Here is a 57,671-nt window from a genome sequence, read left to right on the forward strand (position 1 = left end):
GTGGTTGAAAGCACCGGTCTTGAAAACCGGCATACGTTAATAGCGTATCTAGGGTTCAAATCCCTATCTCTCCGCCATTTTTCTTACGCATTAAGCCCTTGATTTTCAAGGGCTTTTTCGTATCTACAGTACTGCAAATCACTTTCATGACAATGAGGTGAGACAATGTACTTACAAAAAGCGCCAAACGGCGTATATCAGACTCGCATTTGCATCCCTAAGACTCTACGGGGGGCTGGTTACCCATTTGATATAAAAGTTAGTTTGCTAACCAAAGATCGCTCACAGGCGATAGAGCGCAATTTTAAAATGGCGTCTTGTATCAAGCTAGCTCTTGGCCAAGTTGAATTAACCAAACCTGTAGCATTCCAAAAATTTAAGGTTGTCCTTCACCGTCAGATAGATGAGCTGCGAGAATCTTTCAGCTCGCCAACAGCCTATAAACTAACCCCTGAAACCGTTGCGTATTTTGAAGATGACATTGTTTCAGACATTCCAAGTAATATCGATCTAACTAACCTTGAAGAGACTGAACCGAGCGTAAAGAGCATCTCTGCCGAAGTAGTACCTTTTACTCAGTTGCTTGAGCGATTTCTAGAAAGTAAGAAGAAGCGTAATGTTCGACAGCTTACGCTCCATCAACTTGAGCAACGCATAAGTCACTGCATCAATTTCCTTGAAAAGGAGGGCATAAATCGGAATACAGTCAGTAGCTCTGACCTAGATAGTTATATAGATCTGCTCTACTCTGAAGGACGTTCTACCAAAACCAACAAGGACTATTTCTCAGCAAGTAAGCAGTTCTTCAAATGGCTAAAATCAAAGAAATATATTCCTAATAACCCTGCTCAAGACTTAAATCCCCAGTTCAAAAGTAAAAAGCATGTCTCTGAACAACGTGAGCGTTGGACAACTGATGAACTGACATTACTAATTAAAAGTCCAGCGTTTACTCAGCAATCTCTGGACTTTCAGTGGATCACTAAACTACAGCTCTTTCATGGGTTACGCACTGGCGAAGCTTGTCAGCCATATATCCAAGATATTGTTGTAGATGATGAGATCCCATATTTTCGAGTCACCGACCAATCCAAAGATCAGCACTTGAAAAACGAGCATGCAGTTCGAAATGTCCCTCTTCACCCTGCGATTCGTGATGATTTCGTCATATTTTGCGAAAGCCGCCGTCATAAAGGCAATGCCCCTCTATTCGATTACTCACCGCTCGGACCAGATAAAGATTGGACTAAAACGTATCGAACGCAATTCGGGAAGCTACAAACCAAGTTGGGTATGCTTGCTGGCAAACGTCCTACCGCTTATGGACTACGCCACACATTCATTGATGTTCTTAAAGAGCAGGATGTTCCAGAACATAGTGTAGCCGAGGTGGTTGGTCATAATAATCCGAACATGACCTTCGGGCGATATGGGAAGAAACATAAATTAGAGAAATTGCTTGAAATCGTTAGCACGTTCCAAATGGATCTAGAGGGGTAATTATGCAAAAACTCAGTCAATCGCTACGAAAAGCTATTGTTCTAGCACTCGAAGAGGGAGCTTCATACCGCGATCAACTCGATCTATCTCGCTTTCTAGCAATGGGGGTTGCGATGGAGCAGATTCACCTTATTGATACAGCGATATCTCTGCTACAGATCCATCCTTATTTGAACCAACACGACTTTGAATCAAAGTACGGTGTACAAAAGGTTCAGCTTACGATTGGCAGCGTGAGTAGCTTTAAGAACCTTCTCAGTCTAGAGGAATATACTTATCGCGACTGGTTAAAAATCAATAAGCTGACTGAAAATGAACCTCTTTGCTTACCATATTTGGTGTATCAATATTTCTCAGACGAAATTCGTCGCGATTTTATGAACGGTGCTTATCTTGTGGATAATCTACAAATCCAACTCGGCTCCAAGCAGTTAAATAGCTTCAAGTTTAAGTGTGGAACTACTGTTGGTATCCCGACAGATGTATTTGACATCATGATCTTTATTTTGATTTCGCGTTTTGGTAGGTACACAGGCTTTAAAATGAACTTAACTGACTCGGTACTGCATCTTTTCTCGCATACAGATAGCGTTGATATAGAAGTCCGTACCTATGCAACCGAGTTTTCGCATCGTACACAACATTCTGTATGCCTTATAGATGATCTCAACGAATCCAGTCCAATGCGCAAAGTGCGAAAGATTATCAAACTGGAGGAGTTTTCCATTTTTCACAAATGTAACTCAAATCGTGAGTTACTAGACTTGTTAGATTTTAGCTGAGGGGAAAAATGATGACTAACCAAGACGGTTCGCCAAAACTTACTTTAGATATAATGCAGCAAACTCTTCAACAAAAGTGTGTCGCCTCGGTGCTGCTGGGTGAAAATGGTCCGTTACTTATGCAGTATGGCGACCACGTTAAAGTCTATGAAAATGATACATCAGCGTTTAATGCAGCGAAGCTATTAAGGCTAGTATCTTCAGCACTGTAACCCTAATATTTATTCTTCTATGAACCCCACAAGACGTAGTGTAGTTATTTGCACTACGTCATTTTTCGCGACCTGTGTCACATTAATTAAATTTAATGGTAAACGTTGTAATCTCGCAAGGGAAGAAAATACGATAAGTTAGTTAGCACTTACACTTATAAATATCAATAAGTTACGCTATGAAAAATATTCCAGATATGTATATTTTTCTTTATTATACATAGACTTACATTAAGGTTAATTATGCGTAACTATTGTGTAAAAAGAAACGTTGTGGTTTGATAATAAGCAAATAAACCAGACCATTATACATAATAAGGCTCCGCCAGAAGAGCCGCCCTTAATGGCCTATCACTCTATAGGTCTAGAAATGAACCCTACGAAGAAAAATGAAAAATCCCCTCGCCTGAAGTCTCGAATTAAAAAAGCTCGGAAAGGCACTCGCAAGTCTGACATTTCATTAAACAAAGATGATTACCCGCTAAGCTCAGTCGCCCAAGCTGTTTGTCATGAGCTAAATACTAAAGCGCTTGTTGTTGCTGAATCAACACTGAACGGAATGAAGACTCACGGTCGACATATCATCCTAAACTTAGGTGATAAACCACTATCTGAACTTACAATCGAAGATATTGATGAACTCAAAATCACACTTCTCACACAAGGCAAAAAAGGCAAGGTCATTAACGGTTGTTACACTATCTTACGAGCCGTCTGCGCTAAAGCTTGTTCCTCCGAACAGCAGAAAAACGACCTAATGGAAAAAATCAAAAACCTGAAAGTTGTCAATGATGATCCATTCCCATTCACTGAAGATGAAGTACGTCAATTACTGTTGACTGATACCGACAATGAGATGGCAAAAGACATGGCTTCTTTTGCCATTCTAACGGCATTACGTATCAGCGAACTCATTTGTACTTGCTGGGAAAATATCGAGTTTTATACAGAGGACGGGATTGAAAAGTGTCGACTATACGTTGATTTAGCTAAACCATTAAACAAATACAAAGTAACTAAAACAGAAGAGTCTGAACGAACAATTGAGTTATCAGCAGAAGCCGCTCAATTACTCCGCAAACTCGAACGACTAACGGGTGATAAAGCTCCAATAACTATTGACGTTGTACAACGAGATAACATCACAGTTAAACGAGAAAAACGCAGGTTTGTTTTTTTTAATGAGCAAACTGGTCACCCGTGGTTAAACCCCAAGCAATTCGCAAAACAGTTTTTTACTGGGTTTCTCAAAGAAGCAGGCGTAGCACATCGAGGCCCAAATCAATTGCGACATACGGGAGCGTCGATACCTTTTAATCGTGGAGTCAGTGTAGCTTGGATAGCGGAATTACTCGGGCATCGAGACGTCAGCATTGTAGAAAAGCATTATGCGAAACGTAATAAGGTGAGTTTGAAGAAAGAGCAAGTCAAAGCAGATAGGACAATAGCAGAACTATTTAAAACGGGTGATTCAAACAGCATTGTCGTACCCAATGGCATTGTTGAAACTAAGCAAGCAGCGCAGTCCATTGCCAGTGATGACAAAGCATTTATACAAAACTTACTCGAACTGGCACGTGCTGCAAAGAGTGACAAACACAGAGAGCAAATCTACAAAATTATCGATGATACGCTTAAAGGTGGACAGTAATTATGAATACCACTTTGTCTTCCTCTCTTCCTGCCTTACTCGGTCAGGAAGAAAGTCTTGTATTGCTCCGTGAAAGATTTTCCGCTGAACTGGAAAAACAAGGCTACTCAACAGAAAAAGGTAAAACCATTGACGACTATGCCTCAGCATTTAGCGATTTAAACACAGCACCAGCTTCAATAAAAGCACTGCAAAAACTTGTTGGCGGTGATTTTGGAAGAGTATCCATCGCTTTCAAAATACTAAGGAAAGCCACAAAACCAACTCCTATAGTTCGTAACAAAGCGCTGTGGTTTGTAGATTCTGAGCAGCGACTGATTTCTGCGCTTCAAGCCGAAATGTCCATCGTCTGGCAGGCGTTTGATAGTGAAGTGCAGCAGCTCGTTAGCGCACATACACAAGAATCTCTTAAGCAAATTGATGAATTAGAAAAAGAAAACAAAGAGCTTGTAGAGTTCATTGACGAATTGCAAAAACAGCATCGGGAAACTAATTCACTGAGTCAAAAGTGCAATGAGCTAGAAAACAAACTTGCTCAATCAGAGCAAGTTGTTTCGGACTACCGCGCTAGAGTTGACCAACAGCAGAAAAAGCTCGATACGTTACTTTTGGTAAGTCAGGAGCTTTTTGTTGAACGCGCTCGTGCGAAAATGTTAGACGAGCATATCGCTTCATTAACTCGCGATAAAGAACGCTTACAAGAACACAACACAAAACTCATTGAAAGTCTCACTTCCAGTCATCCCGATTGGTATTTTGGCGATTTGAGTGATGCAGATCCCAGCTTATCAGAAGAATTCCATGTCGACGACGGTGTGGAAAATTGATGTAAAAGCTAAAGAGCAAGGTTACCCCAACCCCGTATGAAGTTTCATCGGGTTGGGAGTCTAAGCGGCTGCTTAGTATCGCTTGGGCTGCGCCCAAACCCCTGAAAAAACTGGCCAATAAACAGAATTAGACCTATCAAAGTAGGCGAATTTATGATTAAAAAATACAAGAAAAAACAGATAGAAGAGCACTATCTTAACAACCCGAAGCTCACCGAAATATTTGAAGAAAAGCTTGAGCACTGTGTTGAGCACAACATTAAAATCAGCAAAAACCGTTTGAAGAAAGATACTGGTTTAAATTCCTCTGAAGTTGATGCGCTTTATCATCATTATTGTGAAGCAAAGAGTACTCGTATAGAAATGAACTGTACGCTCTTAGATAAAAAGATCTGGAAATACAAAGCTGAGCAAGCAGGAAAAACGGTGTCTCAGATTGCTTCTGAATCACTGCATAAAACAAGAATTATCGTTCCATTCGCAGAGCAGACAAGAAAAGAGATGTTAGGCGTAATCCATGAACGTGTACGTTTCAATTCTCTGCTTAATCAGACCGTCAAGTGGTGTAACACTCATAAATCTGGAGTGGAAGCAGTTCAAATCTTGCTAGAGCTTAACCAGCTCAACAAAGCATTTGAGCAGCACGATCTTCGAGTAATGAATATTCTAGCCAATCCACAGGTTGACCATAAATACCGAGTCGCAAAAGTAGATCCATTATCGGTGGAATTATGGCAGTAATTTCATTTTTCCGAACCAGTGGTGTTGGGCAATCTGATCCACACGCTGCAACTAACTACCTGTATGGTCCTTTATGTAGTCTCACGGCTGACCAAAAGAAAGAGTACAGCACTGCATACCAATTACGGAAGTTAGCGAGAGAAGCGAACGATATACAAACAGAGTGGGAGTGCGACTACATACTCCAGCAACAAAAAGGAAAACGCAGAGAGCCACCCCCAGAATCAATTAACGGGAACCGAAAAGCTGTGGAATATGCAATTGAGCATAACCCACATAAACACAAATACGTCAGCGGTGTTATTGCTCATGCGTTTGAAGATACAGAGAAGTTGCAAGCCAATCCAGAGATTGAAGCAGAGTGGCGGGAATTGTTTGAAGAGTTGTGCTTTGCTGGTTTCCCTAAAGATGAGCAACTAATCGACTGGGTGCGTCACACGCACCAAGGCAATATTGAAAACCACTTTTTGATACCGAGAATTCACCTTGCAACAGGATTTTCCTTCAACCCTGCGCCACCTGGGCATGAACAAGACTTCAATCTACTGCGGGATTACTTAAATCTTAAGCATGATTTAGTGAGCCCGCTCGATTCTCTCCATAAACGGCTTACACAAGACGGTAACAGCTTTGACAAGCGACACAAGCTAAAGAAAGCAATCAATGTCTGGATTAAAGACATGATTACTAGCAATCGAGTAAACAGCCGTGCCGACATTATACAAGCACTAAGTAGCGATAAGTTTAAAGAAAAAGTCGGGGTTACCCATGTTAGTGAATCGAGCAACTTCGTCCGTTTGCACTTTAAAGATAAAAAGAACGTGCGTCTCTATGGTTTTGTGTTTACTGAGCAATTTCGTTCTAGAGACTCCTTAACCCAGTCCAGTGAGCCATTACAAAGCAAACAAAGTCGACTGGAGGAGCTAAAAGACCAACTTGATAAAGCGATTATTAAACGAGCTAACTACAACAACAGACGTTACGGATTACACAAAAGTAAGCCTGAATTCAATGTGAGCAAAGCGCATTATTTACCTTTGAACTCTCGTTGGACAGCTACGCCATCTTTTTACATACCGCAACCTGAGGTTAATTTTACACGCATGCCCGAGTTCAACCCATCTCTAAAAGGGTTTGAGATGGTTAAGCAAATTGAAGAAAGAAAGGCATTAGCTGAACGAAACGCAAGGCTAGCGTTAGAGCAGTATCACGAACAACAAAAAAAGTTTATCCAAGAATGGATGAGTTTTCTACTCGAAGGGAAAATAGAATATGAGCCATATCGAGAAGCAATTAGCTTCACAAATTACGTCATTGACGAAGAATCAGCAGATTTCAAACGAGCATTTGCTCGCTATGATCGAGACACAGAACGAGTTTTACCTAAACACAATAAGACAAATTCAGGAACAGTATCAACACGAACGCAAAACAATCCTGAAGGACATTATTCAAAACAATCAGCTCATGATGCAGGAATACCAAGCATCTGTCGAAGCGTTACAGGGGCTATCGAAAGCCTCAAACGAAATATCCGCATCCACGAGACAGCAAATAGCGAGATTGGAACATCGATTGAACATGCTGGAAAGCTGGCAGAAAGACAGCGGGACAGCTATCTCGAACTTAGTCGAGCTTTTGAAGTTATAGCTTCTGAACCGAAATTGAGGGATGAACTGAAATCGCGCTTGATTAGAAATGAAACACGTAAAATACCACGCATGAAGAAAGACGGTTTGAGGCGGGTTCTTAAAAAACTAACGAAGCCACAACCGCATGAGCGAGAGAGGTTGGATCGTTAAGTTGAATTGAAATTATGACTACAGAATCTCTTCTAGTAGCCTAGTGCAGATACCATACCCAATAATGTGCTAGTAAGGAGGAGATGTCATCAGCGCCAATTGAAGATCATAGCTTGCTGTGTTTTACCCCTGATAGGGGGTAAACTGATTTTTACCCCCTATCAGGGGTAAAACTATCATCTATCATAGTGATTTGCTTCCCGATACCCCCCTTACTTGCCCATGGGTGAACTTCTATGGTTGTTTGTAAAATAAAGACGTGTATTGCGAATCGAGAAGTGTTTGCCCTTTTTAGAGTGGTGGTACGTAACATTTTGAGTCAAAACAATTTGAACAAATATCTCTAGTTCTTCAATATGCGCATAGTTGTTCAACGATCATCAACTTGATACCTTACGTTACTATCTTATAAGTGTGGTCATTCTCGGAGGATAGATTGCAGTGTAAATGTGGGGGGCTGATGGGAATTCAGTGTGAAGTGGGTAATCGTAGTTACATATCTAGCACTTTAGTGTGTAATGGGTGCTATAGAGTACACCGTTATATAGTCTCTGGGTGTGAAAATAGCGCACCTACTCACAACGAAAAAACCAATACCATAATGTACGAATTAAACCAATATGACCACCTAGGTATCAATGACCTAGATGATGTGCGTGGTCTATTAAAGAAGCACGAATGTAGTATTGCACTGATTAAATCACTACCTAAGAATGCCAACGATAAAAACCAAGTATATTTTCATTCAGATGCGAGTCTACTTAACTCTATCTTTGATTTGAGGTTTAGTGATCGAGGTGAAAGTTCAAGTGAAACAAAGCGCTCCTCAGATCCTGGTAAGTTGATTCCACAGGCTGAATTCCACCATTTCTCATGGCTAGATACTGATGGGAACGCGGTAAAAGCTAAGCAGTGTAAAGCTATCGTATATGCTCAGTATCCAGAGGCTAGACTATCAGGATTCCAAACAGTGAATCGAGAAATGCCTCGTAGTATGTCAATTGAATATACTAAACGGACTGATCATTTACCTCGTTACTTAGTTTTAGGTGCGAATCGTTCAGGTCATGCTTTTGCCGTTTTAGTTGTGGATCCCAACGAACGATTTATTGAGCAATTTAATCAGCTTGAAAACTACTTCGGCTCAAAAGTCTGCAAGGCGTTCACTATCGATCTCGGTGATGATAGCGGTACGGAGAAGCTAAAAGAGTTACTGAAAGCCAATGTGGCAGGTAAAACCTTGCTTGGTTGTCGACTCAAGTTAGGTGAAACAGTCCCTTTCACTGGTACACAGGTACATGGGTATACTCTTGAGCATGCTCTGGGTATTGAGCCAAATGCTGACAAGGAAGGTGATATTTTTGGTATTGAGTTGAAATGTTTTACTCGCAAGAAGCTTACCTTATTCACTCCAGAGCCTGATGGAGGACTATATAAGGAGAGTTTTCCTGACTTCATGACGACTTATGGCTACAAGAAGAATGATGTGTATCGATTGACGGGGTTACATAGAGCATACAAAGAAAATGAAAAAACTCAGCTCACGTTAAAAATCCAATGCTTTCACCCCATTGTAACCAAAGATGAAAACGGCAAAAAAACTACTCGTTTTGAGCATGGTCTATATGACCCAAAGAAACCCATTACCAAGCAAATGACGGGAATGGAAGTTGTATTAGAAGATAGACAAGGAAAAATCGCAGCTAGTTGGTCCATCGAGCGCCTCTTAAACTGCTGGGGTGCTAAACACAACGAAGTCGTCTACGTACCTGCAACAAAACTACCAAATGATGAACCCAACAGTTTGGCTGATGGGTATACATTTAAGATAGAGTTTCCAGATGAAGTTCTTTGGTGTCTTAATACTAATGCTGAGAGGCTTTTCCAAGCTATTCATAGCGGTACTGTGTATCTTGATCCTGCACCGAAATTTCATCCAACTGATGCCAAGCAAAGTAAGCGACGCTCACAGTGGCGTATCAATGACATATACAAGGCGTCCAGCGAACTCTATGAAGAGGTTCATTTTATTTCGCTCAATCCTTAATAAAACGTCGCTCAGGCCTATAAAAGGGGATTAATGTGTGATACGTTTGCACACAACATTCCCTTTTTGCTACTTATATGAATCAGTATACAACTTTAAAAGGCGATCAAGAGTTTGAGAGCTATATCGAGCACTGCCATCAAGAAACAAATAAGCTACTTAAACTATTGATTACAATATATGATCAAAAGAACTTAGCCATTAAGTTTCAAGAATTAGGTGGAGAGTTCTGCGAGATCAGCCGAGAGAAACTGAATCGTTGGAAAGCCGACCCTGTAGCCAATCCTATTTCACTTGGTGATAGTTCTCTAAACAAATTGAGAGCAACCTTACTCCCAAAAAAACCTGCTCATTGGGACAACCCAAACTTTACCTTTATTGACTTATTTGCTGGCATTGGAGGCTTACGCAAGGGATTCGAAAACGTTGGTGGAAAATGTGTTTTTACTAGTGAATGGGATGAAAAAGCCAGACGAACTTACTTAGCAAATCATTATGTAGATGAGTCAGAACTGCCATATTTCCTGAATAGTGAGCAGGATGATGGCATGAAAAATACTAACTTCATGGATATCACTCAAATCACTCTAAGTGGTGAGCCTGAAGCGACAGAGCTGCAACAACAGGCTAGTATTCTGAAACATATTCCTAAGCATGACGTACTTCTTGCTGGCTTTCCGTGTCAACCTTTTTCACTCGCGGGTGTTTCGAAAAAAAACTCATTAGGTAGAGCGCACGGTTTTGAGTGTGATACTCAAGGGACTCTGTTTTTTGATGTACAGAAAGTACTAGAAGCGCGACAGCCAAAATACTTTGTCCTAGAGAATGTTAAGAACCTCAAGAGTCATGATAAAGGCAACACGTTCGCGACAATCATACGTACGCTTGATCAGGTAGGTTATTGGATAGCCGACATCACCGATGTTGACTCAGATATTGAAGAAGCTATCAAGGTTGTACGTAAGCGCAAACCAGAACCAACCATCATTGATGGTATGAACTTTACCCCACAACATCGTGAGCGCATCGTCCTTGTAGGGGTACGTAAGGATCTCGTAGAAAAGAACCCAGAGTATAAAAAACTGTCTCTCAAAAACATTGAAGTTCCGCAAGAGCGCTTACGTGTTAGTGATATTTTGACCGATCTTTCTGAAGAAGAGACTAAGAAATACACGTTAACACCAAACTTGTGGAACTACCTGTATCACTATGCCCTGAAGCATCAAAGTAAAGGCAATGGGTTTGGGTTTGGACTAGTTGACCCTTCAAATCCTAATGCTGTAACAAGAACGCTTTCAGCAAGGTACTACAAAGATGGCTCTGAGATACTAATTAATCATCAAGAACTCTCTGAACAATATCTTGCTGATAACCGTGAACATGGCTTTAGAAAGAACAAAGAGCGTCTTGAGTTCTCTACTAATTTTGCTGACCGATACGCCAAAGAAAACCCAGAGTGTACGGAAAAACAGTACAAAGAGATGATTAAGGAAGGCGAAGCTAAATATGACCAAGAACACGGTCGTTATGCCCCTGAATTTGATCCGCTGTATAAAACCCCAAGGCGTTTAACACCAAGAGAATGTGCAAGACTGATGGGCTTTGAAGATGTAAATGATCCTAACAGTGAGTTCCGTATTGTTTGTGCAGACGCGCCTGCATACAAGCAGTTTGGTAACTCTGTTGTTGTTCCTGTTTTTGGGGCCGTGGCTAAATTACTAACTAGCTATATGTAATCTGTATCAACCTGTCAGCATTCACAATGAAAATAAGCCTGACAGGTTGCCTTACAGAGATCGGTTAATTTTTTGCATGTTTTTAACCTAGTCTCTAAATAGGTTAATTGAGACAACCTTCATAGAGACATGGATAAAAGACTCTTATCAATTTCGTTCGTAACTTGAGATTGCCCCATTCCTTACTGGCAACTAGGAAGAAATCCTTCTCAGTTGCTTTCAACCCATAAGTTTTCCTTAATAGTTGCTTCCTCCTGTCACCGCGACAAACACCGTGTTGTAGCACGGGGTTGATTTCCCAGAACTATCCACTCTAACCGAACCAATCGAACCGCAAACAAAATGCGCCAGTGTTTAGCTTTACCAAAAAGCCATTTGCTACCCAAGTCATAAATCTGCTTACAAATAGAAGATGTTTATACACAACAAGAGTAATATGCCACATGTTTACAGCACGGCAAATGGTAGGATTGCTTTGAAAATTAATTATTTCTCTATCAATAATTTCAGAGGCATCTCTGGTGGTCTAGAGCAAAACAAAATTGTGTTTGAAGACACCAATACACTTTTCTTGTATGGTCAAAACAACGTAGGAAAATCGACCTTTCTAAAAGCATATCAACACTTTTATAAAGAAGAAAAACCGACAAAAGTAGACTTTTTTAAAAGTGACTTCACCAATCAAATTGAATTTGAGATAGAGGTCCGTCTTCTACCCATAGACAGAATTAAGATTGAAGCTGCTGCGCCAAAGCAGAAAGAATCATACAAGAAGTATGTAAAAGACGATTGCCTAAGGATCAGAAAAACTTGGTATCTTGATGGTAAAGCTGTTAAACCACTAAATCAAACGTATAACTACGAAACAAAAGAGTTTGAAAACATTGGATATGCCAGTATAGGTTTACACTCTGTCTTTCAATCTTGCTTACCCAAGCCAGTTTTCATAAAAGCGATGCCTACAGAAGACGAGGCTAAAGAAATACTAAACGAAATCTTAAAGGGTATGGCTGAAAATACTCTTAAAGAAGCTGATCTTGTTGCTTTAGAAGAAGCGAAATCAAAAATCAAAGAACTACAAGATAAAATGTACAACCCTGAACTAATAGAGTCTTATCAAACATCTGTTAATTCATATTTCTCGCAAATATTTGGTGATACTCTTTTAAAAATCTCTGAATCTAAAGATCGCTTAGTTTGGACGGAGAATAAATTAGGTAAAGAATTCAGCGTGGAGTTTGCTAAGTTGGGCATTGAGGGTGATATTGATAGTTCCATCCCAGCAACAGCAGATAAGGTCGGTCACGGAACAATAAGAACAGCTATCTTTACTTTGTTGTTAATGAAAGATGTAGCCGAGAAGTTTGAGCGCGAACCTGGCCGTAAAGACTATATGGTCTTATTTGAAGAACCAGAACTTTTCTTGTACCCAAGAATCATTAAAGAACTAAGGGAGTTAATTTACAAAGTTAGTGAGGACGATTTGCCTTACCAAGTTCTTTGTGCATCTCACTCGCCATCTATGATTGATATCTCAAAGCCTAAATCATCTATTATCAGGCTAGTAAAAAGTGATTCTGGCACCAACATTTATCAAATTAACAATCAGTTCTTAAAAGCAGCCAAAGAAGTAATGACTGACGAACAGTTAAAGCAGGAGATGAATGAAGTCTTGCGTTTTAACCCTCATGTTTGTGAGGCATTTTATGCTGATGAGGTTTTGCTAATAGAAGGTCCAACTGAAGAAGTATTAGCCCGTGCATATTTACAAGAGTTTCCGACTAAGAAGGACTTTTTCATATTGAACTGTGGAACAGTGAACAACATTCCGTTTTATCAGAAGATACTTTCTAAGTTTAAGATCAAGTACCACGCTATTTTTGATACAGACTCTAGAACGCCTAGTTCATATGATACTGAGGGGAACCCTGCTTTTGATAGCCATATCCAAGGGTCAATAAGCAAGCAGTTTTTTGAAGATAAAAAGCAGTATGCCACTGGTCTAATTCGAATACATGATACCACGTTTGAACCAGCTCATCAGATCGCTTCGATACCACCCGAGTTAAGGTTCACAGAGTCTTCTCCAAGTGCTGGTAAGCCATACAATGCAAATCTTTATTGGAAGAACGTTTTGTATCCGAATAAGGATCACCCAGAGTTTAAAAGCGTGCCATTTATTTCTTACATAAAAGCAATGTTGGCCCACTAAATCAATTTAGGCTCTGTAATGAGCCTAAATTTAAGAGTTTAAGTTTCGAAGTCTCATATACAATATTTATATATTCAATGCTTAACGTAGGTGCGCACTGTGCGAAGGCGTATTAAGTAGCAATATTTGCCTTATAAAAAGTTATTCATGAATTACTAATGTTCGATTGTCCGAAACTGATAATTGTCCATTTATGTGTTTTACTCAGAGAACAGATTATCACCACATTGACTTTTTGTAAGTAACCTGTAGTATTGTGTCTAGTTCAATTGACTTAGACACTTGTAATCGATTTGCATAACTAGGTGTCGAAAACTCTTTTATAATCAAGAGTTTGCGAAAGATCTTTAGCGAGAGATAGGGTTCAAATCCCTATCTCTCCGCCACTTTTAAAAAAAACCGCTGTTCTTACAGCGGTTTTTTTGTATCTGCTGTTTTTTAACCGCTGTTATCGAAACTTCTAATTGATTTTTCTCTAGCTCTTTCTCCAAGTTTTTGCGTACCTACTTTGGGTTTAGTTTACGCAGTAATACCTTCAATCGAAGACATTTCCATACGTCTCATTTGGGCTTCAAATAGAGCTTTCTTAAGTCTCAACGTGGGATGCTTAAACGCATTTTGATAGAGTTCCAGTCTAAATACTGCGGATGCACTTGGAGAAAAAATGAAGCTACTTTACTGGTTAGATGAATGGCAAGCTCTTACTCAACAAGAACAAGAGATGGCTTTACCTATCTCTGGCTACGATTTACTTGATGATGTGTTTGTGAAGTATGAACTCGTCGATCTTAACAAGCCATTGTTGTTTACATTTTCTCCTTCCGGTACTGATGTGCAGGTACAAGATTTAACTCCGGATTTTTCTCCTTGGGGCTACGAGCTCGGAATACAACAACAAGTAAACATTATTGCCTTTCAACATTTAGGACAAAGTAATTGGTTCCGTAGTCGGAATTTGATTTTCTTTCTGGAGCAGCTATCTGAGTTGCTTCATCCCTTCAAATGTCGTTTGGGTTATGGGCAAAGTCGAGGTGGCTTTGCAATTGGCGCGTTCGCTAACTTGCTGAAACTAGAACATCTTTTGTTGTTTTATCCTGTTAGCACTAAAAATAAAGCGTTAGTGCCTTGGGATGATCGGCCGAGTACTGAGCTTGCTCAGCAGTTTGCTTGGGAAAGCGGCTACCATGATCGAGATTTGGGCAATGCCAAAGGTTATATTATTTATGACCCATCCAATCGCATTGATCGTCTTCATGCTAAACGTTATCCAGAGCTTACCCATTTAAAAGTCGTCGGTATGGGACACGGCACTCAATCCACACAATTAGATAAATTAGAATTTTTTAATCTGGTGGCGCAGGAGTTTGTTCGCCATCAAACCTTAGATATTGACCAATTTAATAAGCAAATTCACGCTTTGTTTTAAAAGAGGACTGATATCAGAGTCCCCTGTAACCAGGGGGAGATGATCACACACTAAAACTAGATTTTTAACACAATTGCTAGGCGCAATTTAGATGGAGGATTAATGAAGTTACTGTACTGGTTGGATGAATGGCTGGCTCTTTCTCGTGAAGAACAGCAAACCAGGCTACCGATGTCCGGGGAGGACTTACTTGATGATGTATTTGTTAAGTATGAGTTTGTCGACCGCAATAAACCGTTGTTGTTCACCTTTTCCCCTGCTGGTACGAATCTACAAGTACAGGACTTACACTCAGACTTTGCGCCTTGGGGCTATCGCTTAGCCCAGAAACAAAAAGTAAATATTATTTCATTTCAGCATCTTGGGAAAAGTAACTGGTTTCGTAGCCGTAATTTAATTTTCTTTCTAGAGCAACTGTCGACTTTACTTGAGCCCTTTGAATGTCGTTTAGGCTATGGACTTAGCCGCGGTGGTTTTGCTATTGGTGCCTTTTCCAATCTATTAAAGTTGGATCAAGTATTGATGTTTCACCCGGTCAGCACAAAAAACAAAGTTTTGGTGCCATGGGATGATAGGCCAAGTACTGAATTAGCCCAACAATTTGATTGGGAAGGAAAGTATCACGACCTTGACCTTGGCGATGCAAAAGGCTACATCATTTATGATCCAACTAATGAAATCGACCGCCTTCACGCCAAACGCTACCCAGAGCTCACTCACTTAAGAGTCTTCGGGATGGGACATGGTACCCACGCGACGTATTTGAATAAATTCGGTTTTTATAAGCAAGTGGCCGTAGACTTTATACGTTATCAGAAGATAGATATAGCGCAGTTTCGTCATCAGACCAAAACGCTGCGCTTAAAAGAAGATTACTATCAGTGCCTTAACAAGGCGAATGCGAGCTCACAGCATCGTTTAAACTTACTGAGTACCGCTCATAATGTACTAATTGAAGAAAAGAAAGAACATGTGAAGGAGCATCAAGCACAAATCGATATTCAGCCACTTGTTGATATTGCACTTAAGCATGAGTATGACAACCCGCAAGATGCAGTACAACTTTTGGAAGTCGCTCAGCAGTTGGTTCCGAATGATCCCGTTGTGGAGCACAAGTTGCAGCAACTGTCGTAACGTTGAGATATAATGCGGACGATATTGGTCGAAATAGGTCAGTGGCTTTTGTCGCTGGCCTTTTTAATAGCTTATGGATTGATATTTCGATGAAATCTAATGAAGCAGTACAAAATAAAAAGCCCAAGCAAATGCTTGGGCTCCATAAATGTTAATGCGAGTTTTAAAACTCTTTTGGCGCAAAGCCTGTCATCACATCAAGGCGAAGTTCTTTACCAACTTTTGTTAATGGGTGAACGATTACTAAGCCGCGTACGCGTTTTTTCAGTTTGCCGATGTCCGCTTGTTCTGCTTTGGTGATTTCACGAGAGAAAGGCATATCAAGTAAGCTTTTACGTTCTTTGTTCAGCTCATAGTTTTGCTTGTGCTTTAACTGGTTAAGCTTTTTGGTAAGCTGTTCTACTTCATCCGTGAACTTTGTAATCATTTCGTGATCACCACGAGAACGTGCCGCATCAAGTTTACGTTGGCATGTATCTAAACGGTTGTGCAGCTTTTGAATATCAGTTTTTATGCTCATGGTAATTTGGCTCAAATTTTAAATAGTCGAGGAGTATAGCATAGCTGAGATCACACGCTCTACTATACTTCTCGATTGTCTGGCTTTAGTTAATCAGTTCATTGCCCGATACGTTACCAGAGAAAAAGGCTTCGACGTTATCAAGCGTCACAGAGGCAATGTTATTAAGTGCTTCGTGAGTCAAGAATGCTTGGTGGCCAGTAAACAGCACGTTATGACAAGCCGATAAACGGCGGAAAACATCATCGACAATGACATCGTTAGATTTATCTTGGAAGAATAAGTCTTTTTCATTGTCATACACGTCTAGGCCAAGCGCACCAATCTTACCTTGTTTCAACGCTTCTATCGCCGCTAGTGAATCTAGCAACTCGCCTCGACTGGTGTTAATGATCATTACACCATCTTTCATTTGCGCGAAGGCTTTTTCGTTCAATAAGTGATAGTTTTCTTCACTCATTGGACAATGGAGAGAGATAATATCCGCATTAGCGTAGATTTCTTCAAGCGAACAGTAACGGGCTCCCATTTCTAGCGCTAATGGGTTTTCGTAGGGGTCGTAGCAAAGCAGTTCCATGCCAAGCCCTTTGAAGATACGCATCGTCGCGATACCAATCTTACCCGTACCAATAACACCAACGGTTTTTCCGAAAAAGTTAAAGCCAACAAGACCCTCTAGCGAGAAGTTGGCGTCACGTGTGCGTTGGTAGGCCTTGTGAAGACGGCGGTTTAGGCACATCATTAAACCAACCGTGTGCTCTGCCACTGCTTCTGGTGAGTAAGCAGGAACTCGAACCACTTGTAAGCCTAGTTCTTTGGCTGCTTGTTGATCAACTTTATCATATCCCGCGCAGCGCATAGCAATAAGCTTGGTCCCGCCCAGAGAAAGCTGTTTAAGGACAGGAGCTGAAAGATCATCATTAACAAACGCACATACGACATCACTGCCGTGCGCCATCTTGGCTGTTTTTTCGGTTAGTCGGAAGTCGTGATAGTGAAATTCAAAATCGCGGTTATTTTTAATTTTATTAAAAGAGGCTTCGTCGTAGGATTTTGCACTAAAAAAAGCAATGTTAATCATGGTTCCCTCTCAAAAAGTGCGGACTTTATAAATAAATATGCTTATAAAGTAATGCAACTTAGCCGCAATGAATAGAGAAATCTTCTCTTTGACTTTTGTTGTATCAAATAACGATAAGAAGTACGCCTTTCAGCGAGTCTATCTTATGGTTCCGCATTAGATACTGTTTGCTTTACGAGCATTAACTGACTAGCATTATCGCTCTTTTCTTGTTCACTTTATTAGCTTAGGCGTTACGACAATGTCAGTAAAATGGTGCTCTATGTTCTTGTGTTGTGTGTTTGCTTCTGGCACTCACGCAGCTGTTGACTTCGTTAAAGTCGACAAGTCTAAGCGTCGAATGTATTTGATGGAACAAGGAGCAGTGCTAAAAGAATACCGAATTGCTTTAGGAGCGAACCCTCAAGGACATAAACAAGAAGAGGGAGACAATCGCACACCAGAGGGCGAATACACTCTAGATTATGTTATAGAGGACTCTGCTTTTTATCGTTCTGTGCATATCAGTTACCCTGATGCGATTGATACGTTGGAAGCGAAGCGCCGAGGTGTGTCCCCTGGAGGGAACATCAAAATTCATGGCTTAAAAAACGGTGAGAGTCAGTTGCCGATTTACATCCAAAGTTTTGATTGGACTAATGGGTGTATTGCGATTACCAACGAGGAGATGGACGAATTTATCCAGCTTGTCGAGATGGGGACACCAATTCAGATTGAGTGGTAACAAAAGGTCCCCTTTAATGTTCTGGCTCTTATAGGCTATGGCATAAAGCGCTGTGGATGATCACTAAAAATACCGTCTAACTGAGGCAGGTATTTCAGTTTATTTGGATTGTTCACCGTATAGCACATCACTTTGTAACCGGCTTGTTGGAGTTTGTTTATCTGGCGAGTACGAACCCAGTTAATATTTAGGTTGCAGCTATAGGCACTAACTTCTTCCAAAAGGCGTTTATCTTTTCTCGTAAAGAATTCACTTAACACACCCAATCGGTAGCCACTGCAGTATTTGTGCATCGCTCTAATGACGTCATGACTAAAGCTCGATAGGAGTACATTCTCTTGCGGCATTGGACTTTTTGTTAACGCATTGGCGAGAGTCTGCGCCACTTCTTCCGCTGGATGGTTGTCTACTTTAACTTCGATATTCAAGTTAAGCTTATTCTCAGTAGCTAAAGTGAGCAGTTCATCTAGTGTCACGATCTTCTCGCCTGAAAAGTCTGTGCTAAACCAACTACCGAAATCTAATGCTTTTAAGTCTTCCAGGGTGAGCTCATCAACACGCCCTTGTCCATTGCTGCATCGATTGACGGTATGATCATGGCAAACCACTAAAACATTATCTTTGGTAGGCTGTATATCCACTTCCACCCACTTCAACCCCAGGTCAATGGCTGCCTGAATGCTTATTTTTGTATTCTCAGGGTATGAACCTGCCACGCCACGGTGACCAATTAATAACGTTTCCATTCGCTTTATCTTTTGCTTTGCGGTTGCCTGATTGTACTCGTTTTTTCTATGAAGATATATCTAGGTGCATATTGTTAGGAACCTTTAGTACAAGTGAACATTAAACTCTAATAGTACGTTGCTGCTTCTTGGACTGAGTCCTGTGGACTTAAAGCCTTAGAGTGTGTAGTTGTTTAATTGGTAAATGAGTAATAAAATGCGAACCATTTTTATTTGAATGGTGAGTGGTAATGTCACGAGTTTTGATAGTCGATGATGACGTTCCTTTGTGTGAGCTGTTAGAAGCGGTTTTGCAAGAGGAGGGCTACATCGTATCTTCTGTGCATTGCGGTGAAAGTGCGCTGCAATATATGGAAAAAACGCCTGTAGATCTTGTATTGCTTGATGTCATGTTACCAAACCTTAACGGCATGCAAGTTGCTCGTAGGATCTGTCAGCGCTTCGCGACACCTATTCTAATGCTTACCGCTCTCAACGATGAAAACTCGATGCTTGATGGTTACCAAGCGGGGGCCGATCAGTATATCGGAAAGCCCTTTAATGTCGCTGAGCTTCTAATGCGCATCAAAGCGATTCTTCGTCGTGTTGGCTTGGAACGTCAACGTCAGACGATGTGTAGTACCGTTCAAACGATCAGCGACCAGCTTAATAGCTTACCCCTCACAAGTACGGAAGCTGAACTATTGAGCTACTTGGTAAAAAACCAAGGAGTCGTGATTTCAAAAGCAGAGCTTCAAACTGAAGTGTTAAAGAAAGAGCTGAGTCCTTTTGATCGCAACCTTGATATGCACATCAGTAACATACGTCGCAAGTTAGTTGAAGCGGGGCTTTCCAAGCAACATATCAAAACCTTCCGTGGCAAAGGTTACAGTTATTTAGAGGCTGTAAACCGTTAATGAAGCTCCGATGTCCACCTTTTATTGCAAAACGTAAAGATAGCTTAGCGTTCAAGTTATTTAGTTGCATGACCGCAATTGTCATTAGTATTTTGGTCGTGCAATCCTTAGCGGAACAAGCTCTGGTGAAAGCCATGTTGAAAGTGCCCGATAGTGTGCGAGAAGAAATGCTAGACCTTGCACATCAAGCCAATGTATTGATTGAGCACGGAGACATGGACGAACTTGCTGACTGGGCAAATGCGCAAAACTTTTATTTATTTGTGTTGAATGAACATCAGCAACCAGTTACGCACCGTCTGATGCATCCGCACTTCGAGTTCAAACTTCAATTTAAGAGAAGCATTGATGATCAACTTGAGGGGAAAGTGAATCGCCCCATCATCAATATTCCTTTAGTTCATGGCAATACTTTAGTGATTCAATTGCCACATCGACTGCACCCTGCAAATGACTTCATTCTGTATTTCTCTATTCTCAAAGTCGTGATTGCAGTGGTTATTTTGGCGCTCTTTTCGCTGCTAATGGCACGTAACTTACAGCAACCATTGGATCGATTGAGAGAAGCAAGCAAAAAGCTATCTAATGGCGATTTTAATGTCAGTGTCGTGAAAGAGCTGAAGTCGAGCACGCGTGAGTTTAACGAGTTAGCGCAAGATTTCGATCACATGACGCAACAGATTCATTCTCTCGCTGAAAAGCAGCGACTGCTTATAAGAGATGTCTCTCACGAATTGAGAACGCCGTTAGCGAGGCAGAACTTGGTTCTGCATCTTTTGCGAAAGCGTGTTGGAGAAAGTGAGCAAAGCCTAGTGGCAAGGCTAGAAGATGAAGCAAAAGAGCTAAACCATTTGATCAGCGATATATTGGAGTTCAGTCGCTTGGAAAATGCGCGCTTCGACAAAGCCACGAAACGCTGTGATTTAGAAGTTTTGCTCTCCCCGCAAGTAGAACGTTGCAAAATAGATTTGAAGTCAGAACAGACGTTGTCTTTCCGCTCAGAAGCTGTATGTGCTAAAGCCATTTGTGAAGAAACGCTGGTCATTCGTTGTTTGAACAATCTTATTGGTAATGCCATTAAATATTCAGGACCAGCATCTCAGATAGAAGTTTCTCTGGAAAATTATGTCAAAGAAGGGCAGCAGTTCACCACCATGTCAGTATCTGATGATGGGCCTGGTATTCCAGAGAACAAGCTGGTCGATATTTTTGATCCGTTTACACGCTTAGATGCTTCTAGAGATAAAAAGCTTGGTGGCTACGGTTTAGGTCTTGCGATTGTCAAAGAATCCATGCGTATTATGGGTGGAGCAGTCACGGCGAAAAACCGTGAGCAAGGCGGTTTGAGGGTTACTTTAGTGTTCAAGCAATAAGTATGATTAAGTCGTAATTTTTGTGATTAATGTCACATTATCATGGCGCATCATCAGAGAGTACTTTACAAAAGTTTGCAAATGCAAAGAATGTAAATTTAATGCAAATGGTAATACTTATCACTTATATTCACCCGCGAAATAATTAAGAGGGAATCGCATTCAACAAGTATGTGACCCGAAAAATAATAATCGGAGTGAAAGGATATGTTTACTAAGAGCCATTTGGCGTTAGTGATCGGTGCAGTGTTAGCAACACCTGCAGTGGCGGAAGTTCAAACAGACGAACATGTAGTTGTAGAAGGTCGAGAGTTCGGCTACAAGGCAGATACAAACAGTACAGCAATGCGCATGGAAATGACGCAGCTGGAAACGCCGGGACAAGTAGCGGTTATCGATGAAACGGTAATTGATGAGCAGCGTGCAAGTACACTTGGTGAAGTGCTACGTAACGATGCAAGTGTTAGCGCGGGTGGTACAAGCCGTAACCGCGAACGTTTCTCTCTACGTGGTTTTGAACTTAGCAGTTCAGACGGTTTTCTTCGTGATGGTCGTCAACACTGGTCACACTACCGTCAGCCAATTGAGCTTTTAGAGCGTGTTGAAGTGCTTAAAGGTCCATCAGGTCTGCTATACGGTAAATCTGAGCCGGGTGGTTTGGTAAACATGGTTTCGAAAAAACCAACAACTCAAACACAAGCAAGTTTGAGTCAAGATCTAGGTTCGAATGATCACTCACGCACTGTGCTTGATGTGAGTGGCGCGCTAAATGATGCAGAGACACTGCGAGCGCGCGCAATTTTTGCCAAAGAAAGCTACGGCTCTTGGCGCAGGTACGGTGATGGCACCGAGCCAGAAACGGATCGTACGGTTGCGGGCCTAGTGGTTGAGTACGATATCACAGACAACTTTATGGTATCGGCTCATTACGATCGCACGAAAGACGATGGTAGCGTGGACTCTGGCGCATACATTGTTGATGGCAAAGCGGTTCGCGGTGATAAGTACATTTGGGATGCACAGTGGTCTGAAATTGATAACGAAGTAGAAAACTACGGTGTCGATATTAATGCGCAAGTCACGGATAACGTGAACGTAAAAGCAGGTTACAACCGCCAAGACTTTAAGCGTTTTGATGTAGAGTCTTACCCTAAGTTTGATCAGTATGAAGAGTTAAATACGATTAAGCATCGAGGCAACGATCGCTCCGATAATTGGGTATTTGATACTGCATATATAGATGTGACGACGGACTTTACTTTGTTCGGTACGGAAAACACGTTGTTAGTGGGCGCTAACTACTTAGATTACAGTTATGATCGCTTTATGGCATTTCATAATGAGGCGAGTATTGCGCCAGGAGAAACGGTGCCTAAGCCTAGCTATCGTAGTTCGAAGAAATCACCAACTGCTGAGTACGATACTTGGGGTATCTACGCGCAAAATATGATGACGATTAATGATTACTGGCAAGTGCTTGCAGGTGTTCGTTATGACGAAAAGCGTGATGATGAACTGACCGAAAACCAGGTTTCTCCAAAATTTGGTGTCATTTTCCACCCATCGACGAATGGCTCGGTTTACGTTCAGTATTCTGAAAGCTTCATGCCTCAAGGTGAAGTCAGCAACGGTAGTCGTACCTACATCAATGAAGGTGAGAAACTCGACGCTGAGCGTGGTATCTCTTATGAAATCGGTACGAAGTGGGAACTGTTTGATCAGCGTTTATTTGTATCTGGTGCTGTGTTTGATATCACGTTAGAGAACATCTCGCTGGATGTTGAAAGCGGCAAAGACGCGGGCGGCAATCTCCTACACAAGAAAACGCAAGGTGGTGAGCAAGTTCACAAAGGCGCTGAGTTAATGGCTCAAGGTTTTGTGACCCCAGAGTTGTCGCTAACCGCTTCTGCAATGTATTTGGATGCAGAGCTTAAGAAGGCAGAAAGATATGAAGGTAACCGCCCTGTAGACGTGCCAGAGTTCTCGGCAAGTCTATGGTCTAGCTACAAGGTTCAAGACAACACTAACTTAAACCTTGGTTTGATTTATGAAGGTGATCGCTACGGTGATGCAAAGAACACCTTCAAGAAAGATGGCTACGCTCGCGTTGATATGGGCGTGTCATACAAACATAAGTACGATGAAAACTTGGATATCATTGCTCGATTCAATGTCGAGAATTTATTCGATACCGACTACTTCGCAGGTGGTGGTAGCACGAATGGCGAGCAAAAAGGTGCGAGTGGGGTTGTGGTTGGAGAAAGCCGCAACTACATGGCAACAATCCAGTTCAAGTACTGATAACAATTTGATTATTAAAGGGGAAGGGTAGTCTTCCCCTTTGGTCGTTTTTGGAACACAGAAATATAACTCGTATGAATCTAATGAAATCAAGTATCGCTCTGTTGATATCATCGGTTTTGATTCCCGCTCACGCGGCGAACTTAAACGATGCACAAGCTGTGCAGAGTAAAACAAACCAGTCGTCGGCGGTAAGCCAAAAACGTATTGATGCAAGCGCAGAAAAATCACTTACTCTAGAAGCTGAAATTGAGCAGCTGCAAGAGGAAGTCGGTAACTTGAAGATTTATCGCGATCATCTTGCAAGCCTTGTTGAGAGCCAAAATCAAGAAGTTGATAGCTTGAACGAGCAAATTGAGCAGATTGCTCAAACTCGTCAAGGTGTCGTGCCTTTGATGTATCACATGCTTGAAGGCTTAAAAGCGCTCGTTGCTAACGACAAACCTATACGCAAAGCGCAACGTGAGGAACGAATTGCAAAGCTGGATTCCATGATGACGCGTGCAGACGTTGCGGATGCAGAGAAGTTTCGTCGTATTTTAGAAGCGTACCAAATTGAAATGGATTACGGCACCAAGCTTGGCGTTTACCAAGGCAAGATTAACCTGGGTGACAATGAAGCTGTGGAGGCGGACATTCTCTATTTAGGGCGTTTGTCTTTGGTAGCACGTAGCTTATCTGGTGAGACATTCTGGAGCTGGTCACAGCAACAACAAGCATGGCAACAAGTGGGTTCTGAGCAAAAATCAGAGCTAGATAAAGCGTTCGCTATGGCGAATAAACAGATCGCGCCGAGTATGTTAACTCTGCCAGTGTCGTTAACCGCTGCGGAGGGCAAATAAATGATGAAAAAATGGTTATCGGTTGCACTAATCTCGACAGCCGCATTAATGCCTCATACAACTGTTGCTAGTGATGCGTTGTTACAAAAGGCGCAGCAAGAAAATCGTCAACAGCAATCGCACAATGTCGCGCGTGAATCAGGTTTTAAGCAAACAGAGCAAGAGCTACAGGCTATAAAGAATAAATTGGTGGCAGAGCGGGCTGCTCTTCAAGCAGAAGCGGACTCATTAAGTGTTACCTTCGGTGAAAATGAAGCAGAACTGGCACAGCTAGAAGAAAAGTTGCGTCTAGAAACCGGGAGCCTAGGTGAGTTATTTGGCGTCGTTCGCCAGAACGCAAAAGAGCTAGAGTCTGAGCTAAAAAGCTCAGTAACCGGTGTAGATGCAAACTCATATCAGAAAGATATCGATGCTATTGTTGCGGCTAAATCACTGCCAACGTTGACCCAACTTCAGGCGATGTGGCGCAGCATGGAAGAGCAAATCAAAGCAAGCGGTGAAATGGCAAACGTCTCTTTCACACTGCTAAATGGCGAAGGTCGTGAACAAACGGTTAATGGTGTTCGTCTTGGTTCTATGGCGCTGCTGGATGAGACTGGCTACGTTAAGTGGAATGGTCAACGCGGAGACGCGGTAAACTATCTTCGTCAGCCTGAGAACGGTCCAACAGCGAATACTATTTCCTCTGGTGACATTGATGCACTTGTCATTGATCCGTCACGTGGCATTCTTCTTGAACAGCTTGCAAACTCACCGACTTTGGCTGATCGCCTAAATGCGGGTGGCGTTGTCGGCAAAATCATCCTTGGCTTATTGGCTATCGGCCTATTGATTGCGCTCGTACGTGGTGCATCACTGATGATTTCGCGTCAGAAAATCATGAAGCAACTGAAAACCCCAGCGCAGCCAGGAAACAACCCTTTGGGTCGCGTGCTTGCGGTATACCAGAAAGACAAGCATCGCAGCGTAGAAGCGTTAGAACTACGTCTTTTGGAAGCCGTTGTTGATGAGCAAACCCACCTAGAAAAAGGGTTGTCGATGCTTAAGCTTCTTGCTGCTCTAGCTCCTATGCTTGGCCTACTAGGCACGGTAACGGGTATGATCGAAACCTTCCAAGTCATCACTCAATTTGGTAATGGTGATCCGAAAGTAATGGCGGGTGGCATTTCGATGGCACTTGTGACTACCGTACTTGGCCTTGTTTCAGCCATGCCTTTGCTATTAGCGCACAACGTATTGAGCTCTCAAGCAGAAAATATTCGCAGTATCTTAGAAAAACAAGGCATCGGTTTAGTTGCAGAACAAGCTGAGCGTGATATGCCGAGTAACAAAAGCCATTCTAACACCTTAGCGGAGAACGCAGCGTAATGGAGCAGATCCTACTCAGCACATTGGGTTTGATCAGTGAGGATTGGGCCACAACCTTGATGAGCTTTATGCAGCAAGGTGGTCAAATCCTATGGTGGTTGGCCGCCGTCGTGGCGGTGTGCTGGCTGTTGGTTATGGAGCGAGTTATTTATCTCACAACGGTTTTCCCTGGGGTAAAAAAACAGCTTTGTGAGCAGTGGCAAGCAAGATCAGAGCACCACTCTTGGTACGCGCATCAAATCCGTGAAGGATGGATTGCAAAAGCGCAAATCGAACTGCGCCAAAACCTATCGACTATTAAGCTACTTGTGGCGGTTTGCCCAATGCTAGGGTTGTTAGGGACGGTGACAGGCATGATTACGGTGTTTGACGTAATGGCATCGCAAGGCAGCAGCAATCCGAAATTGATGGCTTCTGGTATCTCACTTGCTACGCTGCCAACCATGGCAGGTATGGTAGCAGCGCTTGCGGGCATGTTTATTCATGCTCGCCTTAGCAAAGTGTGTGAACGAAAAGCTATCCAGTTAGAACAATCTTTAAGGAGTCAAAAGTGAGACTCGGACGCAGACCTAACCAACAAGATGAAGCTCAAGTCGATTTAACCTCGATGCTTGATATCGTCTTCATCATGTTGATCTTCTTCATTGTGACCAGTTCGTTTGTACGTGAATCCGGTGTAGAAGTGAATCGCCCTCAGGCTTCTAATGTAGTAAGCCAAAAAGACGCGGGTATTTTTATTGCAGTAACGGCAGCGAATGATGTGTACATCGACAAACGAGTGGTTGATATTGAGCGTGTTGAGGCCTCTATTGAGCACCTGTTACTTGATCAGCCTGATGCCTCGTTAGTTATCCAAGCTGACGAGCATGCTTACAATGGCACTGTCGTGAAAGTGATGGACGCTGCAAAGGCGGCGGGTGTGAAGAACATTGCATTGGCGGCGGAGAAACCTTAATGGGCAGGCTGTTACTTGCACTACCAGCATCACTGTTAATTTCTGTGAGCTTGTTTAGCTTTATGGCGTGGATGGTTGATAAAGGCAACCAGCGTGCACCAGAAGCTTCAGAAGCCGTTCGTTTTGATATGGTGATGGTAGAGAATGAAGCAGACGTGCAGCGTCGTCAACGTTCAGTACCGGAGCAACCAGAACCACCTCAAGCGCCGGAGCCAATGGATCTGTCTCAAGCTGACACTCAAATGGAACCAATGAGTCAGATGACGCCAGTCAGTGCTTTAGGTTTAAACACAGCCCTTGAAGGCATCGCGATTAGCGCCCCAAACTTGAAGGGAACAATGGGCAACCAGCAAGCACTGCCGTTGTATCGTGTTGATCCTCGCTATCCAAGTAAGGCGCTGAAACGTAGAGTGGAAGGTTATGTCATTATGCGTTTCACGATCGATGCAACTGGACGACCAAAAGATATTGAAGTGATCGAGGCTGAGCCCGAGCGCATGTTTGAAAGGGAAGCAATCCGTGCGCTTAAAAAATGGAAGTATCAGCCAAAAGTTGAGGATGGTGTGTCAATTGAGCAGTTCGGACAAACCGCTAAAGTGGAGTTCAAGTTAGCCAAATGATGAAAAAATTCTTAATCGGTACGGTATTAAGCCTGAGTGCACTCTCAACCATTGCCAGTGAGTTAAGCCAATACACCGCAGCGAGAGTTCAACGAGCACACAACTTGGCTCAAGAGGAGAAACTAAAAGAAGCGATTTCATCTCTTGAAGCTATGGAGCTTTCTCGTGGATATGACCAAGCTTATGTCGCTCGAATGTTGGGTATTTTTTACTGGCAGAACGAGCAAACTCAAGCGGCGATTAAGCAACTTGAGTTGGCAGTCAATAGTGGTTTGCTACAAGATGAGCAAGCATGGCAAACCCGAAAAATGTTGGCTGATATACTGCTGAACGAGCAACGTTTTTCTAAGGCTTTACCTCATTACTATGCCTTGAGCAAAAACATTCCTAAAGGTCAAAAAGCGCATGAACTATGGCTGCGTATTTCCCAATCTCATTATCAACTGAGTCAGTGGCAAAAAGTGCTTTCAGCAATGGCTCGTTATGAGAAGTTTGGTCAGCCAGACAAGCTTGGCGCGTTGTCGATAAAGCTTTCTGCTGAGCTAGAACTGAAAAAGTGGAAGCCGGCAATCTCGACCATCAAACGCTTAATCGTGATTGAACCTGAACGAATTGAATGGTGGCGTCAGCTTGTTGCTCTATACCTACGGGTTGATGACAACAAACGTGCCCTAGACTCTTTGGCGTTGGCAAAACTGAAAGGGTTACAACTTAGCCAAGATGACTTAAAGCTGCTGGCACAATTGTACGCGAAACGAGGTATTCCTGAGAGAGCTGCGTTGGTGATGAACGAGCTAGAGGATGTAAACTCGAATAGTAAGCTAAAAGCCCAGCAAGCAACGTATTGGCAAATGGCAAAAGAGTGGGAAGAGTCTATTGATAGCTGGCGTATTGCAGCTCAGCTAGATAGGCAGTATTACTGGAACTATTCTCAACTGTTGGTGCAAGAAGGCCATTATAAAGATGCCATTGCCGCGCTCGATAAGGTCAGAGGTCGTAAAGCGGATGTTGCACTTATCAAAACTCGCGCTTACTACAAACTTAAGCGGTTTGACGATGCGCTCGCTAATGCCAAAAGAGCGAATGAGATTAAGCCATCGAATCAGGCAAAAAGTTGGGTTAAGTATCTATCTCAGCTACGCAAAGTAGAATCGACGCAGGACTCATAGCGAACATTTTTATTAAATACCCGAGCTCAGTCTCGGGTATTTTTTTTGTCTAAAGTCATAAAGGCTATTTACTGCATGAGTTTTTCATAAAAGGCTAACGCATCAAATGGTCGGGAGAAAAAGGGGCTTTTCTCTATATATTCTTGATGTACTTTGCTCAGTGTTTCAAACTTTTCTATAGATGTAGGTTCGATATGAAAAGTAAGGCTTTCAGTCGATTCTACAAGCTTTAATGTTGAGGTTCTTGAAGCGTTATTTTTTGCTATTAATAAGTAATATGCTAGTTCTTGTTTCTCTTTTAAGACACAAGCTTCAAAAGCTTTTTCGCTTAAAAACGGCAGAACAGGAGTTAATGCTTCTATATGGTTCTTTGAATACTCTAGGGTTTTTTTGTCAGGCGTATTCTGTTTTGCCATAGACTCACACTGCTTTATCTTAGCACCATAATTATCAATAGATTGGCTTACATTTTTAAATAAACTGTCTTCAAATTTTGCATTTGCTAAAGCGACACTTGAGAAAAATGATAAGAGTATTATTACAGCGTTCTTGTTCATATTTTACATCCATCTGAGATCGCTTTCCAAAATCTATATTGCTTGCTATCGTGTACATGATCAAGTGCTTGGAAAGTGGCGATTTTTTCGATTTCTCTCAGCTTGATCTGATCTAAGGCACTATATGATTTGAAGTAATACTCCCAATTAGCTTGTGATATACTCCAAGCAGTTTGGCTTGCATCAGAAGAAATTCCTCTTCCTAATCCAATGCTAACATTTTTAGCGGTTTCCCATCCTGGTTTGGCGGGAATAGCAGTAATTGCTTTAGATAGGCCACTACTCGCTGTCCCCTTCAGGGAGTTTCCTCCAAAAATACTCCAAAGGTTACCCAAGCTAATAAATACTTTGGCCGATCTCTCTAATTCATGTAATTCATTTATTCTATCGATAGCTTTCAAACTCTTTTCATCAAATACAATACCGATGATCGCAGGACATTTATTCATGTTTTACACCGAAAGTAATTAGGTTAAAAAGAACATAGTAACCTACGTTTATATGAGATCTATGTCATTTTTGCGAATTGAGGAAGTGGTTTAACTTTTAGTTATTTTAATTGAGATGATTATTATCTAAAAGGTAGGCAACCTGTAACTCGCATTGGCCCAAATAGCTAAAACATGCGCAAGCCAAGCTGAATTGAAAAAGTAAACAATGTAAATTAAATGCCAATACGAATGATTATCACCTAAATTATGCCCCACATTTATTGGTGATGATTGTTTCTATGTTGCTTAAAAGCAAAGGTGTTCAAACTTGGGCTCGCCGCCTACATATCTATATTTCGATGGCTCTTCTCTTAGTTACGCTGTTTTTTGCAGTAACTGGTATTACCCTCAATCGCCCCGAATTGTTTGAACGCAGTGAACCTATCATTCAACAACATACTCTGACGGTTCCGCACTCAGTTCTATTCTCACATTCAGATACCTTTCAACCTAATCGTGAAGAACTGGTGGCTTTCTTGACTAAAGAAACCGAGCTTCGCGGCACTCCCTCCGCACTAGATGTGTATACCGAAGTTGAGCAAGGTGAGTTGTTACTCGGAGAGCTGTCTATGGATTTTAAAGGCCCAGGTTATAACGCTACGGTCTTTATTGATATGACTACTGGTGCGGCAGATGTTGAAACGACGCACTACGGTATTGTTGCGCTGCTGAACGATCTACATAAAGGGCGCAACAGTGGTGGGATTTGGAAGTGGTTTATCGACGTCACTGCGCTTTTGATGGTGTTTTTTGTTCTTACAGGCGTGTGCTTGTTACTGCCTAAGAAGAAGACGCTCAGAACGTCTATGCAATGGATGAGCTTTGGTACGTTACTGTCGCTCGTAATTTATTTTGTTGCTGTTCCATAACAGCTTTTTTAGAGAACACTTATGTTGAACACAGGAAGATTTTTCCGCCGTAATCACTTTTGTAAAGCCGCTTTGATCGCGGCTTTTGCTCCTTTCTCTCTTTCCGCGGCGCCTCTACCAGATAACGCGAAGGTCGACTTCGAACTCGAACTTCCAAAGATAGATACCTCAATGTATGCACGCCCTTATGTGGCGGTTTGGGTTGAAAACGATCAGCGTAAACCGGTTAAAACCATCCAGTTATGGGTAGGGAAAGACGAATGGTTAAAAGATCTACGCAGCTGGTGGAGAAAAGCGGGTCGTTATGATCGTGAACTTGTTGATGCGGTGACTTCTGCAACACGTCCTGCTGGTCAATACCGCTTTGTCTGGGATGGAACCAATGACGCAGGGGAGCGTTTGGAACAAGGAAATTACACGTTGTACGTCGAGGTCGTTCGTGAACACGGTGGGCGAAACTACTTACGTCAAAAAATAACGCTAGCGGACAGTGACGTGCGCTATGAGCTTAAACCAACACAAGAGACGGGTGTCATCACCGTCAATTATCAAGTTAAGTGATTAAAGGACACAACAATGAAAACCAAAATGAAAGCAGTGGCATTGGCGAGTGTAATGGCAATGGGATTGGCTGTAACCACCACCGCACAAGCACATCCACGTTGGGTTCTGCCCTCTCACTTTACGGTTTCTAAAGAAGGCGGTGACTGGCTGACATTTGATGTTACTGCCTCTCACGGAACGTTTGTTTTTGATAAGCCTGCGGGTAGTGATCAGGCATTTGTGGTGATGCCGGATGGCCGCTCTGAGCGTCCTAACTTTGTTGTTCGTGGCAAGCGTCGCTCTATGTTTGATTTCTTTTTTACAGAAGAAGGCACGCACAAAGTCGCGATTAATAATCAGCCGAGCTACTACACACAATACAAAGCGGGCCGTCGTGATACGGTGAAATGGGCGCGAGCAAACAAAGCTGAGCGTGGTGACGTGCTTCCTGAGCAAGCGCGTGATGTGGTTACTCAACTAAGTTACACCCGAGCAGAAAGCTACATTACGGTTGGTATGCCAACGGACAAAGCGTTGGAGATTGAAGGCAAAATGCTGGAGATGAAACCGATCACGCATCCATCGGACATCATTGAAGGTGAGCCTGTGACTTTCCAGTTTTTCTTTAACGGAGAGCCACAAGAGGGCGTTACTGCTGAGATTACACGTGAAGGTACCATGTACCGAAACCATCAAGAACAAATCGATGTGGTGAGCGATAAAGATGGCAAAGTGATCTTCACGCCAGAAGTCGCTGGGCGCTACTTAATGAAAGCGAACTACAAAGGTGAATTAAAAGATAATCCATTGGCGGATAAAGCGAGTGCCAATGTTCATCTTACGTTTGAAACTCAACTTAACTAATCGAATTAGGCTCAGCAATTGCTGGGCCATTTTGGAATTATCATGAATAACACTTCTCTTCTAAAAGCGGTTTTGCTTTTTTCTGGATTTGCGTCCTTTCACGCTGCTGCACATTTTCCTCTGATGAGCTGTCACTTGGCGCAAGATAAAGTGATTTGTGAAGCGGGCTACTCGGATGGATCCACAGCGGTCGACTACGATGTCGAAATGTACGATTACGACGACAATCTGATCGCCAAAGAAAAAACAGATAAGCGTTCCATCGCAGAATTTACTCACCCTGAAACAGATTTCTATTTGGTATTTGATGCCGGACATGAAAGCCCGGTGGAAGTGGATATCGTTGAGCTGAAAGAGAAATGAGTGTACAGAAAGTTCGCCCTGATGATGGTAACCGAGAAGGAAAGTGGGTCGCACTGACAATCGCAGCAATTCTCAGTTCAGCAGCCATACTTATGCCCTACCATCAGGTCGCGACTGAAAAGCCAGACATGCAGTCTCATCAAGTGTTAATCACGGATTTACATCAAAATGAGTTGGGGTTGATCGCTGAACTTAAGCTCGCTCATGAAGAGATTCGTGATTTGCAGTTAGATACCGGAACTTGGCCTGAGATCTCTGATATGGAGGTGCTTTGGATTGCTCCGTTCGTGAAAGACCAAAACTGGAAGCGTAAAGGTTCTCATCAGTGGCAACGAATTGATGACGGTGTCTACATTGGCGTGAAGACCAGTGCCCAAGGCTCTGCTTCCATGCTGTTGGATAGCCGCAGTTCTCAAGCTGATATTTGGTTTAATGATTCTAGCCGTTCGTTAAATGTGGAGGGACTAAGCGATCTAGCTAAACGCCACGATTTCGGGTGGAAACAAATCGTTCTGTCAGACTCTTCCTCTCATTCTCACGCCCATTAAGACAACATAATTGATAAGTACTATGATCAAACGCTCTCTTTTACGTCGTATTCTTACAGCCACCGCGTTATTGACGGTGTCTTCTACTGGCTTTGCTGCCGATAAACTCAGTATTGGTATTACGCTTCAACCTTATTACAGCTATGTTAAAGCCGTTGTTGGTGAGAAGGCGGACATCGTTCCTTTGGTTGATGCTGGTTTTAATCCTCACAACTATTTGCCACAACCTAATGATCTTAAGCGCTTAAATGAAATGGACGTAATAGTGATCAATGGTATTGGTCATGACGATTTTGCACTGAAAGTGATCAAGGCTTCTCAGCGTGATGATCTCGTGGTTATAGAAGCGAACAAAGAAGTGCCTTTATTGCCCGCTATGGGGCAGTCTGTTGGTCAAGGAGCAGTGAACCCTCACACCTTTGTCGGTCTATCAACAACCATTCAAAAGGTTTACACCATCGCGAGTGAGCTAAGCCAATTGGACCCAGACAATGCTACGTTCTATCGCCAAAATGCTCGTAAATACGCGAAAACATTTCGCCTGATGAAGCGTGATGCAATGTTGTCTCTTGGTGAGTTGGACACGGCTGGTATGAAGGTGGCGACAACCCACAATGCTTACGGATATATCCTTCAGGAGTTTGGTGTTGACGTTGCCGCTGTCATTGAGCCTGCTCATGGTGTAGAACCAAGTGCAAGTCAGCTACAGGAAACGATAGAGAAAATTCGTGAATCGGGCATTGATGTTCTGTTTTATGAGCTCAATATGCCGAATCGCTTTGTTGATACCATCGAAGAGGCGACCGGGGTGCAGCTTTATCGCTTTTCTCACATGACTCACGGTGAGTATGAGGCTGATAAAGTCGAGGTTGAGATGCGAGATAATGTGGAAACACTAATCGAAGCCATGAAATTTGTGGCGAGTAAGCGAGCAGGGGAAAAGGCGTAATGACTGGACCTTCCGTTTCCTTAAGTAACGTGGGCCTAAAATACGCCGACAATATCATTTTGCAGAACATCAGCGCCGAATTCGAGAACGCGAAATGTCACGTGATTATGGGACCGAATGGTGGTGGGAAAACTTCTTTGCTTCGTTCGGTACTTGGACTTACGCCATTTTCGGGAAACATTGCACTCAATTGGCCAGAACCATCAGCTGCATCGGGGAAGATAGGGTATGTGCCACAAAAAGCGATGTTTGAAGCAAGCCTCCCGTTAACCGTGATGGATTTTGTACTGCTTAACCAAACTCGTATCCCTCTATTTTGGCGACGTAAAACGAAACAAACTCAACATGCCCTGGCCCAGCTGGATCGCGTGGGTATGGCAACGCGTAGCGACCGTCGTATGGGGCAACTCTCTGGCGGTGAGCAACAGCGTGTTTTGTTTGCGCAAGCTTTACTGGATGAGCCCAATTTATTGGTTTTAGACGAACCTACAACTGGCATGGATGAGCAAGGTGTTCGATATCTTGAAGGTTTGATTCATGAAGTCGTTGGAGAAGGCAAAACGGTACTGGCAGTACACCATGACGTGACCGCAGTGCGCCGTTTAGATGCGCAGGTCCATGTTGTAAATCGTCAAATTGTGGCGTCAGGGCACCATTCAGATGTGCTAAGCCCTGATCGTATAGAAACATTATTCAAGTACTACACAGCAAAAGTGGAGGCTGCATAATGGATTGGTTGCGAGAGTTAGCGGTTAGCGGCGTTGAAGCTGGATGGTTAAGCGATAGCTTTTCTTATGCCTTCATGGTGAACGCAATTGTGGCAGCGCTGATATTAGGACCATTACTTGGTGGTCTTGGTACATTAGTCATCGCCAAGCGACTGGCTTTTTTCTCTGAAGCGGTTGGGCATGCTGCGCTTACCGGAATCGCGATTGGTGTGTTGCTCGGTGAGCCGCCAGAGAATCCGATCATCGGATTGTTTAGCTTTTGTATGATTTTTGCGCTGTTGCTTCACTTTGTTCGTAATCGTACGAATGTACCTTACGACACACTGGTTGGGGTTTTTCTTGCACTAGCGTTAGCGGTTGGTGCTGCGCTGTTAATGTACGTTGCTCGCAAGATCAACATTCACATGTTGGAGAACGTGTTGTTTGGCTCGATCTTGACTGTGACGGACAACGATATCCTTATTTTAGCGATCAGTTGTTTGATCATATTACTGCTTCTTATTCCAACGTTTAACCGCATTTTGCTAACTTGTATCAGCCCGGATATTGCACGTGTACGCGGCTTTAATACCAGCTTTTATGATTACTTATTTGTCATGATGATCACCTTGGTCACCATCGCCGCGGTAAAGATTATTGGCGCGGTATTGGTTGGTGCATTGCTACTGATTCCTGGTGCAACGGCTAGGTTATTGACTAAACGCATGGGCAGTTTTGTTCTCCTTTCTTCTTTATTGGCAACCATTGCGTGTTTAGTAGGAACCATACTGCCGATGGAGCTTGAGCTACCAGTGCCATCAGGCGCATCCATCATCATTGTTTCTGCGGCATTTTTCCTAACAGCAACGGTTTACCGAATTATCCAAAAAGCGTAACCCTTTTTATAAAGTAATGAACATGAAGATAAAAAAATTAGCGATAACTTTTGGTTTGGTTATAGCGACGACACTTCCATCGTTGGCAGGCGCCAAAGACATTTTAACCAGCACTCCCGTCACGTACATGTTGTCTGAGCAACTCATGAAAGGTACAGGGATAGAGACTCAGTATCTGCCTCCAAAGCGTTACGGCGTTGAGCGTCTTGAGAACTGGTTCGCAAATAAAGGTACAGAGCAAGTTAAGCAAGCGGGTCAAGCCGCGACGGTTGCTGTTACTCTTGGTGCGATTTGGAAACAAGACCCGACTTATGTTTACGCTCGACAGGGCAACATTCACTTGATTGAAATCGATGCATCGCAGGCCATTTCTCCTAGAGCTCAAGGAGTTGCAGTACTGACATTGGAAAACGGGTCAACATCGAAGTACGCATGGCTGAACCCTACAAACTTAATCCGAATGGCGGGCATTGTTGGAGAGGATCTACAACGTGTATATCCTGAACACCAAAAGGCGATTCAAACGAATCAACAGGCTCTTATGCTCAATGTGCGTGAACTGATCAACCAACAACAGGCAGAGATCTTCGATAAAGGCATCGATTCAGTGGTACTGATGAGTGAGTCATTAGAGGACTTTGCCTCTGGCAACCAATTGTTTGTGGTTGGGCGCGAATTTAAGCCGGAACTCGAGTGGACAGAAGAAGACAAATTATCTTTAAAAGCTCAGTTTGAACAAGATAAAACGCTATGGTTAGTGACGGATAAACGACCGTCGAAAACCTTGACATCGCTTATTAAACCGAGCCGCATACTGCAAATTGATGTTATTGACCGCTGGGGCAGTAAGGGTATCAAAACTGAGAAGCCACTCGCACGTTGGGAGATGTGACACGTAAAAAGCCACAGATTTTATGATGGGGAATGAAAAGTTCCCTATTTTTTTGTGAATAAGTTCAAAATGTGAGCATTGATACCACTGGTTGCATAAGAAAGTGTTTGTTTCATTTCTATTTCATTACTACTTTGTTATGTGTTCGTTGCGATTGATTCGGATTTAATCTGTTTCTAAGCGAACCGGTACAAACAACTATACGGATGTTAACAATGAAAATGAAAACTCTAGCCGTTGCAGTGGCGGCACTAGCATGTGGTTCACAGGCCTTCGCAGCAGAAGTTTACAACAGCGATGGTACATCTTTATCGATCGGCGGTCACGTTTCAATTAATTTGAATGGTTCAGATGAAGGTGAAACAGATGTAGGCACTAACTCTCCACGTATTAATTTAGCTGGTAAAAAAGACATCGGTAATGGTATTACCGTTGATGCGAAAGGCGAATGGCAGCTTAATTACCTAAACGGCGGTGAGAATTCATTTACAACGCGTCTTGGATACATTGGTGCTTCACATGAACAGTTTGGCCGCGTTGTTGGTGGTACTCAATGGTCTCCATACTATGACGTTGCTGGTGTTGCAGATTTACCAATTGCTTATGCGAATGACTTCTTATATGAGAACCATAACAACCTAGGTTCTGGTCGTGCAGAAAAAATGCTGAGCTACCGCAAGAGTTTTGAATTTAGTGAAGGGTTTGTATTTAACCTAGGCCTTGGTTGGCAAGGCAAAAACGACGACGTGAGTGAAGTTCTTGAGAAAGATTCCGTTACAGGTTTACCTGTATATGTTGAAAAAGGTGCTGAGTACGACGCTCGTGGTCAAGTTGCGTTAAGCGCACAGTTTGCGGGCTTCGGTCTTGGTTACGTATACAGTGGCGGTGATGTAACTTCCGGCTCAAATACTAAAGACGCGATATCTCATATTATTGCTGCAAATTACGGCGAGTACGGTTCAGGTATTTATGCAGCGATCGTCTACGGCATGAACGAGTATTTCTATGCAGGTTTGGAAGAGACAGTGCAGTTAGAAGGTTTGCTTGCATATGGATTTAACAATTGGACTTTAAGCGTAAACTACGAAGCGGTTGAGGATGATAAGGCAAGCAAGACACTATTTAGTCAATCTGCACTTCAAGCAGAGTATGCTGTAACACCATCATTCTACACTTACGCAGGTTACCAGTTTGACCTAGGTAACGACATCAATAAAGTTGAAGATGATGCTTGGACTCTAGGTGCTCGTTATTACTTCTAATAAATAGGACAGTTTCTACTGCCTAAACATATTTATTGTGTTGACGCCTACTCGCTGTGAGTAGGCGTTTTTCTTTCTGCTTTCCTTTGGCTATAAGAGACGCTGGTCGTTCTGTGCTTAGGTAACCCCACTCCTTGTTTAGAGAGTGCGTCTATAAAAAATGCTCGCAACTTGCGGGCATTTTTGTTGTTAGAGATACAGTATTTATTAATACGCTTATTTTTTATCGAGTAAATCGAGGAAGAAGGCATACTCTAGCGCATCTTCTTTTAAGCGCTTAAATCGACCAGATGCGCCGCCGTGTCCGGCTTCCATATCGGTTTTGAACAACAAGACGTTATCGTCTGTCTTCATTTCACGAAGTTTGGCGACCCACTTCATTGGTTCAAAGTACTGTACTTGAGAGTCGTGCAAGCCAGTCGTTACCAACATGTTCGGGTAGTTTTGCGCCTTGATGTTGTCGTAAGGCGAGTAACTCAACATATAGTCATAGTATGTTTTGTTATTTGGGTTACCCCATTCATCATACTCATTGGTGGTCAATGGAATTGATTCATCGAGCATGGTGGTTACCACGTCCACAAACGGAACATGTGCACCGATACCGCGGTACAGTTCTGGTGCTTGGTTGATGATTGCCCCCATTAAGAGACCTCCTGCAGAGCCACCAACAGCGAAGACTTTATCTTTCGCGCCGTAGCCTTGTTCAACCAAACCTTTAGTCACATCAATAAAGTCGTTGAATGTGTTTTGCTTGGTTAGTTTTTTACCGTCTTCATACCAAGGGCGGCCAAGCATTTCAGATCCACGAATATGAGCAATGGCGTAAACAAAGCCGCGATCCAATAGACTCAAACGTGTCGAGCGGAAAGTTGGCTCAATGGTTGCGCCATAAGACCCATAACCATATTGGTAGAGTGGATTCGTACCATCTTTCTTAAATAAGTCTTTACGATACACCAAAGAAACGGGTACTTCTTTACCGTCACGGGCTGTGATCATAATGCGTTCTGATTGGTAATTGTCAGGATTAAAATCACCAAGTACAGGTGTTTGCTTCATGATTTCTGACTCGCCCGTTTTTAGATCGAAATCGTAGTAGGTTCCTGGAGTGGTTAAACTGCTGTAATAAATACGAACTTTCTCGTTATCCAGCTCTAGGTTACCTGTCAAATAGGCAGCAAACGCATCGTCATTAAATGTGAGGGGGAATTCTTTTCCTGTTGAGAGCTGACGTACAGTGACGCTTGCTAGGCCGTTAGAGCGCTGCTCATAGACGAGGTGATCATCGAATAGCTCGAAGTCTACAAGTTGAGTGTTGTCATCTGCGGCAATCACGTCTTGCCACTTAGAGCGATCGTGCATCTCTTCTTGCTTAACTTTCATCAAACGGAAGTTCACGGCTTGATAGTTGGTATAAATGTAATACCAATCGCCTAGCTTAGAAATGCTGTATTCAATGCCATTTTCACGAGGATAAAAAGGCTTCGCCTTTGCTTTAGGGTTGTTCGCATCGATGATGGAGACGCCGCTGGTTTCTGTACTGGAATGCCAGATATAAATATCTTCGCCATCTTTGCTTTTGCTTAGTGAGGTGTAATAGGCGCTGTCGGTTTCTTCAAAAATCAACTCATCACTGCTTTGTGGTGTGCCCAATACATGACGATAAACTTGGTAGCCCAGCAAGGTCTGTGGATCTTTTTTGATGTAGTAAAAGGCGTTGTTATCGTTCTGCCATGCAATCGCGCTTGAGGCCCCTTCGATTTCATCTTGTAGGTAATTGCCTGTTGTCAGGTCTTTGATCTTAAGAGTATAAACGCGGCGGCTTAATGTGTCTTCGCCATACGCCAATAAGTTTTCATTCGGACTAACGTATAGGCCGCCGATACTGAAAAATTCATGTTCTTTTGCTAGTTCATTGACATCTAAAATGATTTGTTTGTCTTTGCCTGCAAAGTCTTTAGCTCGCAAATGGACTTCGTACTCGTTATCTCCGGTCACTTCACTGGAGTAGAAATAGTTGCCTTTACGAACCGGTACTGAGTTGTCGTCTTTTGCGATGCGCCCTTTAATTTCTTCAAATAGCGTATCTTGAAGTGTTTCAGTGTGCTTTAGAACGGTTTCTGCGTACTGATTTTCTTTCTCTAGGTGCTGTAAAATTTCAGGGTCTTTACGTTCGTCGTCACGCATCCAGTAGTAGTTATCAACGCGGGTATCGCCATGAATAGTCATCGAGTGAGGGACTTTTTTCGCAACCGGAGCTTGAGTTTGTTGAGCAACGATCTGTGTTTGGGAGTATTGAGTCATGCTGGGGATTCCTTGATTGCTGCATCCGGCGACAAGCGCGACCGAGACGGCCAACGTAGTTAAAGTGAAACGCATCTGATTTTATCCTTATTGTACACCCAAGTGGCCTCATCCTGAGGGCTGGGCTTTCATTTTGTTAGTGGTTTTCAGTTGTCCATTCTTTGTCATGGGGTATACCGAAAAAGTGAGAATCCTCAATATTTCCGAGTTGGATACTCAATTTGAAGGGAGCTGAAAACACATTGTGTAAGCAGCTGTTATTTTTAACAAATATCAATTCGAAAGTTAAATCATTCTCATCGGGAAATCGATATAGTGTGATATGAAAAAAGGGACACACTTGTTGAGTGTGTCCCTTTTGGATTTTGAAAGTAAGCTGATAATGATCAGATAACTTGCGGTACTTCGTTTGAGTGATTGTGTGCTCGATTCACCCACATTAACCCAAGCATTGCAATTACCGACATTGCCATCATCAAAATGCCCAAAGGCATCTGGTTATGCGCTGGAAATAGTGACGCGAGCAAAGTTGCGACACCTGCCCCCAAGTTTTGCATGCCACCCAATGTCGCGCCTGCTGTTCCTGCATGGTATGGGAATGGCGCAATCGCTCCAGTTGTTGCTGCTGGGAAGAGAATACCTGCACCCAAAAAGTACACGGTTGCGCCTCCAACCAGCGTTAATGCCGTGGTTAAACCAAACAAGCCTGGGATGAGCACAATAGCAGAGCCCACAAAAATAGAGACCAAGCCTACATTTAAAGCACGACGCTCAGAGCGACGTCTTGCGATGTAGCTAGATAAGCCCGCACCCACCAAGTAACCTGGGATCGGCAATATAAACAGCAAACTTACCGTTGTTGCAGGTAATTCTAATACCCCACCTAACAACACCCCAGCCGCTGCTTCGAATACACCCACACCAGCGAATGTTGCAACCAGGCAAATCAAAAAGCCTTGAAAGCGACGGTCAGACAAAACGTGTTTGTAGCTTTTGGCTACTGGTTCGAATTTGCGTTTCTCTTTTGGTAGCGTCTCCATCATGCTTGTCATCATAGTGATCACAACCGCGATAGCAAATAGCGCTAAGAACAAGTAGCTCGACCGCCATCCGAAAGCTTCTGTTAGGTAGCCGCCTAATACTGGTGCCATTAATGGTGAGAAAATCACACACATGCTAATTAAGCTGTTTGCTCTGTGTAGATCAGAGCCTTCAAAGCAATCGCGAGTCAGAGTGCGTGACATCGCACCGCCGCAGCCAATACCTAAGCCTTGGATAAAGCTACCAATCAAGAACCATTCAAATTGATGTGCAAATAATGCTACCAGTGTACCCGCGATGTAGATAAGCAGCCCGACGATGATGATCGGTTTGCGTCCCAAGCGGTCCGATAGTGTGCCATACGCAAATTGCGACAAGCCATATGGGATTAGGTAACAAGCCATCACAGCTTGAAGTGATGACGCAGATACCAAAAACTCGCCCGCCATATGACCGATTGAAGGCACGTACATTGTCTGGGTCATTTGACCCACGGCAGTCAATATAGCGATTAAAAAGGTAAGTTTCGCTAATGGAAACGAAGCAGACATTTGCGTATCTCTCCAAAAAATTTAAGACGTAAAAACCCTTAGCGCTCTTTTACAGAGTGCCAACTGAATTCTTGTGTTGCGGGGGTATTTGCGCGAGATAATAGTGCTTGCTTGTATAATTAGCAATCGAAAAGTGTGAAGTTGAGCAAGATAAAAATCTATGATTTCAATTAGAAAAACTAATCCTATTTTGTTTTCAAAAAGCGGTGCATTTCTTTGTCTAATTACGTTAAATCTTTTACTTTTCGTGAATAGAATGAGCCTTATAGGTAACTGGTTTTAATGGTTAAAGTGCAAAAATAAAGCGTCTGCTCGGTTGATCTGAGTTCAAGATGAAACGAGTGAATAAAAGGTAGAGGAAGGCATCAGAAAGAAAAGGGAGCCGAAGCTCCCTTAGAAATGATTATGTCTATTCGCGCTCAGATGCGTATGCGTAAAGCATTTCTAGTGCGATGGTTGCTCCCACTAGTGCGGTAACATCACTGTGGTCGTATGGAGGCGATACTTCGACAACATCCATACCCACGATATTCATGCCGGCTAAACCACGAATAATTTTCAGCGCTTTGTCTGAGTTCAAGCCACCACAAACTGGTGTACCAGTTCCCGGTGCGAAGGCCGGGTCTAAGCAGTCGATGTCAAAAGTAACATACACTGGCTTGTCTGCGACGGTGCGACGAATTTCTTCTAGGATCTCGTTCACAGGCATGTCATTCGCTTGCATCGCATTAATCACATTGAAGCCGTGATCTTGCTGTTTGTACTCCGTACGAATGCCGATTTGTATTGAGTTCTTCGCTGAGATCAAACCTTCTTTCGGCGCATGGTAGAACATCGTACCGTGGTCGTATGAACTGCCATTTGCATAGGTGTCCGTATGAGCATCAAAGTGAATCAAAGCCATTTGGCCATGATGCTTCGCATAGGCACGCAGGATAGGTAGCGTAATGAAGTGGTCACCGCCCAATCCCAACATGGTTTTACCACTTTTTAGAATTTCACTGGTTGCCGCTTCAAGGCGGTAAGTAAAATCTTCCGCATCACCGCAATCGAACACGAGATCACCTGCGTCGATCACTTTCAGTTTATCCAATACGTTGAAGCTCCACGGGAACTTCTTACCTTCCCATGCCAAGTTGACTGAGGCACGGCGAATTGCATCTGGACCCATACGCGCACCTGGACGCCCAGATGTTGCCATGTCCAGAGGGACTCCCAACACCACAACGTCTGCGTCTGCCGATACCGGGTTACGAATGTACGGCAGACGTAAAAACGACATAGAGTTGGAGTAAAGCGAATAATCAGTTTTAGTAAACAAATCATTCATATCAGAAGTCCTCTAAATAGGTGTATCCTGCTAGACCTTGTTCTAGTTCTGCTAGGATTTGTGCTTGTTCATTGGCTTCAACTCGATGTGAAACCAATTGTTTATAATTGTCACGAATCGCATCCACGTCGATATGAACGTAGCGCATCATGTCTTCTACACTATCACCTTCGTTGATGTAACTGATCTCAAATTGACCGTGTTCATCAACATTGACTACAGCACTGTGGGTATCACCAAATAGGTTGTGCATGTCACCAAGGATTTCTTGGTATGCGCCTACTAGGAAAAAGCCCATTAAGTACGGTTTGTCTTTGCTCCAAGCTGGTACAGGTAGCGTGCTCTCGATGCCTTGACCATCAACGTAGTGATCGATCGCGCCATCAGAGTCACATGTGATGTCCAACATCACTGCACGACGCTCTTCCGCCTCGCCCAGACCAGAAAGTGGCAGAACAGGGAACACCTGATCAATACCCCAAGCATCTGGTAGAGATTGGAAGAGAGAGAAGTTCACGAAGAACTTATCCGCAAGACGTTCGCTCAACTCGTCCAGAATCGGACGGTGGAAGCGATTCTTAGTGCTCATCTTTCGGCTTAATTCGAAGTAAATGCGAAGTGACAATTGTTCTGCCCACGCACGTTGTTCCAAGTTAAGCACACCTGTAGCAAATTGAGAGTGCACTTCTGCCAAATCACTTTGGGTATCATTATAAATCTCAATTAACGCACGAGCGTCTGTACCATCTTGCAAGTTTTCCCAGTTTCGCCACATGTTTTGTAGCAAAAGCGGAGCGTCCTCATCAAGCTCATGTACTTCTTCCGGTAGGTACGACTCGGTACCAATTACGTTAGAAATCAATACAGCGTGGTGCGCTGTTAGCGAGCGACCCGATTCCGAAATGATCACTGGCATTGGTTGTTCGTATTGCAGACACACATCGCCCACTGTGTTCACGATATTACGTGCGTATTCTGCAAGGCCGTAGTTCATCGAATTCGATGATTGGCTGCGTGTGCCGTCATAATCCACTGCCAAGCCGCCGCCCACATCGAAGTACTCGATGTTTGCACCGAGTGCGCGTAGTTCGCAGTAGAAACGTGCAGACTCGTTCACACCATTGCGTACATCACGGATGTTTGCCATCTGTGAACCAAGGTGGAAGTGAACCAGTTGCATCGCGTCTAGGTTGCCTTCGCGTTTAAGACGTTCAATAACGCTAAGCACTTGCGATGCTGATAAACCAAACTTCGATTTTTCACCGCCACTTGCTTGCCATTTTCCTGCGCCTTGAGAGGCGAGGCGAATGCGTAAACCAAGGCGCGGTTTTACGCCCAAACTTTTCGCTTCTTCTAGTACCAGATCCAGCTCAGAAAGCTTCTCTAGTACGATGAATACCTTGTGACCCAGCTTTTCACCGATCAGTGCAAGACGCACATACTCACGGTCTTTGTAGCCATTACACACGATTACGGAGCTACCTTGTTGAGCCAATGCAAGTACCGCCAACAATTCTGGCTTGCTACCCGCTTCAAGACCAAGCTGCTTGGTTTCTAGTTGAGCTTGGCTCGCTAGAATTTCATCCACCACTTCACGTTGTTGGTTTACTTTAATTGGGTACACCAACAAGTATTTGTTTGGATATTGGTATTCTTCAATTGCTTGGTTGAATGCGTGGCAAATACCATGCACACGTTGGTGCACGATTTGCGGGAAGCGTACTAATACAGGCAGATTTAACTGCTTCGCTTCTAGCTCATTTACAATAGCGCTGAAAGGGATTTGATGTGCACGATCACTACGTGGTGATACATATACTTCGCCTTGGTCATCAATGCCGTAGAAACCTTGGCTCCAGTAGTGAACGTTGTAGTCCGCGCGGATGCGGTCTAATTTAGTTGCTTTTTCCAACTCGATTCTCACAAAAATGTACTTAACTCCTTAATTAATTAGAAGGAAAAGTACAAAAAAGCAAATCATGAGGTATTTACCTCATACCCTGACACGAACTCCGTGTGCGCGCATTAACGGATAAAAGGGCCCTTGAGTCTAATGATTAAAATCTATCATCTCGATTATGATTTGTTGTCGTCGCTACGTGTGAATATTTGTTTACCTAAGCGTCCATTCTGCTGTTATAGTTGGTCTGACCAGTAAGGGTTCGGTCATGAAGCATCTCACTAAAATAAGGACATATTTTGCAGCTGCACAGAATTCAGGGGTACATTCAGACCATGTATCTCGCCGAATATCCCGATAAATTATTGTTGCTTGATGGTGCCAGTCGAGCAGACATCCCTCATCTTAAAGACTTTATTGAACATCAACTCCATCGTCCTTTTTCTGATCTAAAGTTGGTTGTTGTGACCCACATGCATCCAGACCATGCTGGTGGTGCGCACAAACTACGTGATTTAACAGGATGCAAGCTATTGGCCGCAAAGCGAGAGAACCAGTGGTATAGCGGTGTAGACGGTTGGCTAATGCATTTGACCGATTTGATGTTAGCACGCTGGATGGCGAATCGGATGCGTAAACCAAAGCAAAACCTGTGGTATTCCCGCAAGTTAAAGCCAGATATTGAACTTATTGATGGAGAGTTTATTCCTGGATTTGATGATTGGCAGGTGCTAGAAACGCTAGGGCATACTGATCGAGATCTGTCGGTTTATCATTCTGAACAAGATGTGCTGTATGTGGCGGATTTAATGGTGCAGGTGAAAAAGCATCTGATTGCGCCGTTTCCCATATTTCATCCGAATCAATATCGGCAATCATTAAAGCGTGTGTTTGAGATGAATCCGCAATGTTTGCTTCTGGCACATGGGGGAGAGGTGACTTTGGATGAAAAAGCGTATCAGCACATTTTGAATACAGCGCCGACTAAGCCAATGACGCACTGGCGAGTGACAAAAGTTAAAGCGAAGGGATTGTTGTTTGCGTTATTTCGTAGGAAGTAGGCGAAGATAAAGCCAGACGAGTGATGCTCAACAAAAACGTTCGATCACTCATCTGAAGCTACGGGGTTAAGATGCCAATAAGTGAGATTGGCTAGGATCAACGAGCACTTTGTCTGCCATGCCTTGACGACCTAACAACATCATGTAAGTCATTTTTTCACGGTTAGTCAACGTAATGTCGATTGGCCATTGTTGGTCGCCCATACGCAGCATCGTCGTGATCACGCAGCGGTGCTCAAAAGTACCGTTAGAAGATTTAACCTTACGGTTTGCTTTTAGTTTCGCTGTGCAGCGAACCACTTGTTCTAAATGGTATACATCTGGGTGCAGATCGAATGCAACATAAGACTGACCATCTTTTTCAAAGCAATCAATATTGTCTACATGTAATGAAGAGGTTTGAGCGCCTGTATCAATACGCGCTTCAAGGTGAGTAATCCCTAACTCTGGCAAGCAAATAGCTTCGGCATTCCCAATGATCATTTTCTGATTCATAGTGTCATCCTAGCGACGAGTAACAAGAGAGCCGTTTTTTGGCTCTCTTGTGCGTTAAACAAAAATCAACCTTTACCGCGAGTACGGTTTGAATTTGGCTTAGCGTTTTTCTCGATAAAATCGAAGATCATACCTGCAATGTTTTTACCCGTTGCTAGTTCGATGCCTTCTAGACCAGGGGAAGAGTTCACTTCCATTACCACTGGGCCATTTTTAGATTGAAGGATATCCACACCACAAAGGTTCAAGCCCATCACTTTCGCAGCATTTACAGCGGTCGCACGCTCTTCTTTGCTCAAACGCACGAGTTGTGCAGAGCCGCCACGGTGAAGGTTAGAACGGAACTCACCTTCTTTTGCTTGGCGCTTCATTGCGGCTATTACTTTATTTCCGACAACAAAACAACGGATGTCCGCGCCTTTTGCTTCTTCGATAAATTCTTGCACCATGATGTTAGCTTTCAAACCCATGAAAGCTTCAATCACGCTTTCTGCCGCTTTATTTGTTTCAGCAAGTACAACACCAATGCCTTGAGTGCCTTCTAGCAATTTAATTACTAGAGGTGCGCCACCAACGTTTTTGATCACGTCCTGAATGTTGTCAGGATGGTGAGCAAAGCCAGTGCGTGGCAAACCGATGCCTTTACGTGATAGCAGTTGCAATGAGCGCAACTTGTCACGAGAGCGGCTGATCGCGACAGATTCGTTGACACAAAATGTACCCATCATTTCAAACTGACGTACAACAGCAGTGCCGTAAAACGTAATAGATGCCCCAATACGTGGAATAACAGCATCGTATTGCGGTAATTCTTCACCCTTGTAGCGGATCTTAGGGTTGTTGCTCGTAATGTCCATATAACAGTGAAGCGTGTCGATCACATCGATTTGATGCCCACGTTCTTCACCCGCCTGTTTTAGGCGCATGGTTGAATATAAATTCTCATTACGAGAGAGAATAGCAATACGCATGGCAATTCCTTAGTAAGTCAGTACCAAATTAAAATATAAGTATAGAGCATAGAATGCAGTAGGCAGGTGATCATGTTATGACATAACCTACTTACTTCAACGATTTAGAATTGTGGTTGAACAACCACGTCGTCAGAGGTGCGCACCTTAGGGCGTTTTTTTGTGAGATGAAAACGAAAAAGCATCGTCGACACGACAAAAATATTTTATCGAACGCTCACGCCTTGCGGTATGAGACTGTCAAGGGTGAGATAAATAAAATTGAGCAAAAATTTCATCGCTTTGTCACGAATTATCGCTTAAAAAAGCGGCCAATTTGACCGCTGTTTTTAGCTGTTTTGATAGTGACTTAAAAAAAGTTCCGCCGTTTGGGTAGCTAACAGCCTAGATTCTTCATTCGACAAAGAGGGGCGAATTCCCATTAACTGCGGCCAGAATGCACTGCCTTTAAGTAAGTTGTGCAATTGAGTGCTCGCTATATGTACATCATCAATTTGCAAAGCGCCACTGTTCGATTTCTCAGTAAGCCAGCGGTACAGGGCGGTTTCCTGTTTCGACATTTGTTCTGCTTGTTCTTTGAGATCTTCCGGCTTAAATAAGAAGTGCCCAAATGCCACTTTTGCCAGCTCAATATAGTTTGGTTCCGTCACCACAATGATCTCGCTGTAGAGTAATTCAATCAATTGATCTTTTAGCGGGAGTGTTGGTAAACGTTCAATGTCGCTATCCATCATTGAAGAACGCCATAGTTCGGTTAGTAACTCTGTCACGATCGCTTCTTTAGAAGGGAAATGGTTGTAGACCGTGCGCTTAGAGACTTGCGCGATAGCAGAGAGCTTATCCATGCTGGTGTTTTGCACCCCAAACTCTTGGAACGCTTGCTTTGCTGCGCACAGGATGGCTTCTCTTTTGGTTTCGCTACGACTTTTTCTTTTTACATTCATAAGCTTGCTAAGTTAAGAAGATCATTTCTTGATCTATTTTACACTAAGTAGTTTACTTTTGATAATTAGAATGTAAACTGCACCGTGTAGTTTACTTTTGTTCGGGTTAACTTTTTATGAAAAAAACTTTGCTAGCCACAGTAGGAGCGTTCGCGATGGGTACATCAATGATTTCTTGTTCTAATGTTGATACTGAAAAAGCGCCAACATACCCGGACAAATTTTCAAACATAGAGTTGGAATACAAAAGCGGTTTGGGCGACATGTTCGAAATCATGAAAGCGTATTTTACGACTGAGCGCCTTAACCCAACACCAACGATTGAAATTCCAGTGCATGCGATCACAGCGCGGCAACTGTTAGAAGAGCAAGATGACGTCATCTATCGTCTGGGTCATTCAAGCGTATTAATGAAGCTCGATGGAAAACTGGTAATGACCGACCCTGTATTCAGTGATCGCGCGTCTCCTGTACAATGGGCAGGGCCAAAACGCTTTCACCAAACCCCCATCACGATAGAAGATTTGCCAACTATCGATGTGGTGGTGATCAGTCATGACCATTACGATCACCTAGATAAAGCTTCTATTAAAGTGCTAGGCGACAAGGTGGGCACTTTCTTGGTGCCGTTAAAAGTAGGCCAATTACTGGTGAATTGGGGTGTACCCAAAGAGAAAGTGATCGAACTAGACTGGTGGGAGTCACACTCTGTTGACGGCATTGAATATACACTAACTCCGACTCAGCATTTCTCTGGTCGAGGTTTGACAGACCGCGATACGACGCTGTGGGGCAGTTGGGTTATCAATGCACAACAACACAAAGTGTTCTTCAGTGGTGACTCTGGTTACTTCAATGGCTTTAAAGAGATTGGCGAAAAGTACGGTCCGTTTGACTTCACCATGATTGAAACAGGTGCGTACAATGAACTCTGGTCAGACATTCACATGTTCCCAGAGCAAAGCGTTCAAGCACACATCGATGTGCAGGGCAAAGTGATGATGCCGATCCATAACAGCACGTTTGATTTATCAATGCACGATTGGAATGAGCCAATGCAACGTGCGTTAGACATCAGTGAAGAGCGCGGTGTTACGTTGGTGAGCCCTGAGATTGGTCAACGCTTGGCGATTGCGGAGCCTCAGCCTGCTAAGGCATGGTGGCAATAATTGCTGAGCTAAACAGCCAAACACCAGAATAGTTAAGTCACTTATCAGTAGTTACTATTAGTAGTTACGTGGTCAGGGATAAGGATAAAGGTGCGATGAAAGCAAAGTGGACGTTGTTACTTACATTAAGCATTCTGCCTACCTTTGCACTAGCAGGGGTAGAGCAAGATATCTCGACGTTGATAAAACGAGTTGAGCAATCCTCTTGCACCTTTATCCGCAACGGCAAGGCGTACACTAATCAAGAAGCGGCAGAACACATGCGTAATAAATGGGATTACGCCAAAGATGACGTTGATTCCGTGGATGTGTTTATAAAAGAGGTCGCGTCAAAGAGCTGGTTATCTGGCAAACCATATTGGGTGGATTGCCAAGAGGAACGCATTACCAGCGAAGAGTGGCTAACATCATTGATGCGCGCCACCGATCACATCCAATAACACTTCTTTGATGGTCTGATAGCGCAGAGGTAGAGCACGACTGCGCTTACGAACCAGAAATAGCTCTTCACATACAGTGTTTTTCAGTTGAGCAATGTATAACGTGTCTTTTAGTGGAAAATTGTCGACCGCACTTTGAGGCAGCACGGTGAAGCCAAGTCCTTTGCTGACAGGCAGCAAAATTTGGCTCAACTGATTTACGTAGCCGGATAATGGTAAATCGCTCATCTTAATTTCTTGGAGCTGTGGTTCTTCACATTGGTCAAAAAACAGCGTCATGTAATGCTCGGCATCAGGTCATGCAAGAGTTGTGGCGTTATCTGCTTATTTTGATATTGCTTTGGCAGAACCAAGCACAACCTCTCTTTACCAATTCGCTCACTGTGAAACAGACCTTTGTTGGGAACATCAGTCACGATACCAATATCAATGTGCCCTTGCGTTATGGCGTTGAGAATAGATTGATTTGGCGCGGCTTCTAAATGTAACGATAAGCTCGGGTGCTGTTTTTGCTTCTCCAAAATGGGCCCATACAACATTAACGCCATTGCACCAGAACAAGCCAGTTTACAGTGGCCTGAAAATGCATCATCAAAACTGAGCTCTTCGAGCAGCTTCTTCTCTCTATCTTCTAACTCGAGCGCATATGCGTAGACAATCCTGCCTTGTTCGGTTAATTCGAAGCTTTTGTTTTCGCGCTTGATCAAGGCATGCTGACAACTTTGCTCTAATTTTTTGATATGTTGGCTGACGCCAGGCTGAGTCATAAAAAGTTTTTCTGCCGTTTGCGTAAAATGACCGACTTCAATCAATGTCTTAAATGTATGTAACCAAACAGGATTAAGCATAGTGTGTGATTTTCTGAGAGCTTTGTTGGGAGACGTAAAGAAAATGATAGCACGGTGTTTTATGAAAACAGAGAAGACTTAAACGATAAAGATGAATCGCTATCAATACATTACAGACAAAATAAAACCCCGCCTGGTTTCCCAGACGGGGCTTATTCTTTTTCGCAGCAATCCAGCTACTAATAGGTGCTCCCTGCATCTATCCTTGATTGTGGCTAAGTCCTTTAACCGAGTTCCTTGTTCATCGCCTTCCTAGCGGTGTCCATTCTTGCCTATCATCCTGACGGGCGAACTCTATCCTAGAGCTTAACTACATCCTTGCTGATAACTCATCCTAAGCTATCAAATCTTCATCCTGAAGATACCCAATCCTTTAGGCTTTTTTCCTGTTCCCGCCAACATCCTGTCGACAAATTGAGTATTGATGTTTTGCTGATTTGACTCAATTAACTTTTCTAAATTATTTTTACTTATTATTTTAAGTGAATTTAAATATTACTGTTAAATCATATGTTTAATGTTTTTTTTGGCATTGCTCTTAGCGGTGGTTAATCTATTTGCTTACAACTCTTGTAAGAGATCTCGCACAAGTTTGGTGGTGAATGTATTAATGTGCGCTTTTTGTTCCGAGTTCTGTGGATTGAACTGGATCACAATGCGTTAAAAGGGAGACGATAAAGATGAAAGTGAATTGATCTTGAGTAGAGATTTGTTTGAAAAGAAATAAAAATTCTTGCGGTTTTTATAAACAGTATGGTAAATCTGAAATGCCCACCTTGTTAATCCTTATTAAGATTCAATGACAGTATAAGTAGGGAACTTGATTGCCATTTTTCTGTCATATCTGGTGAGTAAGTTAACTGTGTCAGATAGATAATATGCCGTTTGCCAGTAAAAACAGGCTGCAAGAAATCGGTAATTATCATTATGTTGTGAAATTGGTCACGGTTAAATGATTGATTCCCTTATAGATTGAAGGGGATACGACCTTAGACAATAAGCTCCATGAGGAGCGTTACTTATATAAGATGAGGGACTTTACTATGAAAAAGACTAGAAGAGCTCAGCTACATCGTGTGCGTATTCAATACTGGAAAGACACGAAAGACGCCCCAGCTAAAAAATCATAGTTAATTATACCTAAAGGCACGAGCTGGCTGTGGAACGCAGTTTCCCGTTGATTGCCAGCTCAAAAACGCCACAATCACTCCGCGCAACTTCCCAAGCACCCTATTTTTAATATCGCATTCTTCCAAAAATAAAAAAGCCAGTCTTAAGACCAGCTTTCTCTACCATTTAGTGAGCTCTGCGTATTACAGGTTGCCCTTTAGTTACAGGTAGTTGGCGTCAACTAGTTCGCCCGCTTGCGCGCTTTTCACTTCTGGGCGTGCTTCTAACCATTTGATAACTTGCGCTTTCTGTTCTTCAGTCGCACTGCCGTAACGGTCAGTAGAACATAGGAAGCCTTCAAACAGTTCTAGACCACCGCCACCGAAGCAAAGACCAAGCTCGTCAATGTAGTCGATAAAGTCATCAACGAATGCATCGTAACGGTCGAAGTCGTTAATGTCTGTTTCACAGCTGATCTCGAAACCTAGGATTGCGAACTCACCTAAGAACAGCTTTTTACGGATACGACGGCTCTTGTTATCGATCTTGTCTAATTTCATGATTATCTCTCGTAGATGATTTGATTTCGTACACCTTATACCTTCTATCACACTTTAGCCCAAGTAAAATCAGAATGAAGCGATACAGTTGGTGATTATGTGACCAGAATTTAATTGCTTCGTTAGCTGTGTTGATTGGTTTGCAGTATTGTTGAAACACAAGTTTCATATGTTTTAAGCACTTTTGTCATTTTTCTTATCCAAACTTCTTGCCGTTCAACTAATCACTTATTTATTAATTAAACTATAAGATCGGGAAAGTAAAAATGAGCAAGGAAACCTTTGACGCGACGCGTTATAACCAAAGTGAAAACAAACCATTTGAAGAAGTATTAGAAGCGAGCCTATCTCGACGCAGCATTCTGAAAGGTGGTTTAGGTATCAGTGCGATGACAGCGTTTGGTGCTTTCGGATTGGCTGGTTGTAACTCGTCTGACTCAGGGAGTACAGTAAGCAGTGGTTCGGGCGCATCTAAAGCCGTTCTTAACTTTGAATCTATCCCTGGCTCACTCACTGACGCAGTTTCAATTCCACAAGGCTACACCGCACAAGTACTAGTACCTTGGGGAACACCACTTAATGCACAAGGCAGCGCATGGCGAAATGATGGTACCAACACCAGTACCGATCAGTTAAATGCGCTAGGCATGCACCATGACGGCATGCATTTTTTCCCATTGAACGATAGCACTACAGATGGCTTGCTATGTATTAACCACGAGTACATCGACACATCAGCACTGCATCCAAACGGTCCGACGGTTGAAAATGGCGTACGTACCATTGTAGATGAAGTGCGCAAAGAGATTTACGCGCACGGTGTATCAGTGGTTCGCATTCAACTGGAAGACAACATGTGGAAGTTGGTTGATACTGACCCACTAAACCGTCGTTATACTGGTGCGACAGTCATGGATTTGTCTGGCCCGGTAGCCCACACATCTTTAACTGTCACTCGTTTCTCACCAGATGGCAGCCAAGCGCGTGGTACGTTAAACAACTGTGGCAACGGCTACACGCCGTGGGGCACTTACTTAACGTGTGAAGAGAACTGGCCTGGTTACTTTGTTAACGCCGGGACTCGTACAGAAGAGCAAGATCGCATTGGTGTTGATGACCAAAGCACACGCTACTTGTGGGAGACATTAGCAGGTAATGCAGAAGAGCGTCTTGATGAGTTCTCTCGCTTTAATGTGGCTCCAACAGGAGCAAGTGCGATGGATGATTACCGTAATGAAGCCAATGGTCACGGTTACATTGTCGAGATTGACCCTTACACGCAAAACTCACGTGCGAAGAAACGTACTGCGCTAGGTCGTTTCCGTCACGAGGGCTGTACTTTCGGTAAGCTTGAAGAAGGCAAACCAGTGGTATTTTATTCTGGTCACGATTCTCGCTTTGAATACCTATACAAATTTGAATCTGCGGCAGCGTGGGATCCAGCAGATGCTAACCCTGATAACCGCTTGGCGATGGGTGACAAGTACATGGACGAAGGCACACTGTATGTGGCGCGCTTCAATGAAGACAGCACAGGTACTTGGTTACCATTAACGCTTGATAGCGTAACAACCGCTGGTGGTACGTTAGCGGATCACTTTGATTCACTGGCTGAAATTATCATCAATACTGCGGGTGCGGCGGATTTAGTTGGGGCAACACCAATGGATCGACCAGAGTGGTGTACGGTTGATCCATTCACGGGTTCAGTATATTTAACATTGACGAACAATACGCGCCGTACAGATGAAACCAATCCTGCGAATCCACGTTTGAATAATAAGTTTGGTCATGTTATCCGTTGGGATGAAGGTGCTTCAGCAACTGACTTTACTTGGGATATCTTTGTGTTTGGTTCGCCAGCAAATGGTGATGCAGATACCAACCGTTCTGGCTTGAATGAGTTAAACCAGTTTGCGAGCCCAGACGGATTAGCGTTTGATGGCCGTGGTATTTTGTGGATTCAGACTGATAACGGCGCAGATGAAGTCACGTCTTACACCAATGATCAAATGTTGGCTGTTGTTCCATCTAAGCTAACAGATGAGAATGGTGATCAAGCTGTGATTGGTGCGGATAATCAAGCTGAATTGAAACGCTTCTTTGTCGGACCAAATGGTTGTGAAGTAACAGGCTTTACCATCAGCCCTGATTACAAATCATTGTTTGTGAATATTCAGCACCCAGGCAACTGGCCATACAGTGAAGATGCAGCCGAAGAAACGCCTGCTGGTGTTTCTGTGCGCCCACGAGCGGCGACAGTGGTTATTCGCCGTGAAGACGGTGGAGAGATTGCAGTTTAATCTCTAAATGAATAAACACCTTAAAATTCAAGCCCTGCAATTGCAGGGCTTGATGGTTTAGGCGAATGCCTAGTTGCACTTTGTACCTAGACAACAGGCTTAGCTTTTCAATGAACCGCCTGAAGTACGAATCACGTCTTGATACCAGAAAAAGCTTTTCTTACGTTTACGTTCTAGCGTTCCTTGCCCATCATCATAACGATCGACATAGATAAAGCCGTAACGTTTGCTCATCTCAGCGGTTGAGTTCGCGACCAAATCGATTGGCCCCCAGCTGGTAAAGCCCATCAACTCAACGCCATCCAGAATCGCTTCGTGTGCTTGCACAAGGTGGTCGTTCAAGTAAGCGATGCGGTAATCATCTTGAATCTCACCGTTTTCATCGATTTCATCACGTGCACCTAAGCCGTTTTCTACGACAAACAGTGGTTTTTGGTAGCGATCGTGAAGGAAGTTCAGCAGAATGCGCAGGCCTTTTGGATCGATCAACCAGCCCCATTGGCTCTTCTCAAGATATGGGTTTGGTACGCTATCGACAATGTTACCCACTTCCTTCTGTTTCGGGTCTGCACTTGCACAGCCACTTGCGTAGTAGCTGAATGAGATGAAGTCGACACTCGCAGACGCAATTTCTTCTAAGTCGCCTGCTTCCATCTGAATTTCAATGCCGTTTTCGCGGAAGTAACGCTTCATGTAGCCAGGGTACTGACCACGTGTTTGCACATCACCGAAGAACAACCACTTGTTGTTTTCATGCATTGCAGCAAGCACGTCATCAGGGTTACAGGTATATGGGTAGTTGATTGCGCCAAGCAGCATGTTACCAATCTTGCCGTTTGGTACGATTTGCTGACACAGTTTTACCGCTTTTGCGTTGGCGACTAGTTGGTGGTGAATCGCTTGGTAAATCTCTTGTTCACTGGCGTCTTCTTGCAAACCAACACCAGTAAATGGTGCGTGTAGAGACATGTTGATTTCGTTGAACGTTAACCACAGCTTCACTTTGTCTTTGTAGCGTTCCAGCACGGTGCGAGCATAACGTTCGAAGAATTCGATGACGCGACGATCGCCCCAACCACCGTAGTTCTCGACCAGTGCGTAAGGCATTTCGTAGTGAGATAATGTCACGAAAGGTTGGATGTTGTGCTCGGCAAGTTCGTCAAAAATTTTATCGTAGAACGCCAAACCTTCTTCGTTAGGTTCTAGTTCGTCCCCGTTCGGGAAGATGCGGCTCCATGCCAAAGAGAGACGCAGACAGTTAAAGCCCATCTCTTTGAACAGCGCGATGTCTTCTGGGTAGCGATTGTAGAAGTCGATCGCCACGTCTTTGATACCCGGTGTACGCTCTTCACGGGTTTGATGCGGACTCAAAATACCGTTTGGCAGCATGTCTGATGTCGATAACCCTTTACCCCCAAGGTTGTACGCCCCTTCTACTTGGTTTGCAGCAATGGCACCACCCCAAAGAAAATGTTCAGGAAACTTAATCATGTTTCTCACTCTTTATATTTAGGAAATGTTTGTGGATTTATTGCTTGAGAATAGTGTAGGAGACACCTCGATACTTGTATCGAGATCGTATTTTTCTCAAACAGCGGGGATGCTTAGTTCTAATGATGATTTTGTAATCAATATCAACCTAGGCTGATTTGAACAATAGAGTGAAAGTCAGCCCATTTTGTTCATTCTTATGCACGGTAATTTGTCCGTTCATATCACGCATATTGTTGGCCGTAATCGCTAAACCCAGCCCCAACCCTTCACCAATTTTCTTTGAGGTTTGGAAGGGTTCAAACATGGATTCAAGCATCTCATTCGACACGCCGCAGCCATTATCACTGACGATCAGTTCGACCTGATTGTCGGTTGGATTGACGATCAAGCTGAGCTGCGGGTTGGTGGTATGGTTCATTGCGTCTAGCGCATTCGAGACAAGATTACCGAGTACCTGAAGCAGTCGTTGTTCTTCACCCAAGATGTTAGGTAAGTCATGAGCAACTCGAACACGCACATCCACTTTGTCTAGTTGGGTTTGATAAACGCGTAGGGTCTCTTCGAGTGCGGAAGTAAGAGAAATTGCTTGTAGGCTTTCTGGTTTGTTGTAGGCGAACGTCTTCAGCTGACTGGTCATGCTTGCCATACGATCAATCAGCTTTTGCACCAAAACATTGTTGGCTTTCATCATCTCGGTTTCGCCGCGTTCCGCCAGCAGTTCGTTCGTGGTGAGCAGGGTACGCAAGCCTGTCAGTGGCTGATTGAGCTCATGAGTAATCGCGCTCGACATGCGACCCAAGGCGGCCATTTTGCTCGATTCAATTAATTGGTTTTGCGCTTCTTTTAGCGCTTGAGTTCGCTCTTCTACCCGTTGCGCCAGTTCTTGGTTGACCTGTTGCAGCGATTGCTCGGCTTTTTTCCGCTTACTGATGTCTATGATCGTTGCAAGGAAATACTGCTCGCCATGCCAAGGGAAACTGGTTAGCGAGAACAGGACAGGGAAGACGCTTCCATCGCTGCGTCTGGCAATGGTTTCGACCGTGCTGATCTCTGCGAGCTCTTTATGCTTAGGCAAGTCCTTGAGCAACTTAAGTGTGGTGGAATTGGGGTTGCCTGCGTCGAATAATTCCCAAGCAAAAGCGTGTCGATTGACGCTCTCTGGTAAACAGAACAAACGCTTCGCCATTGGGTTGAGATCGAACAGTTGCCCTTGTTCATCAATCAATAGCAAACCAACGTGGGTTTTATTGATCATCTGTTTCAAGCGGCGTTGGGACTCTTCCAACAGGGCTTGAATTCGTTGTTGATTGATGTGCTTTTGTCGACGTTGTAGACCAATGATGACGAGTAATACAACCAACAAGAGCAGCGCCGCTACGCTCCAACCAATCACGTTGATGGTTTGTTGAATCGGCTTAGAAGGGGTGAGGTAGCTGACGTACCAATTCAAATCATCCAATTTAACGGTGTGCGCAAAATAGCGTTGCTGATTGAGCGTCCACACACTGATATTAGTGTTGTCGTATAAGCGCTGCGTTTCT

The 57,671-nt window shown here is 43.3% G+C and carries 51 protein-coding genes and 1 pseudogene (1 of these 52 running past the window's edge); 36 read left to right on the plus strand and 16 right to left on the minus strand.

All coding sequences use genetic code 11. The annotated features are described in order from the left end of the window. Nucleotides 1-165: 165 nt before the first annotated feature. The 12 genes from R7Z77_RS00005 (at nucleotide 166) to R7Z77_RS00060 (ending at nucleotide 16,070) form a co-directional block, all read left to right on the plus strand. On the plus strand, nucleotides 166-1,500 hold the full coding sequence (locus tag R7Z77_RS00005) for a tyrosine-type recombinase/integrase (RefSeq protein ID WP_318136572.1): 1,335 nt from the start codon (nucleotides 166-168) through the stop codon (nucleotides 1,498-1,500). A gap of 2 nt (nucleotides 1,501-1,502) precedes the next feature. Then, on the plus strand, nucleotides 1,503-2,282 hold the full coding sequence (locus tag R7Z77_RS00010; protein WP_065788139.1) for a hypothetical protein: 780 nt from the start codon (nucleotides 1,503-1,505) through the stop codon (nucleotides 2,280-2,282). 8 nt (nucleotides 2,283-2,290) lie between these two features. After that, a complete protein-coding gene (locus tag R7Z77_RS00015) occupies nucleotides 2,291-2,494 on the plus strand; it encodes a hypothetical protein (RefSeq protein ID WP_044023911.1) in 204 nt (67 codons plus the stop codon). A 343-nt stretch (nucleotides 2,495-2,837) separates the two neighbouring features. Further along, nucleotides 2,838-4,145, plus strand: a complete 1,308-nt coding sequence (locus tag R7Z77_RS00020; RefSeq protein ID WP_318136573.1) for a site-specific integrase — start codon at nucleotides 2,838-2,840, stop codon at nucleotides 4,143-4,145. A 2-nt stretch (nucleotides 4,146-4,147) separates the two neighbouring features. Continuing rightward, on the plus strand, nucleotides 4,148-4,972 hold the full coding sequence (locus tag R7Z77_RS00025; RefSeq protein ID WP_193280111.1) for a hypothetical protein: 825 nt from the start codon (nucleotides 4,148-4,150) through the stop codon (nucleotides 4,970-4,972). Nucleotides 4,973-5,125: 153 nt separating this feature from the next. Further along, entirely contained in the window at nucleotides 5,126-5,713 is a 588-nt protein-coding gene (locus tag R7Z77_RS00030) for a hypothetical protein (protein WP_038177524.1), read from the plus strand. Next, a complete protein-coding gene (locus R7Z77_RS00035) occupies nucleotides 5,704-7,515 on the plus strand; it encodes a relaxase/mobilization nuclease domain-containing protein (protein WP_318136574.1) in 1,812 nt (603 codons plus the stop codon). The genes R7Z77_RS00030 and R7Z77_RS00035 overlap by 10 nt, the downstream gene beginning before the upstream one ends. Nucleotides 7,516-8,116: 601 nt before the next feature. Next, nucleotides 8,117-9,562: an MvaI/BcnI family restriction endonuclease gene (locus tag R7Z77_RS00040; protein WP_025553144.1), complete on the plus strand. Its 1,446-nt coding sequence runs from the start codon at nucleotides 8,117-8,119 to the stop codon at nucleotides 9,560-9,562. A 77-nt stretch (nucleotides 9,563-9,639) separates the two neighbouring features. Further along, nucleotides 9,640-11,298, plus strand: coding sequence for a DNA (cytosine-5-)-methyltransferase (gene dcm / locus R7Z77_RS00045; RefSeq protein ID WP_318136575.1), 1,659 nt, complete (start codon nucleotides 9,640-9,642; stop codon nucleotides 11,296-11,298). 475 nt (nucleotides 11,299-11,773) lie between these two features. Next, complete coding sequence (locus R7Z77_RS00050; protein ID WP_025553146.1) at nucleotides 11,774-13,510, plus strand: ATP-dependent nuclease; 1,737 nt, start codon at nucleotides 11,774-11,776, stop codon at nucleotides 13,508-13,510. 664 nt (nucleotides 13,511-14,174) lie between these two features. Next, entirely contained in the window at nucleotides 14,175-14,936 is a 762-nt protein-coding gene (locus R7Z77_RS00055) for a hypothetical protein (protein ID WP_064354473.1), read from the plus strand. A 102-nt stretch (nucleotides 14,937-15,038) separates the two neighbouring features. Beyond that, nucleotides 15,039-16,070 carry a hypothetical protein gene (locus R7Z77_RS00060; RefSeq protein WP_005374275.1) on the plus strand — a complete coding sequence of 344 codons (1,032 nt, stop codon included), beginning with the start codon at nucleotides 15,039-15,041 and terminating at the stop codon, nucleotides 16,068-16,070. Between the two features lie 163 nt (nucleotides 16,071-16,233). Here the strand turns inward: R7Z77_RS00060 and R7Z77_RS00065 are convergent, their stop codons facing one another. Both R7Z77_RS00065 and R7Z77_RS00070 read right to left on the minus strand, forming a co-directional pair. Continuing rightward, nucleotides 16,234-16,590, minus strand: coding sequence for a YibL family ribosome-associated protein (locus R7Z77_RS00065; RefSeq protein ID WP_005374274.1), 357 nt, complete (start codon nucleotides 16,588-16,590; stop codon nucleotides 16,234-16,236). A gap of 85 nt (nucleotides 16,591-16,675) precedes the next feature. Continuing rightward, complete coding sequence (locus R7Z77_RS00070; RefSeq protein ID WP_054579202.1) at nucleotides 16,676-17,671, minus strand: 2-hydroxyacid dehydrogenase; 996 nt, start codon at nucleotides 17,669-17,671, stop codon at nucleotides 16,676-16,678. Between the two features lie 241 nt (nucleotides 17,672-17,912). On the opposite strand from R7Z77_RS00070, the gene R7Z77_RS00075 reads away from it, so the two are divergent. After that, nucleotides 17,913-18,395: a murein L,D-transpeptidase family protein gene (locus tag R7Z77_RS00075; protein ID WP_213961616.1), complete on the plus strand. Its 483-nt coding sequence runs from the start codon at nucleotides 17,913-17,915 to the stop codon at nucleotides 18,393-18,395. Between the two features lie 35 nt (nucleotides 18,396-18,430). Here the strand turns inward: R7Z77_RS00075 and R7Z77_RS00080 are convergent, their stop codons facing one another. Further along, nucleotides 18,431-19,141 carry a glycerophosphodiester phosphodiesterase family protein gene (locus tag R7Z77_RS00080; RefSeq protein WP_017819703.1) on the minus strand — a complete coding sequence of 237 codons (711 nt, stop codon included), beginning with the start codon at nucleotides 19,139-19,141 and terminating at the stop codon, nucleotides 18,431-18,433. A gap of 230 nt (nucleotides 19,142-19,371) precedes the next feature. On the opposite strand from R7Z77_RS00080, the gene R7Z77_RS00085 reads away from it, so the two are divergent. The 9 genes from R7Z77_RS00085 to R7Z77_RS00125 all read left to right on the plus strand — a co-directional run bounded on the left by R7Z77_RS00085 (nucleotide 19,372) and on the right by R7Z77_RS00125 (nucleotide 28,665). Then, complete coding sequence (locus R7Z77_RS00085) at nucleotides 19,372-20,037, plus strand: response regulator transcription factor (protein ID WP_005386018.1); 666 nt, start codon at nucleotides 19,372-19,374, stop codon at nucleotides 20,035-20,037. Then, nucleotides 20,037-21,410 carry a sensor histidine kinase gene (locus R7Z77_RS00090; RefSeq protein WP_017819704.1) on the plus strand — a complete coding sequence of 458 codons (1,374 nt, stop codon included), beginning with the start codon at nucleotides 20,037-20,039 and terminating at the stop codon, nucleotides 21,408-21,410. The genes R7Z77_RS00085 and R7Z77_RS00090 overlap by 1 nt, the downstream gene beginning before the upstream one ends. Nucleotides 21,411-21,617: 207 nt before the next feature. Continuing rightward, on the plus strand, nucleotides 21,618-23,711 hold the full coding sequence (locus R7Z77_RS00095) for a TonB-dependent siderophore receptor (protein ID WP_136976328.1): 2,094 nt from the start codon (nucleotides 21,618-21,620) through the stop codon (nucleotides 23,709-23,711). A gap of 74 nt (nucleotides 23,712-23,785) precedes the next feature. Then, a complete protein-coding gene (locus R7Z77_RS00100) occupies nucleotides 23,786-24,553 on the plus strand; it encodes a DUF3450 domain-containing protein (RefSeq protein WP_054574483.1) in 768 nt (255 codons plus the stop codon). Then, nucleotides 24,554-25,921 carry a MotA/TolQ/ExbB proton channel family protein gene (locus tag R7Z77_RS00105; protein ID WP_170896872.1) on the plus strand — a complete coding sequence of 456 codons (1,368 nt, stop codon included), beginning with the start codon at nucleotides 24,554-24,556 and terminating at the stop codon, nucleotides 25,919-25,921. It abuts the gene before it with no gap. After that, nucleotides 25,921-26,475, plus strand: coding sequence for a MotA/TolQ/ExbB proton channel family protein (locus R7Z77_RS00110; protein ID WP_017635540.1), 555 nt, complete (start codon nucleotides 25,921-25,923; stop codon nucleotides 26,473-26,475). The genes R7Z77_RS00105 and R7Z77_RS00110 overlap by 1 nt, the downstream gene beginning before the upstream one ends. After that, the gene (locus tag R7Z77_RS00115; protein WP_005374257.1) at nucleotides 26,472-26,876 is read left to right on the plus strand and encodes an ExbD/TolR family protein; all 405 of its coding nucleotides are present in this window, start codon (nucleotides 26,472-26,474) and stop codon (nucleotides 26,874-26,876) included. Before R7Z77_RS00110 ends, R7Z77_RS00115 begins: the two co-directional genes overlap by 4 nt. Then, entirely contained in the window at nucleotides 26,876-27,496 is a 621-nt protein-coding gene (locus tag R7Z77_RS00120) for an energy transducer TonB (protein ID WP_005374256.1), read from the plus strand. Before R7Z77_RS00115 ends, R7Z77_RS00120 begins: the two co-directional genes overlap by 1 nt. Then, nucleotides 27,493-28,665 (plus strand): tetratricopeptide repeat protein, encoded by a 1,173-nt coding sequence (locus R7Z77_RS00125; RefSeq protein WP_033906228.1) that lies wholly within the window; start codon nucleotides 27,493-27,495, stop codon nucleotides 28,663-28,665. The genes R7Z77_RS00120 and R7Z77_RS00125 overlap by 4 nt, the downstream gene beginning before the upstream one ends. A gap of 68 nt (nucleotides 28,666-28,733) precedes the next feature. Here the strand turns inward: R7Z77_RS00125 and R7Z77_RS00130 are convergent, their stop codons facing one another. Together R7Z77_RS00130 and R7Z77_RS00135 are read right to left on the minus strand one after the other, a co-directional pair. Beyond that, nucleotides 28,734-29,222: a hypothetical protein gene (locus R7Z77_RS00130; RefSeq protein ID WP_064354474.1), complete on the minus strand. Its 489-nt coding sequence runs from the start codon at nucleotides 29,220-29,222 to the stop codon at nucleotides 28,734-28,736. Then, the gene (locus R7Z77_RS00135) at nucleotides 29,219-29,671 is read right to left on the minus strand and encodes a hypothetical protein (protein WP_033906230.1); all 453 of its coding nucleotides are present in this window, start codon (nucleotides 29,669-29,671) and stop codon (nucleotides 29,219-29,221) included. The genes R7Z77_RS00130 and R7Z77_RS00135 overlap by 4 nt, the downstream gene beginning before the upstream one ends. 281 nt (nucleotides 29,672-29,952) lie before the next feature. On the opposite strand from R7Z77_RS00135, the gene R7Z77_RS00140 reads away from it, so the two are divergent. The 10 genes from R7Z77_RS00140 (at nucleotide 29,953) to R7Z77_RS00185 (ending at nucleotide 37,606) form a co-directional block, all read left to right on the plus strand. Further along, the gene (locus tag R7Z77_RS00140) at nucleotides 29,953-30,582 is read left to right on the plus strand and encodes a PepSY-associated TM helix domain-containing protein (RefSeq protein WP_021035904.1); all 630 of its coding nucleotides are present in this window, start codon (nucleotides 29,953-29,955) and stop codon (nucleotides 30,580-30,582) included. Nucleotides 30,583-30,603: 21 nt separating this feature from the next. Then, complete coding sequence (locus tag R7Z77_RS00145; RefSeq protein WP_033906231.1) at nucleotides 30,604-31,143, plus strand: DUF2271 domain-containing protein; 540 nt, start codon at nucleotides 30,604-30,606, stop codon at nucleotides 31,141-31,143. Nucleotides 31,144-31,158: 15 nt separating this feature from the next. Next, nucleotides 31,159-31,989 (plus strand): DUF4198 domain-containing protein, encoded by an 831-nt coding sequence (locus R7Z77_RS00150; RefSeq protein WP_005374252.1) that lies wholly within the window; start codon nucleotides 31,159-31,161, stop codon nucleotides 31,987-31,989. Nucleotides 31,990-32,031: 42 nt separating this feature from the next. Next, nucleotides 32,032-32,352: a hypothetical protein gene (locus R7Z77_RS00155; protein WP_005374251.1), complete on the plus strand. Its 321-nt coding sequence runs from the start codon at nucleotides 32,032-32,034 to the stop codon at nucleotides 32,350-32,352. Next, entirely contained in the window at nucleotides 32,349-32,900 is a 552-nt protein-coding gene (locus R7Z77_RS00160) for a DUF6162 family protein (RefSeq protein ID WP_005374250.1), read from the plus strand. Before R7Z77_RS00155 ends, R7Z77_RS00160 begins: the two co-directional genes overlap by 4 nt. 22 nt (nucleotides 32,901-32,922) lie before the next feature. Next, a complete protein-coding gene (locus R7Z77_RS00165) occupies nucleotides 32,923-33,849 on the plus strand; it encodes a metal ABC transporter solute-binding protein, Zn/Mn family (protein WP_005374249.1) in 927 nt (308 codons plus the stop codon). After that, nucleotides 33,849-34,577 (plus strand): metal ABC transporter ATP-binding protein, encoded by a 729-nt coding sequence (locus tag R7Z77_RS00170; protein WP_213967486.1) that lies wholly within the window; start codon nucleotides 33,849-33,851, stop codon nucleotides 34,575-34,577. Before R7Z77_RS00165 ends, R7Z77_RS00170 begins: the two co-directional genes overlap by 1 nt. Beyond that, nucleotides 34,577-35,452, plus strand: a complete 876-nt coding sequence (locus R7Z77_RS00175; protein WP_005393560.1) for a metal ABC transporter permease — start codon at nucleotides 34,577-34,579, stop codon at nucleotides 35,450-35,452. Before R7Z77_RS00170 ends, R7Z77_RS00175 begins: the two co-directional genes overlap by 1 nt. Before the next feature lie 22 nt (nucleotides 35,453-35,474). Then, nucleotides 35,475-36,344 (plus strand): metal ABC transporter solute-binding protein, Zn/Mn family, encoded by an 870-nt coding sequence (locus R7Z77_RS00180; RefSeq protein ID WP_033906236.1) that lies wholly within the window; start codon nucleotides 35,475-35,477, stop codon nucleotides 36,342-36,344. A 215-nt stretch (nucleotides 36,345-36,559) separates the two neighbouring features. Then, nucleotides 36,560-37,606 (plus strand): porin, encoded by a 1,047-nt coding sequence (locus R7Z77_RS00185; RefSeq protein WP_213967485.1) that lies wholly within the window; start codon nucleotides 36,560-36,562, stop codon nucleotides 37,604-37,606. Between the two features lie 216 nt (nucleotides 37,607-37,822). On the opposite strand, the gene R7Z77_RS00190 is transcribed toward R7Z77_RS00185, so the two are convergent. The 4 genes from R7Z77_RS00190 to speA form a co-directional block, all read right to left on the minus strand. Continuing rightward, on the minus strand, nucleotides 37,823-39,988 hold the full coding sequence (locus tag R7Z77_RS00190; RefSeq protein ID WP_213967484.1) for a S9 family peptidase: 2,166 nt from the start codon (nucleotides 39,986-39,988) through the stop codon (nucleotides 37,823-37,825). A 311-nt stretch (nucleotides 39,989-40,299) separates the two neighbouring features. Continuing rightward, on the minus strand, nucleotides 40,300-41,505 hold the full coding sequence (gene emrD, locus R7Z77_RS00195) for a multidrug efflux MFS transporter EmrD (RefSeq protein ID WP_005374234.1): 1,206 nt from the start codon (nucleotides 41,503-41,505) through the stop codon (nucleotides 40,300-40,302). A gap of 409 nt (nucleotides 41,506-41,914) precedes the next feature. After that, nucleotides 41,915-42,835 carry an agmatinase gene (speB, locus tag R7Z77_RS00200; protein WP_318136576.1) on the minus strand — a complete coding sequence of 307 codons (921 nt, stop codon included), beginning with the start codon at nucleotides 42,833-42,835 and terminating at the stop codon, nucleotides 41,915-41,917. Between the two features lies 1 nt (nucleotide 42,836). Next, nucleotides 42,837-44,747 (minus strand): arginine decarboxylase, encoded by a 1,911-nt coding sequence (gene speA / locus R7Z77_RS00205; RefSeq protein WP_031812864.1) that lies wholly within the window; start codon nucleotides 44,745-44,747, stop codon nucleotides 42,837-42,839. 323 nt (nucleotides 44,748-45,070) lie between these two features. On the opposite strand from speA, the gene R7Z77_RS00210 reads away from it, so the two are divergent. Then, nucleotides 45,071-45,796 carry an MBL fold metallo-hydrolase gene (locus tag R7Z77_RS00210; RefSeq protein WP_053304689.1) on the plus strand — a complete coding sequence of 242 codons (726 nt, stop codon included), beginning with the start codon at nucleotides 45,071-45,073 and terminating at the stop codon, nucleotides 45,794-45,796. 66 nt (nucleotides 45,797-45,862) lie between these two features. Here R7Z77_RS00210 and R7Z77_RS00215 read toward each other — a convergent pair whose 3' ends face one another. The 3 genes from R7Z77_RS00215 to R7Z77_RS00225 all read right to left on the minus strand — a co-directional run bounded on the left by R7Z77_RS00215 (nucleotide 45,863) and on the right by R7Z77_RS00225 (nucleotide 48,206). Further along, nucleotides 45,863-46,291: an ATP-dependent zinc protease gene (locus R7Z77_RS00215; RefSeq protein ID WP_005384193.1), complete on the minus strand. Its 429-nt coding sequence runs from the start codon at nucleotides 46,289-46,291 to the stop codon at nucleotides 45,863-45,865. A gap of 65 nt (nucleotides 46,292-46,356) precedes the next feature. Beyond that, entirely contained in the window at nucleotides 46,357-47,262 is a 906-nt protein-coding gene (gene rimK, locus R7Z77_RS00220) for a 30S ribosomal protein S6--L-glutamate ligase (RefSeq protein WP_005374224.1), read from the minus strand. Nucleotides 47,263-47,591: 329 nt separating this feature from the next. Further along, nucleotides 47,592-48,206: a TetR/AcrR family transcriptional regulator gene (locus tag R7Z77_RS00225; RefSeq protein WP_005374222.1), complete on the minus strand. Its 615-nt coding sequence runs from the start codon at nucleotides 48,204-48,206 to the stop codon at nucleotides 47,592-47,594. Between the two features lie 155 nt (nucleotides 48,207-48,361). Between R7Z77_RS00225 and R7Z77_RS00230 the strand changes: the two genes are divergently transcribed. Continuing rightward, entirely contained in the window at nucleotides 48,362-49,375 is a 1,014-nt protein-coding gene (locus tag R7Z77_RS00230) for an MBL fold metallo-hydrolase (RefSeq protein ID WP_033906239.1), read from the plus strand. A 95-nt stretch (nucleotides 49,376-49,470) separates the two neighbouring features. Beyond that, nucleotides 49,471-49,815, plus strand: a complete 345-nt coding sequence (locus tag R7Z77_RS00235) for a DUF5329 family protein (RefSeq protein WP_033906240.1) — start codon at nucleotides 49,471-49,473, stop codon at nucleotides 49,813-49,815. Here R7Z77_RS00235 and R7Z77_RS00240 read toward each other — a convergent pair. Further along, a pseudogene (locus tag R7Z77_RS00240) lies at nucleotides 49,783-50,663 on the minus strand (LysR family transcriptional regulator). The gene R7Z77_RS00235 and the pseudogene R7Z77_RS00240 overlap by 33 nt on opposite strands. A gap of 1,331 nt (nucleotides 50,664-51,994) precedes the next feature. Then, entirely contained in the window at nucleotides 51,995-52,333 is a 339-nt protein-coding gene (locus R7Z77_RS00245) for a YggL family protein (protein ID WP_005374208.1), read from the minus strand. A gap of 266 nt (nucleotides 52,334-52,599) precedes the next feature. Here R7Z77_RS00245 and R7Z77_RS00250 point away from each other — a divergent pair, with 266 nt between their 5' ends. Next, nucleotides 52,600-54,636, plus strand: coding sequence for a PhoX family protein (locus R7Z77_RS00250; protein ID WP_005374207.1), 2,037 nt, complete (start codon nucleotides 52,600-52,602; stop codon nucleotides 54,634-54,636). Nucleotides 54,637-54,735: 99 nt separating this feature from the next. On the opposite strand, the gene R7Z77_RS00255 is transcribed toward R7Z77_RS00250, so the two are convergent. Both R7Z77_RS00255 and R7Z77_RS00260 read right to left on the minus strand, forming a co-directional pair. Further along, a complete protein-coding gene (locus R7Z77_RS00255; RefSeq protein ID WP_064354480.1) occupies nucleotides 54,736-56,127 on the minus strand; it encodes a glycoside hydrolase family 1 protein in 1,392 nt (463 codons plus the stop codon). Between the two features lie 148 nt (nucleotides 56,128-56,275). After that, a protein-coding gene (locus R7Z77_RS00260) for a sensor histidine kinase (RefSeq protein ID WP_064354481.1) crosses the window boundary here: on the minus strand, nucleotides 56,276-57,671 show its 3' portion. 665 nt of this gene lie beyond the right edge of the window; only the last 1,396 of its 2,061 coding nucleotides appear in the window; the start codon falls outside the window, past its right edge — the gene reads right to left on this strand; the stop codon is at nucleotides 56,276-56,278.

The organism is Vibrio sp. 1401, from assembly GCF_033340295.1.

Bases quoted from the DNA above. Each gene is read 5' to 3' on its own strand.
- R7Z77_RS00140 (WP_021035904.1), top strand. From the start codon at position 29,953: ATGTTGCTTAAAAGCAAAGGTGTTCAAACTTGGGCTCGCCGCCTACAT.
- R7Z77_RS00160 (WP_005374250.1), top strand. From the start codon at position 32,349: ATGAGTGTACAGAAAGTTCGCCCTGATGATGGTAACCGAGAAGGAAAG.
- R7Z77_RS00070 (WP_054579202.1), bottom strand. From the start codon at position 17,671: ATGATTAACATTGCTTTTTTTAGTGCAAAATCCTACGACGAAGCCTCT.
- R7Z77_RS00235 (WP_033906240.1), top strand. From the start codon at position 49,471: ATGAAAGCAAAGTGGACGTTGTTACTTACATTAAGCATTCTGCCTACC.
- R7Z77_RS00150 (WP_005374252.1), top strand. From the start codon at position 31,159: ATGAAAACCAAAATGAAAGCAGTGGCATTGGCGAGTGTAATGGCAATG.
- R7Z77_RS00210 (WP_053304689.1), top strand. From the start codon at position 45,071: ATGTATCTCGCCGAATATCCCGATAAATTATTGTTGCTTGATGGTGCC.
- R7Z77_RS00105 (WP_170896872.1), top strand. From the start codon at position 24,554: ATGATGAAAAAATGGTTATCGGTTGCACTAATCTCGACAGCCGCATTA.
- R7Z77_RS00020 (WP_318136573.1), top strand. From the start codon at position 2,838: ATGGCCTATCACTCTATAGGTCTAGAAATGAACCCTACGAAGAAAAAT.
- R7Z77_RS00135 (WP_033906230.1), bottom strand. From the start codon at position 29,671: ATGAATAAATGTCCTGCGATCATCGGTATTGTATTTGATGAAAAGAGT.
- R7Z77_RS00060 (WP_005374275.1), top strand. From the start codon at position 15,039: ATGAAGTTACTGTACTGGTTGGATGAATGGCTGGCTCTTTCTCGTGAA.
- R7Z77_RS00225 (WP_005374222.1), bottom strand. From the start codon at position 48,206: ATGAATGTAAAAAGAAAAAGTCGTAGCGAAACCAAAAGAGAAGCCATC.
- R7Z77_RS00130 (WP_064354474.1), bottom strand. From the start codon at position 29,222: ATGAACAAGAACGCTGTAATAATACTCTTATCATTTTTCTCAAGTGTC.
- R7Z77_RS00255 (WP_064354480.1), bottom strand. From the start codon at position 56,127: ATGATTAAGTTTCCTGAACATTTTCTTTGGGGTGGTGCCATTGCTGCA.
- R7Z77_RS00175 (WP_005393560.1), top strand. From the start codon at position 34,577: ATGGATTGGTTGCGAGAGTTAGCGGTTAGCGGCGTTGAAGCTGGATGG.
- R7Z77_RS00120 (WP_005374256.1), top strand. From the start codon at position 26,876: ATGGGCAGGCTGTTACTTGCACTACCAGCATCACTGTTAATTTCTGTG.
- R7Z77_RS00040 (WP_025553144.1), top strand. From the start codon at position 8,117: ATGTACGAATTAAACCAATATGACCACCTAGGTATCAATGACCTAGAT.
- dcm (WP_318136575.1), top strand. From the start codon at position 9,640: ATGAATCAGTATACAACTTTAAAAGGCGATCAAGAGTTTGAGAGCTAT.
- R7Z77_RS00110 (WP_017635540.1), top strand. From the start codon at position 25,921: ATGGAGCAGATCCTACTCAGCACATTGGGTTTGATCAGTGAGGATTGG.
- R7Z77_RS00185 (WP_213967485.1), top strand. From the start codon at position 36,560: ATGAAAATGAAAACTCTAGCCGTTGCAGTGGCGGCACTAGCATGTGGT.
- R7Z77_RS00085 (WP_005386018.1), top strand. From the start codon at position 19,372: ATGTCACGAGTTTTGATAGTCGATGATGACGTTCCTTTGTGTGAGCTG.
- R7Z77_RS00180 (WP_033906236.1), top strand. From the start codon at position 35,475: ATGAAGATAAAAAAATTAGCGATAACTTTTGGTTTGGTTATAGCGACG.
- R7Z77_RS00065 (WP_005374274.1), bottom strand. From the start codon at position 16,590: ATGAGCATAAAAACTGATATTCAAAAGCTGCACAACCGTTTAGATACA.
- R7Z77_RS00030 (WP_038177524.1), top strand. From the start codon at position 5,126: ATGATTAAAAAATACAAGAAAAAACAGATAGAAGAGCACTATCTTAAC.
- R7Z77_RS00190 (WP_213967484.1), bottom strand. From the start codon at position 39,988: ATGCGTTTCACTTTAACTACGTTGGCCGTCTCGGTCGCGCTTGTCGCC.
- R7Z77_RS00145 (WP_033906231.1), top strand. From the start codon at position 30,604: ATGTTGAACACAGGAAGATTTTTCCGCCGTAATCACTTTTGTAAAGCC.
- R7Z77_RS00015 (WP_044023911.1), top strand. From the start codon at position 2,291: ATGATGACTAACCAAGACGGTTCGCCAAAACTTACTTTAGATATAATG.
- R7Z77_RS00010 (WP_065788139.1), top strand. From the start codon at position 1,503: ATGCAAAAACTCAGTCAATCGCTACGAAAAGCTATTGTTCTAGCACTC.
- R7Z77_RS00075 (WP_213961616.1), top strand. From the start codon at position 17,913: ATGTCAGTAAAATGGTGCTCTATGTTCTTGTGTTGTGTGTTTGCTTCT.
- R7Z77_RS00170 (WP_213967486.1), top strand. From the start codon at position 33,849: ATGACTGGACCTTCCGTTTCCTTAAGTAACGTGGGCCTAAAATACGCC.
- R7Z77_RS00090 (WP_017819704.1), top strand. From the start codon at position 20,037: ATGAAGCTCCGATGTCCACCTTTTATTGCAAAACGTAAAGATAGCTTA.
- R7Z77_RS00095 (WP_136976328.1), top strand. From the start codon at position 21,618: ATGTTTACTAAGAGCCATTTGGCGTTAGTGATCGGTGCAGTGTTAGCA.
- R7Z77_RS00215 (WP_005384193.1), bottom strand. From the start codon at position 46,291: ATGAATCAGAAAATGATCATTGGGAATGCCGAAGCTATTTGCTTGCCA.
- speB (WP_318136576.1), bottom strand. From the start codon at position 42,835: ATGAATGATTTGTTTACTAAAACTGATTATTCGCTTTACTCCAACTCT.
- R7Z77_RS00245 (WP_005374208.1), bottom strand. From the start codon at position 52,333: ATGAAATTAGACAAGATCGATAACAAGAGCCGTCGTATCCGTAAAAAG.
- R7Z77_RS00125 (WP_033906228.1), top strand. From the start codon at position 27,493: ATGATGAAAAAATTCTTAATCGGTACGGTATTAAGCCTGAGTGCACTC.
- R7Z77_RS00100 (WP_054574483.1), top strand. From the start codon at position 23,786: ATGAATCTAATGAAATCAAGTATCGCTCTGTTGATATCATCGGTTTTG.
- R7Z77_RS00025 (WP_193280111.1), top strand. From the start codon at position 4,148: ATGAATACCACTTTGTCTTCCTCTCTTCCTGCCTTACTCGGTCAGGAA.
- R7Z77_RS00230 (WP_033906239.1), top strand. From the start codon at position 48,362: ATGGGTACATCAATGATTTCTTGTTCTAATGTTGATACTGAAAAAGCG.
- R7Z77_RS00155 (WP_005374251.1), top strand. From the start codon at position 32,032: ATGAATAACACTTCTCTTCTAAAAGCGGTTTTGCTTTTTTCTGGATTT.
- R7Z77_RS00250 (WP_005374207.1), top strand. From the start codon at position 52,600: ATGAGCAAGGAAACCTTTGACGCGACGCGTTATAACCAAAGTGAAAAC.
- R7Z77_RS00055 (WP_064354473.1), top strand. From the start codon at position 14,175: ATGAAGCTACTTTACTGGTTAGATGAATGGCAAGCTCTTACTCAACAA.
- R7Z77_RS00165 (WP_005374249.1), top strand. From the start codon at position 32,923: ATGATCAAACGCTCTCTTTTACGTCGTATTCTTACAGCCACCGCGTTA.
- R7Z77_RS00080 (WP_017819703.1), bottom strand. From the start codon at position 19,141: ATGGAAACGTTATTAATTGGTCACCGTGGCGTGGCAGGTTCATACCCT.
- R7Z77_RS00005 (WP_318136572.1), top strand. From the start codon at position 166: ATGTACTTACAAAAAGCGCCAAACGGCGTATATCAGACTCGCATTTGC.
- emrD (WP_005374234.1), bottom strand. From the start codon at position 41,505: ATGTCTGCTTCGTTTCCATTAGCGAAACTTACCTTTTTAATCGCTATA.
- rimK (WP_005374224.1), bottom strand. From the start codon at position 47,262: ATGCGTATTGCTATTCTCTCTCGTAATGAGAATTTATATTCAACCATG.
- R7Z77_RS00035 (WP_318136574.1), top strand. From the start codon at position 5,704: ATGGCAGTAATTTCATTTTTCCGAACCAGTGGTGTTGGGCAATCTGAT.